The organism is Streptosporangium sp. G12 (assembly GCF_052983175.1).
Genome location: NZ_JBRIQO010000026.1, coordinates 113,591 through 156,928, shown reverse-complemented (window position 1 = coordinate 156,928; position 43,338 = coordinate 113,591). Strand labels below are relative to the sequence as shown.

Annotated in this window: 46 protein-coding genes (1 of these 46 running past the window's edge); 16 read left to right on the top strand and 30 right to left on the bottom strand. The window is 68.7% G+C overall.

Annotated elements, in window-relative coordinates; translation table 11 throughout:
• Positions 1 to 112: 112 nt before the first annotated feature.
• The 4 genes from ACVCAG_RS34715 to ACVCAG_RS34700 form a co-directional block, all read right to left on the bottom strand.
• On the bottom strand, positions 113 to 760 hold the full coding sequence (locus ACVCAG_RS34715; RefSeq protein WP_447191123.1) for a hypothetical protein: 648 nt from the start codon (positions 758 to 760) through the stop codon (positions 113 to 115).
• 299 nt (positions 761 to 1,059) lie between these two features.
• Positions 1,060 to 1,389 (bottom strand): hypothetical protein, encoded by a 330-nt coding sequence (locus ACVCAG_RS34710; protein ID WP_447191122.1) that lies wholly within the window; start codon positions 1,387 to 1,389, stop codon positions 1,060 to 1,062.
• Between the two features lie 441 nt (positions 1,390 to 1,830).
• Positions 1,831 to 2,583, bottom strand: a complete 753-nt coding sequence (locus ACVCAG_RS34705) for a hypothetical protein (protein ID WP_447191121.1) — start codon at positions 2,581 to 2,583, stop codon at positions 1,831 to 1,833.
• 967 nt (positions 2,584 to 3,550) lie between these two features.
• Complete coding sequence (locus ACVCAG_RS34700) at positions 3,551 to 4,246, bottom strand: DUF6188 family protein (RefSeq protein ID WP_447191120.1); 696 nt, start codon at positions 4,244 to 4,246, stop codon at positions 3,551 to 3,553.
• 768 nt (positions 4,247 to 5,014) lie between these two features.
• Between ACVCAG_RS34700 and ACVCAG_RS34695 the strand changes: the two genes are divergently transcribed.
• Complete coding sequence (locus ACVCAG_RS34695) at positions 5,015 to 5,374, top strand: hypothetical protein (protein WP_440082699.1); 360 nt, start codon at positions 5,015 to 5,017, stop codon at positions 5,372 to 5,374.
• A 1,362-nt stretch (positions 5,375 to 6,736) separates the two neighbouring features.
• On the opposite strand, the gene ACVCAG_RS34690 is transcribed toward ACVCAG_RS34695, so the two are convergent.
• From ACVCAG_RS34690 to ACVCAG_RS34670, 5 genes are all read right to left on the bottom strand, one after another.
• Complete coding sequence (locus ACVCAG_RS34690; RefSeq protein ID WP_440082698.1) at positions 6,737 to 7,273, bottom strand: hypothetical protein; 537 nt, start codon at positions 7,271 to 7,273, stop codon at positions 6,737 to 6,739.
• 66 nt (positions 7,274 to 7,339) lie between these two features.
• Positions 7,340 to 7,612, bottom strand: a complete 273-nt coding sequence (locus ACVCAG_RS34685; RefSeq protein WP_440082697.1) for a hypothetical protein — start codon at positions 7,610 to 7,612, stop codon at positions 7,340 to 7,342.
• Between the two features lie 55 nt (positions 7,613 to 7,667).
• The gene (locus tag ACVCAG_RS34680; RefSeq protein ID WP_440082696.1) at positions 7,668 to 8,120 is read right to left on the bottom strand and encodes a signal peptidase I; all 453 of its coding nucleotides are present in this window, start codon (positions 8,118 to 8,120) and stop codon (positions 7,668 to 7,670) included.
• A gap of 11 nt (positions 8,121 to 8,131) precedes the next feature.
• Positions 8,132 to 8,545, bottom strand: a complete 414-nt coding sequence (locus tag ACVCAG_RS34675) for an excisionase family DNA-binding protein (protein WP_440082695.1) — start codon at positions 8,543 to 8,545, stop codon at positions 8,132 to 8,134.
• Positions 8,542 to 9,360 (bottom strand): replication initiator, encoded by an 819-nt coding sequence (locus ACVCAG_RS34670; protein ID WP_447191119.1) that lies wholly within the window; start codon positions 9,358 to 9,360, stop codon positions 8,542 to 8,544. Before ACVCAG_RS34670 ends, ACVCAG_RS34675 begins: the two co-directional genes overlap by 4 nt.
• A gap of 149 nt (positions 9,361 to 9,509) precedes the next feature.
• On the opposite strand from ACVCAG_RS34670, the gene ACVCAG_RS34665 reads away from it, so the two are divergent.
• A complete protein-coding gene (locus tag ACVCAG_RS34665; protein ID WP_440082693.1) occupies positions 9,510 to 9,911 on the top strand; it encodes a VOC family protein in 402 nt (133 codons plus the stop codon).
• Between the two features lie 1,029 nt (positions 9,912 to 10,940).
• On the opposite strand, the gene ACVCAG_RS34660 is transcribed toward ACVCAG_RS34665, so the two are convergent.
• From ACVCAG_RS34660 to ACVCAG_RS34630, 7 genes are all read right to left on the bottom strand, one after another.
• Entirely contained in the window at positions 10,941 to 11,393 is a 453-nt protein-coding gene (locus ACVCAG_RS34660) for a hypothetical protein (protein WP_447191118.1), read from the bottom strand.
• Between the two features lie 428 nt (positions 11,394 to 11,821).
• Positions 11,822 to 12,472 (bottom strand): uridine kinase family protein, encoded by a 651-nt coding sequence (locus tag ACVCAG_RS34655; RefSeq protein ID WP_440082691.1) that lies wholly within the window; start codon positions 12,470 to 12,472, stop codon positions 11,822 to 11,824.
• A gap of 339 nt (positions 12,473 to 12,811) precedes the next feature.
• A complete protein-coding gene (locus ACVCAG_RS34650; protein ID WP_440082690.1) occupies positions 12,812 to 13,198 on the bottom strand; it encodes a hypothetical protein in 387 nt (128 codons plus the stop codon).
• The gene (locus ACVCAG_RS34645) at positions 13,195 to 13,353 is read right to left on the bottom strand and encodes a hypothetical protein (RefSeq protein WP_440082689.1); all 159 of its coding nucleotides are present in this window, start codon (positions 13,351 to 13,353) and stop codon (positions 13,195 to 13,197) included. Before ACVCAG_RS34645 ends, ACVCAG_RS34650 begins: the two co-directional genes overlap by 4 nt.
• Before the next feature lie 320 nt (positions 13,354 to 13,673).
• On the bottom strand, positions 13,674 to 14,144 hold the full coding sequence (locus ACVCAG_RS34640) for a GNAT family N-acetyltransferase (RefSeq protein ID WP_440082688.1): 471 nt from the start codon (positions 14,142 to 14,144) through the stop codon (positions 13,674 to 13,676).
• 519 nt (positions 14,145 to 14,663) lie between these two features.
• Positions 14,664 to 15,413 carry an HAD-IA family hydrolase gene (locus ACVCAG_RS34635; RefSeq protein WP_440082687.1) on the bottom strand — a complete coding sequence of 250 codons (750 nt, stop codon included), beginning with the start codon at positions 15,411 to 15,413 and terminating at the stop codon, positions 14,664 to 14,666.
• Between the two features lie 164 nt (positions 15,414 to 15,577).
• Positions 15,578 to 15,997, bottom strand: a complete 420-nt coding sequence (locus tag ACVCAG_RS34630) for an NmrA family NAD(P)-binding protein (RefSeq protein WP_440082686.1) — start codon at positions 15,995 to 15,997, stop codon at positions 15,578 to 15,580.
• A 104-nt stretch (positions 15,998 to 16,101) separates the two neighbouring features.
• On the opposite strand from ACVCAG_RS34630, the gene ACVCAG_RS34625 reads away from it, so the two are divergent.
• From ACVCAG_RS34625 to ACVCAG_RS34615, 3 genes are all read left to right on the top strand, one after another.
• Positions 16,102 to 16,671, top strand: coding sequence for an SbtR family transcriptional regulator (locus tag ACVCAG_RS34625; protein WP_440082685.1), 570 nt, complete (start codon positions 16,102 to 16,104; stop codon positions 16,669 to 16,671).
• 251 nt (positions 16,672 to 16,922) lie between these two features.
• Positions 16,923 to 17,636, top strand: coding sequence for an NADPH-dependent F420 reductase (locus ACVCAG_RS34620; RefSeq protein WP_447191117.1), 714 nt, complete (start codon positions 16,923 to 16,925; stop codon positions 17,634 to 17,636).
• A gap of 140 nt (positions 17,637 to 17,776) precedes the next feature.
• Positions 17,777 to 18,064, top strand: a complete 288-nt coding sequence (locus ACVCAG_RS34615; RefSeq protein WP_447191116.1) for a hypothetical protein — start codon at positions 17,777 to 17,779, stop codon at positions 18,062 to 18,064.
• A 245-nt stretch (positions 18,065 to 18,309) separates the two neighbouring features.
• On the opposite strand, the gene ACVCAG_RS34610 is transcribed toward ACVCAG_RS34615, so the two are convergent.
• The 9 genes from ACVCAG_RS34610 to ACVCAG_RS34570 form a co-directional block, all read right to left on the bottom strand.
• Complete coding sequence (locus ACVCAG_RS34610; RefSeq protein WP_447191115.1) at positions 18,310 to 20,379, bottom strand: CotH kinase family protein; 2,070 nt, start codon at positions 20,377 to 20,379, stop codon at positions 18,310 to 18,312.
• Positions 20,370 to 21,215: a polyphosphate polymerase domain-containing protein gene (locus ACVCAG_RS34605; protein ID WP_447191114.1), complete on the bottom strand. Its 846-nt coding sequence runs from the start codon at positions 21,213 to 21,215 to the stop codon at positions 20,370 to 20,372. The genes ACVCAG_RS34610 and ACVCAG_RS34605 overlap by 10 nt, the downstream gene beginning before the upstream one ends.
• Entirely contained in the window at positions 21,212 to 21,817 is a 606-nt protein-coding gene (locus tag ACVCAG_RS34600; RefSeq protein ID WP_440082680.1) for a DUF4956 domain-containing protein, read from the bottom strand. Before ACVCAG_RS34600 ends, ACVCAG_RS34605 begins: the two co-directional genes overlap by 4 nt.
• Before the next feature lie 549 nt (positions 21,818 to 22,366).
• Positions 22,367 to 24,034 (bottom strand): ribosomal protection-like ABC-F family protein, encoded by a 1,668-nt coding sequence (gene abc-f, locus ACVCAG_RS34595; RefSeq protein ID WP_447191113.1) that lies wholly within the window; start codon positions 24,032 to 24,034, stop codon positions 22,367 to 22,369.
• A gap of 442 nt (positions 24,035 to 24,476) precedes the next feature.
• Positions 24,477 to 24,923 (bottom strand): phospholipase, encoded by a 447-nt coding sequence (locus ACVCAG_RS34590; RefSeq protein WP_440082678.1) that lies wholly within the window; start codon positions 24,921 to 24,923, stop codon positions 24,477 to 24,479.
• 368 nt (positions 24,924 to 25,291) lie between these two features.
• Complete coding sequence (locus tag ACVCAG_RS34585; protein WP_447191112.1) at positions 25,292 to 25,672, bottom strand: nuclear transport factor 2 family protein; 381 nt, start codon at positions 25,670 to 25,672, stop codon at positions 25,292 to 25,294.
• A 471-nt stretch (positions 25,673 to 26,143) separates the two neighbouring features.
• On the bottom strand, positions 26,144 to 27,373 hold the full coding sequence (locus ACVCAG_RS34580; protein ID WP_440082676.1) for a Dyp-type peroxidase: 1,230 nt from the start codon (positions 27,371 to 27,373) through the stop codon (positions 26,144 to 26,146).
• Positions 27,374 to 27,393: 20 nt separating this feature from the next.
• Positions 27,394 to 28,053, bottom strand: coding sequence for a copper chaperone PCu(A)C (locus tag ACVCAG_RS34575; protein ID WP_447191111.1), 660 nt, complete (start codon positions 28,051 to 28,053; stop codon positions 27,394 to 27,396).
• A gap of 193 nt (positions 28,054 to 28,246) precedes the next feature.
• On the bottom strand, positions 28,247 to 28,804 hold the full coding sequence (locus tag ACVCAG_RS34570; protein ID WP_440082674.1) for an MFS transporter: 558 nt from the start codon (positions 28,802 to 28,804) through the stop codon (positions 28,247 to 28,249).
• Between the two features lie 471 nt (positions 28,805 to 29,275).
• On the opposite strand from ACVCAG_RS34570, the gene ACVCAG_RS34565 reads away from it, so the two are divergent.
• Positions 29,276 to 29,650: a YciI family protein gene (locus ACVCAG_RS34565; RefSeq protein WP_440082673.1), complete on the top strand. Its 375-nt coding sequence runs from the start codon at positions 29,276 to 29,278 to the stop codon at positions 29,648 to 29,650.
• Positions 29,651 to 29,856: 206 nt separating this feature from the next.
• Positions 29,857 to 31,116 (top strand): RNA polymerase sigma factor, encoded by a 1,260-nt coding sequence (locus tag ACVCAG_RS34560; RefSeq protein WP_447191110.1) that lies wholly within the window; start codon positions 29,857 to 29,859, stop codon positions 31,114 to 31,116.
• A gap of 155 nt (positions 31,117 to 31,271) precedes the next feature.
• Here ACVCAG_RS34560 and ACVCAG_RS34555 read toward each other — a convergent pair whose 3' ends face one another.
• Positions 31,272 to 31,781, bottom strand: a complete 510-nt coding sequence (locus ACVCAG_RS34555) for a winged helix-turn-helix transcriptional regulator (protein ID WP_440082671.1) — start codon at positions 31,779 to 31,781, stop codon at positions 31,272 to 31,274.
• 97 nt (positions 31,782 to 31,878) lie between these two features.
• Between ACVCAG_RS34555 and ACVCAG_RS34550 the strand changes: the two genes are divergently transcribed.
• Together ACVCAG_RS34550 and ACVCAG_RS34545 are read left to right on the top strand one after the other, a co-directional pair.
• Positions 31,879 to 32,556 (top strand): DUF899 family protein, encoded by a 678-nt coding sequence (locus ACVCAG_RS34550; protein ID WP_440082670.1) that lies wholly within the window; start codon positions 31,879 to 31,881, stop codon positions 32,554 to 32,556.
• A gap of 88 nt (positions 32,557 to 32,644) precedes the next feature.
• Complete coding sequence (locus tag ACVCAG_RS34545) at positions 32,645 to 33,166, top strand: pyridoxamine 5'-phosphate oxidase family protein (protein WP_447191109.1); 522 nt, start codon at positions 32,645 to 32,647, stop codon at positions 33,164 to 33,166.
• A 16-nt stretch (positions 33,167 to 33,182) separates the two neighbouring features.
• Here the strand turns inward: ACVCAG_RS34545 and ACVCAG_RS34540 are convergent, their stop codons facing one another.
• Positions 33,183 to 34,415, bottom strand: a complete 1,233-nt coding sequence (locus ACVCAG_RS34540; RefSeq protein WP_440082668.1) for an FAD-dependent monooxygenase — start codon at positions 34,413 to 34,415, stop codon at positions 33,183 to 33,185.
• 176 nt (positions 34,416 to 34,591) lie between these two features.
• Here ACVCAG_RS34540 and ACVCAG_RS34535 point away from each other — a divergent pair, with 176 nt between their 5' ends.
• The 3 genes from ACVCAG_RS34535 (at position 34,592) to ACVCAG_RS34525 (ending at position 36,050) form a co-directional block, all read left to right on the top strand.
• Positions 34,592 to 35,143, top strand: a complete 552-nt coding sequence (locus ACVCAG_RS34535) for a TetR/AcrR family transcriptional regulator (protein ID WP_447191108.1) — start codon at positions 34,592 to 34,594, stop codon at positions 35,141 to 35,143.
• 214 nt (positions 35,144 to 35,357) lie between these two features.
• Positions 35,358 to 35,711 (top strand): anti-sigma factor antagonist, encoded by a 354-nt coding sequence (locus ACVCAG_RS34530; protein WP_440082666.1) that lies wholly within the window; start codon positions 35,358 to 35,360, stop codon positions 35,709 to 35,711.
• A 141-nt stretch (positions 35,712 to 35,852) separates the two neighbouring features.
• Positions 35,853 to 36,050 carry a hypothetical protein gene (locus ACVCAG_RS34525; RefSeq protein ID WP_440082665.1) on the top strand — a complete coding sequence of 66 codons (198 nt, stop codon included), beginning with the start codon at positions 35,853 to 35,855 and terminating at the stop codon, positions 36,048 to 36,050.
• A gap of 403 nt (positions 36,051 to 36,453) precedes the next feature.
• On the opposite strand, the gene ACVCAG_RS34520 is transcribed toward ACVCAG_RS34525, so the two are convergent.
• Positions 36,454 to 36,936, bottom strand: coding sequence for a MarR family transcriptional regulator (locus ACVCAG_RS34520; protein WP_440082664.1), 483 nt, complete (start codon positions 36,934 to 36,936; stop codon positions 36,454 to 36,456).
• Positions 36,937 to 37,067: 131 nt separating this feature from the next.
• On the opposite strand from ACVCAG_RS34520, the gene ACVCAG_RS34515 reads away from it, so the two are divergent.
• The 4 genes from ACVCAG_RS34515 to ACVCAG_RS34500 all read left to right on the top strand — a co-directional run bounded on the left by ACVCAG_RS34515 (position 37,068) and on the right by ACVCAG_RS34500 (position 40,418).
• The gene (locus ACVCAG_RS34515; protein WP_440082663.1) at positions 37,068 to 37,475 is read left to right on the top strand and encodes an HGxxPAAW family protein; all 408 of its coding nucleotides are present in this window, start codon (positions 37,068 to 37,070) and stop codon (positions 37,473 to 37,475) included.
• Between the two features lie 462 nt (positions 37,476 to 37,937).
• Positions 37,938 to 38,828: an STAS domain-containing protein gene (locus tag ACVCAG_RS34510; RefSeq protein ID WP_447191107.1), complete on the top strand. Its 891-nt coding sequence runs from the start codon at positions 37,938 to 37,940 to the stop codon at positions 38,826 to 38,828.
• Positions 38,829 to 39,050: 222 nt separating this feature from the next.
• Positions 39,051 to 39,734 carry a hypothetical protein gene (locus ACVCAG_RS34505; RefSeq protein WP_440082661.1) on the top strand — a complete coding sequence of 228 codons (684 nt, stop codon included), beginning with the start codon at positions 39,051 to 39,053 and terminating at the stop codon, positions 39,732 to 39,734.
• A 51-nt stretch (positions 39,735 to 39,785) separates the two neighbouring features.
• Positions 39,786 to 40,418, top strand: a complete 633-nt coding sequence (locus ACVCAG_RS34500) for a hypothetical protein (RefSeq protein ID WP_440082660.1) — start codon at positions 39,786 to 39,788, stop codon at positions 40,416 to 40,418.
• 46 nt (positions 40,419 to 40,464) lie between these two features.
• Here the strand turns inward: ACVCAG_RS34500 and ACVCAG_RS34495 are convergent, their stop codons facing one another.
• Both ACVCAG_RS34495 and ACVCAG_RS34490 read right to left on the bottom strand, forming a co-directional pair.
• A complete protein-coding gene (locus ACVCAG_RS34495) occupies positions 40,465 to 41,598 on the bottom strand; it encodes a hypothetical protein (RefSeq protein WP_440082659.1) in 1,134 nt (377 codons plus the stop codon).
• A 161-nt stretch (positions 41,599 to 41,759) separates the two neighbouring features.
• On the bottom strand, positions 41,760 to 43,338 hold the 3' portion of the coding sequence (locus tag ACVCAG_RS34490) for a heavy metal translocating P-type ATPase (protein WP_447191124.1). The gene runs 602 nt beyond the window's last position; the window shows 1,579 of its 2,181 coding nt (coding positions 603-2,181); its start codon lies beyond the right edge, outside the window; its stop codon occupies positions 41,760 to 41,762.

Genomic DNA, 43,338 nt, shown 5'->3' with positions numbered 1-43,338 from the left:
CGCCACGTCCGAGTTTTACCAGCCACGACCAGCCCACTACCGGGCCTCACATAGATCCGAACCCCAAACAGCTCCTAAGCCGGATCACGTCTGCTCACTGCCACGGCAGATCTCAGCCATGCAGGCCCCAGCGGTTCAGGCCCATATAGACGAACGCGGTCCGGCACACAGGAGCAGACATGCACTCCGCCTCTCCTCTGTAGATCACCACCAGCGAATCCGGCCCCCTCCACCAGGTATCCGCCAGCCCGGCGACCTCCTGCACCGGCTCATGACCTTCGAGTCGGATCGCTTCGACCTCATCGCCTGTAACCTTCACGGTCTTCTTGGCGCACACGCCCGCGTGATAGGCCAGGGCCACCGATTCCACCCAACCCTCGACCGTCGCGTGCAGCGGCACCCAACGGTCACCATGAACGCCGAACTCACCACCAGGACCGATCATGAAGGAATAGGGAACCGCCGTCCGCTGCACACCGGCCTCGAACCACCAACCCTCAGCCGGTGAACCTTCCGGGGTATCCGGGCACAGGATCCGAGGACCACCGTCGTAATGCGGAGCCGGAGGAAGCACAAGCCCACCCCAGCGAGCCGCATACTCCGCGACCCGATCGATCTCACGTTTCGGGAGGCCCGAGGAGAGCCAACCATCCCGGTACTGATCAACCTTTAGGGAGTCCACCCGCAGGCCATGAACCTGGACAAAACTGCGTGCCCTACGAGTGAGCCCTTGAGGAACATCGGCGAGGTAGGGATCCATTCAGCAACGTTACAACGCCTCCGGCGGGGGCGCTCCGGCTCCGGGATGACCATTGAGGGCGCGCCCATTACCGCCGGCCTGTCGGTGGCTGGGGTAGGGGGCCTGATCATCCCGTCTGTCATCAACCCGGGACAAGCCGAGCAGACCCCAAGCCAGGGCGCCAGGTCGTTCGTCCGGTGGGGCGCTCCACCTGGCGCCCTGGCTCGTGGCCCGCTTCCCCTGCGGGCGGGTCGACGGCAGACGGGATGATCAGGCGAGCGCGGTGCGCGCAGTGCGCGAGAAACACCAGTCTGCCCAACTCAATGTGAACCGCTGATCTCGGGACAGCCTGGCGGCTCCGCGATCTCAACGCCGAAGGGCGCCACACTCCCCATCTTCACATCAGGTGTGTAACCCTTCACATCAGGTGTGTAACCGTCGGCCGTCATCCAGGGCAAGGGGGAGCTGGTCGGGAGGACTTCCTCTGCTCGCAGCTCTTCCCCTTGCCATTCAAGGAACGACTCATCCAGCGCGAGGTACTCGGCACCTGTGAGTGGCCGCACTCGACAATCCAGCGGGGCGGCGGTGCTGAGCGTCGGCACAGCCGCCAATGCCATGATCAGCAACAAGGCCGTGCTCTTCCTCTTCATGCGCCATTACTCCCAACCGCTCACCACCGGGACCAACGAAGTCAGCAGCCTGAAGCATCTTGATCACGAATGGAAGGGTGCCGATGATTGGGAACCGATTCTGCATGTGCGAACGGTGAGGTGGAGAGCCACCTTGGGAACCACCCGAACAGACGATCACGAACCAAGCCGGACGGACCTGAACGGCCGGAGTCCCGACGAGCAGCAGGACGAACGACTCTGAATGGTCCTGAACATCGTTCGGGGACCTAAGGATTAGAAGGTCACGTCGTGCCCGTTGCGTGCCCGTCAGGAGAGTGAACAAGGGGGACTCACGGGCAACCACGGGTACTCGGCCCTATCCCCCGCAGGTCAGCACTTCGCCAGCTCAGGAGCCAAGTGCATTAGAGACTTCCCAAGCTGACAGCACGGCAGTTCGGTTCCTGTCCGCGTCGCTCGGCTTCACGACCATTGGCTGACTCCTCTGACGGGCCGGTCAGGGCACTGCGAGCAGATGAAGAGGTAGGTCGATCCCGCGTCGCCGATCATGATGCCGGCGGGACCCATACGTTCGGGATCGAAGTCCGAGCTGAGAAGATGCCGCTCTTTGAGCGGTACCCATCTGATCGCGGATCCAGGATCATGCTCCCAACTGGCGGTCGTCAGCAGGTGCTCCATCTCGTGGCCTTGAGCGCACTCGACGCTCTCCGGGGACTGTACCCAGTCGACCCACCCGCCGACTTTCGTTCCCGGCGCGACCGACAGATGGTACTGGTAGCTCCATTCCTCCGGGCCGTCCAGAGACGATTCCCATACATTGATCTTTGCGTACAGCTCCTCCGACACTTCCCAGACGGCGGGATACTCCTCGACTCGCTCAGGCGAAAGCACGCAGGGCCGCGGACGATAGCCCTTCTCACTGGCTACGGGCTCCGGGGCCCCGGCGAGGAGATCCGTGAGGAGATGCGAATCGCGCCAGACCACGCACACCACGGGCCGGTAGTCGGACTCATGGACAAAGGGGCACCACAACACCTGACACACGTCCGTATCCGGCGGGAACGGCAGTTCCGGAACATCCCAGGCGTAGATCTGGAGGATCGGCACCATCGCGATCGACTGCGAGGCCGAGAGGTCCTCATGGTCGGAGGACCCACAGAACGGCCACGGCTCACCGGCGGGCCAGAGCAGCGGCCCACCCATGGAACTGTCCATGACGGCCGGAGCTCCGCGGCGAGGATGCAGCCGGACCGTGGTCCTGCTCCGGCCAGCCAACTCAGGAAAAAGGGCCACCACATCCACTGGTGCGGGCGGTGTCGTCAGTCCCACGCCTTCTCACTCCGATCATCCGGAACACTGTGACCACACACCGTAGGACAGAGGTCAGACAGAATGGGTGCCTGCCTCTAGGCATGATCGGTGGGCCATTAGCGGGCCATTAGCCAGGGTGACGAGGGGTCAACCACGGTCACTCATGACCGACCGAACACCCAGCTCAGCGCCCCTACAAGGTGTGATCGATGCACTTCCCAAGCTGATGGCATTGGCCTGAGAATCAGAGATACTCAAGCGGGAAGGTCTCAAGAGGGTCGCTAGGTCGATCGGCCCACGCCCACCAGTGATGATTCGCGGGGCAACTCCATCGAATGCGGCACGTCCGCTTGGCATCATCCTCGCGATGCATCAGATAGAAGCCGCCAAACGTTACGCTCTGGGCGCACATAGGGCAGAGCGTCGCAGCTTCATCTGCCTCAGCCATAGAAGCACGCTACCGAAGTTGTCCGGCTGGCTGCGGTTCGGGTCGGGAAGCCATCGATGATCACACCCTCAGTGAACGTATCCTTCCGGTCCTGATGATTATGTGGGAGCAATTCGGTGACACGATCCATGAGACTGTCGACAGGTCCACCGACGAGTCGGGTTGCAGTTTGGGTTGCAGTTCACTGCCGTACCAGGCCGTTTCAGGAGGACCGCCGAGGGGCGTTGGTCCAGGTGGGACTGTCCTAAACGACGGCCTCCCGAGCTGCTAATGCGGTTTAGGTTTGGCATCATGCCGTGCCCGTTGCGTGCCCGTCAGGAGGGTAAATAAGGAGGACTCACGGACACAGCGCGACCGCCGCTGACCTAGGAAGTAGCAGGTTCGAGAGTCACGTGCCGAGATCTTCCGAACCGGCTCTTCCGATCATCGAAAAATCGAAAGCCCGCCGCCCGGCAGGCAGATGAAGCGCACATCGTCAGGGCCGCAGGTGCTCCACGCCTCGTAGTGGGAATCGGGCTTCACGTTCAGGTGTGTCCCGGTGTCGAAGACCAGCCGCAGCGCACCGGACTTGAAGGCGACCGATGACACGAGTGTCGCGCCGAAGAGCGCCAGGGCCGGCGCCACCTCCTGGCGTTCAGGGGCCAGCTGGACCGGCTCCGCCTCGGGAGCGCTCAGTGGGCCGCTGGTGAGGGTCGCCGTGGTCTCGATGGTCACCTGGGCGTCACCGTCGAGGAGCAACGTCAACTGATAGCTCACCTGGACCTGGACCACCTGCATACCGCGATAGGGCAGAAGCCAACGGTCCTCCAGCTCAACCAGATCTGCCGGTGTGGTCACAATGCCGTCTGAGCGCATGACCGCTTCCCGGATCAGCGGGTCAGCAGCCGCATGATCTTTCCTGCGGTGGTTTACCGAGATCACCATCCGAAGCGTCTCGTCGCCGTGCGGAAGCACGTAGGCGAGGACTTTGTATTCCTGGCCATCCTCGCCGGTGACGTTCTCCCAGTCCTTGTCACCGTTCTCTTCCATCACGGTAAGCTCGTCGTAGCGCGCGGCACGGCGCCATCGGTCCAGGTACTCCTCCGCGATCCCCGCCGCGACCTTCTTGTTCAGCTTCACCGGATCATCCTGCCGCCCGTGCCATTAGCGTGCCATTAGACAGGGTGACGGGGGGTCAACCACGGTCACTCATGACCGGCCGAACGCCCAGCTCAGCGCCCCTACAAGCTGTGATCCATACACTTCCCAAGCTGACAGCGCGGGTTCGATTCCCGTCACCCGCTCCAAGAGCGAAGGCCCAGGTCAGGGATGGATTCCCAACTCGGACCTTACTCGCCTTCAGAGCTGTTCGATCTTCCCGGGCCACTACGGCCTGTTTGAAATTCGGATCTTCAGGCGTGCTGCAGGCTTCGCATCTATACGATGACGCCATTTAGGTTGAGCCCGGCCAGGTGGCCGTCCGAGGTCGTCGAAGCTGAAGACCGGCCCCGCCACTCCTTGATGTGGCTGATGCGGCGCTCGGTGTACAGGACTTCGTCGTGATGGACGAGGCGGCCGGCGCGGGCGGTCAGCCTGTTGTGATGGGCCAGGCCGCCTGTGATCAGACTGAGAGACTCATCAGCATCTCTCAGTCTGATCACAGGCGACGCCGTGGATCCTACGGCCATGACACATACAGCAGTTCCTCCGCCACCCCGCTGGGCGCGTATCGCCGGAACAGTAGGTTGGGCGGCTCCCATCTTCGGATTCGTGCCGTTACACATCCCTTGGATACTCGGAATCCCGTTCCTGGCCCATGAAGCGAGCTTCGACGCCTGGTATCACGGCCGCAGTCACGGCACGGAAAGCTACCCAGAGGACGGAATCCTGGGTATCCCTGCGGGTGCCATGTACCTCGGGGTGCTGGCGCTGCTCGCCGTCCTCGGTGGAATCCTGTCGCTCGGTCTGATCAGCGGCTGGGGGCTGGTCTATCCCCGGTGGATCCCCGTGCTGGGCGGACACCGGGTCCCCCCATGGTTTCCACTCACCCCGACCATTCTGGGCTCCGTCCTGCTGGTGGGCTACTCGCTCACCCTGCCCGTGCAGATCCCTCGTGCCATCGCCGAGGCGAGTCCGGACGATCCGTTCACCCTGACCGGCGCGTTCATCGGCCTGCCCATCTTCCTCGCGTGGATGATCGCGTTACCGGTCGCCGGTTGGTCGTACTACCGGCGCACCCGGCGGGTTACTCCGACCGCCGCCGGCTGACCACCCGGCTTCTGAGGAGAAGAGGAGGCCGACCTTCATCTACGCGGAGCCATCTTGTGGGTCCGAAGCCTTCAACCCATCTGAAGATCCGAAGTCCGTACAGGCCCCAGGGCGCGCCGCCGCTGGCCGCTGAATAGATGCCGCCCCGTTGAAGGGGAAGAGGCCCTGTTTCCGTATCAAGAGGTCTACCTTGTTCGCATGGTTGCCCGCGTCGACGAAGGCTGCCGAGCTGTCCTGTCTGACCTTTCCCCGCCAGCCGCACTCGCACGTTGCCGCATACATATTCGGGGCAAGTTCCTCTACTCGACCGTGGTGCCGCCGACCCCGTTTCTGTCTAAGCACACAATAGGCGCCTATGACCAGGACCGCCACAGCGCCCAAGGCGACGATCGCAGTCAACAAGCCCGCCAATTCCGCTTGCCCGGCGTTTCCCAGAGGAATAGGGTCATGCCTCCGACTGAATCCACCTATTGCAGCGGTAGTTCCAAGCGCAACCGCGACCAAGAGGGCGAGCCCACCGAACGCCATTCGACGTATCTTCCGAACCAAGGTCAACCCTACGAGAACAGCGACCACGCTCGTACCGATTGCGCCGCCTACCATGACTCGCGACCAAAGCCACGGTTGATCAAACACCTGCCCCAACAGGATCAGGGGAGCAACACTGAACATCAGGGCAATTAACAGGAACGCAAGCCATCCATGCCGATCGAAGAAGTCATCTAAGCGATCTTCAACCTTCCCCATGCCAAGAGAACGGCCGACGCTAAACGCTGGTTCCCTGTTGCCGCCATTTGGAGCCTGGGCTGATTCTCAGGCGCAGCCCACCTGGCGCCCTTGCTTGGCACCATGCGAGATATGCATGGATGACGCTGTTGACGGGAGGTAGTAGACGATGAACTCTGAGTGACGGTCGCACTCAGAAGCCAGCAACCCGTCCTCCTCGCTGATCGAGTATTCCGGTTGAGGCCCCGAGTCAAGGATGCCTACGGCGTCACTATGCGATCAACTTCGTTGACCCTTGACACGGCAGCCTCACCCTGGGGATCGGCAGCTACGAAGAGGATGGGGAGAACCAGGAAACGGCTGGGCTACCGCAACAGCCCCACACAACCGCTCACGATCACGACCGCCCGGTGCCATCCCAGAGCAGGATGCGAGCTTCTGATCACGCGGCGGATGGTCCTGATAAGGAAGCGGTCGCTTCGTCACATCGAGCCCGTTGCGTGCCCGTCAGCAGGGAAATCAAGGAGGACTCACAGGGGGTCACGGACACTCATCCCACTCCCCCACAGGTCAGCGTTCTGCCTGGTCAGCGGCCATGGCGCGCAGAGACTTCCCAAGCTGACAATGCAGATCGCTCTATTCCACGCCAGCTTGCCTGGATCGTTCAGAGTTCAGCCAGTACTGAAAAGATGAACTCGTGGATTTGAGCACGGTGGGATCACGTGGCGGCTCAGGCCAGATCTGCAGGAAGTAGTGATCACCTATTTCGATCGCGTCCTCTTCGTCCATACCTCTGACGTGGTAGCGCAAACGATACGCTCCGGGACCGGCGGGCAACGGAGGAAGAGAATGTTCCCGCCCTTCCCACTCCTCCAGAGAAACACGGCCTGATGGGGACTCATAGCTGATCTCGACGATGTCTTCGTAGCCATCGAGGTCGGCACCCGGATCCTGATCGGCGACAGTCACCGTGAACTCCACCGTTCCCCACTGAGGACCCACAAGCAGGGAGGCCCTGCCTTTTTCGACTTGGATGATCCCCACAGGGTGGCCCGGCACGCCATCAAACTGGCCGTACGCGTCACACCCCTCATCCACGAGATAGACCTGGCTGTAATCCACCTCCACATCCATCTGTTTGATCTGCACGACAGGAGTCTCATCTCTGGTCATGGGCGGGAAGCGTAGACTTCGCCACCGACAAGATCGCCTATCAGCGGCAGCACAACCAGGCTGCCGTCAAGCGATAGACAACGAGCGAGCTTCCCGTGCCAGATGCGTGCCCGATGCCGGTGGATCTTCTTTCTTGAGAACGGCTTCGGCAAGCTTTCCCGTGCCGTCGGCGATCATCTGATCCCGCCCGTTCTCGGTGTGCAGATAGATCAGCGCGGCCCACGTGGTCAAGCGGCAGCGCGCCGCGTCGCCGTACTCGGCCTTCTGCCGTCCGCTGTCTGGGCGTGCGGCGTGGACGCCGGTCCCGAACGGCGGCGGGAATCGGCCCGCGCGCCGCACTCGACCATCGTCCGCCGCAGTGGGGCCGCACCGCCGCCTACTCGGCGGGCTCCGACTACCGGCTCTCACCGCTTCGCGGCGCCTTCGGGTACTTCATATGAGCGCCGGCCCCTCCGCTGCCGCCTGACGGGTCTTCGAGTCCCTGGTCAGGAACCGCATAACCCGGGACCGACGGCCAGCGGACCGTGAGCACCACCGATTCCTCCTCGGCATACCAGGAATGATCGACGCCGTGACCCCACACGACGTAGTCACCTTGTCTGGACAACAGCACGCTACGTCCCGGCAGCTCCACCCGAAAACGGCCGCTGATCAACATGAGCAGCGCCGTGCGCTTCTCACCGGTGACCCATCGCGCACGCTCATCGCCACGCGGATGCACGCCCCACTTGATCTCAACGCCGTCACTGTGCCGGACATCATCAGCCGGCTTGAAGTGCCCGAGCAGCCAACCACGGTCACAGGCCGCATCCACGTCCGCGCTACCCACATATACGTTCTCCAGCACGAGCCGCGACGCTAGCACGACACCCTTCCGATCTCGCCTGTCCAGTCAGAAGATGCCTCCGGCGGGGGTACTCGGCTCCTGGATGATCTAAGTTGCACCACGAAGGCTGTAGATGGTTGGGGTGGAAGCCGACTCTTTCCCTCTGCCGCGTCCCAGGCAAGCCCAACATCTCGACTCCTCCGGATCAAGGCCGTCTGTGACTGCTGCCACCAAACCTCTCCCGGTTCGGTCTCCACGCGAGGGAAAGGGCAGATGCGGACGTTGCGTCCGACGTGGATGAAGGCGATCCGCCGTTCCTCGATCAGGCGACGGGGGAAACGGACCGAGGTGTTCAGCCGTTCGGCCGCCTCTTCGACGGTGAGCAACCGGCCTTGTGCGAGTTCCGGGAGAGGCGAGGTGGGCTCTTGCCTGGTCTTCCTGGTCATGCCGCCACCCCCAGGGCCGGAGTTGCCGAAAGATCTGGAACAGGGAGGCCGTCCGCTCTGGCCTGGAGTTCGATCAGGCGTGCGCGGGTGCGCCGGCGGTTGGCGACCTCGCGCAGCAGCCGTTTGGCCGGCGGGGTGCGGTTGGGATCCTTGGAGGAGACCGGCCGCCAGATGTAGCGGTGCGGGTCGGTCACGGTGTCGTCGGGCAGGCCGAGCATGTCGAGCACCCAGGCCCGCCGATCTTGCTTGTGCTCCCGCAGAGTCTTGTTCGACCACTTACGCGAGACCAGGACGCGACGGCCCGCGTAGCCGAGGTGTTCGGCCTTGTGCGCCTTGCCCTTGCACCGGCCCGGCAGCATGCCCGCCTTGGCACCCTTGGGCTGCACGCCATACCTCAGCCAGTTCGGGCACGTCGGCGAACACGGTTCGTAGCGCAGCGCCTCGACCATGCGGGTCGCGTGGTCACGGCGGGCGTGGTTGTCCGGGTCCTCAGGGTCGAGGGGGTCGCCGAGGCTCTTGGTCAGGTACTTCGACAGGTAGCCGATGCACTGGTCAGCGTCGGGTGATCCGGCGAGCACGCCCTGAACATCGACTTGAGTACCGAAGCGGACCACGTGCAGCGGTTCGGCCGCCTCGTCGGCGCCGAGCTGGTCGAGCGCCTCGTCCCAGGTGGGCAGCAGTTCCCCGGTGGCCGGGTCAAGGCGACGGCGCTCCGCGCCGCCGCCCGCTCCGCCCGGCCGGGCGTGCGGCGTGGGCGCCGGTCCCGGCCGACGGCGGGAACGCGGGCCGCCCGCCGCACGCAGCGCCCGCCGCACCAAGCCTCACCCACCGACCAAGGACGCGCCGTCGCCGGCCCCGCCACTGCGTCCACACAGAGGACAGCTCGGGCAAGGCTCCTGTAGCCGCCCGGTACCCGCCATCGTGGCTAAGGCCTGTATCAAAGATCTTGTGAAAAGATCGCGGAATGCTGCGATTCACCGATTTCATCATCGACTGCCCGGACACGATGAAGCTGGCGGCCTTCTACTCCGAGGTGACGGGCCGCCCTGTCAAGGAAGGCAGCCACGAGAACTGGGCTGGCATCAAGTTCGGCGAGGTCGAGCTGGCCTTCATCCGGGTGGACGACTACCGCGCTCCGCAATGGCCCGACAGCGAGCACCCCAAGCAGTTCCACCTCGACTTCGAAGTGGACGAGATCGAGTCCGAGCAGCGCCGCGTCCTCGACCTCGGCGCGACGCTGCAGCAGGACTTCATCGGCCCCGACGGCTACGGCTGGCGGGTCTACACCGACCCGATCGGCCACCCCTTCTGCCTGTGTCGCAACAAGGGCGTCATCTGGACCGACCAGGGCCTGATCTGGCCCTAGCCATGGGTCAGCCACCACACCCATACGGGTCGTGATCGCGCTGTGGCTGATCACCGAGCCGGTTGACGGCGATCGAAGGTCCGGGCTTCCTTCGTCAGCCCGGCCCGCCGTCTCGGAGGGCGCGGATGGTGCACAGGCCGAGGGTGCCGAGGGCCACTGGGCACGAGACCGAGAGGCCGAATCTCAGGTGCATCCGTACTGGTTGACCTCATGATCGTCGTGTCAGATGCAGCGGGCGATCATGGTGAATCACGGGGAACAGCGGGGAGTCACACTGCCCCTAGTAGGACCTATGATTCCGCAGGTCAGCGCACGAAGATCAGTGGCCGCTTCCCAAGCTGACAGCGCGGGTTCGATTCTCGTCACCTGCTCCATGCTTCAAGGCCCGGGTCGGGCATGGATTCCCGACCCGGGCTTCAGCCATTCTCAGAGCTGTTCGAGTTTCTCGAGCCACTGCCCCGCCCCGCGGTCGATGTGGCAGCAGGACAGCCAGAAGTGGTCAAGGGTCGGGATGATCCTCCTCCCCCTCATCGGCGCATGCGGTTGATCGCAGTACGTGATTGGACGCTCTATCCAGGCGACCAGCAGGGGTTCTGCCATGTCTTGACATGTCAGGATTCCTCGAACGTCTGGCCTTGTGGGGGCCTGATGTCCAGGTCGGTGTGCCCGACGACTCCAGCGCGGTGGGATGGAGCGCTCGCACCCTTCGCGACGTGAACCCGTTCTACTGGGGATCGCGGTTCACCGAAGACGGGACCTGGCCGGCGCCTGAAGTCCACTTCTCCTGACCCGCGCAGTACGACCCTCAGGAGCAGGAGCCTGACCGATGCCCCTGGCCGGACAATGATCGTCGTGCCGTCGGCCCCGGTGACGAGGGATCGACCACGGTCACTCACGCCCGGCCCGACAACCAGATGAGCGCCCCCACAAGGCATGGTCCATGCAATTCCCAAGCTGACGGCGCGGGTTCTGATGTACTCCGGCTTTCGTGGAGTCGCTTCGGTTGACTACATGCTTCCACCGCCACCTTCAGGCGTTCGCTGCAGAATCTGCTACGCAGGAAGCCTGACGCAGTGCCCACATCGCGACGATGAGCGCCAGCAAACGCGCCAGGTTGCCACGGTGCCAGATCTGAACCAGACCGCGAACTTCCGTCACGCTCAGCGGCTCACTGCTTCGCAGGAGTCGAAGGTTGACGGTCCGCACCAGATAGGCCGTCAGCGCCGTCGCTGATGCCATGCTCACCGCAGCCGCGATGATGACACGTCTGTCACCACCGGACCGCCAACTGTCGATCAGACTGGCCGCAGTGCCTGCCAAGGTCAGCGGTGCCACCGGAAGGTAATAGCGCAGCGGACTTCCGGCTCCCAGAAGCTTCGGCACTCGATGCGATCGAGCATCCGCCAGTAGTTGAGGCATGTCCACCATCGCTTCATAGACGTTGCCAAAGAACCAGTGCATCTGGCCGAGCCGAGCGGCCACAGTCCATACGGTTCGCGATCGCATGGCCTGCCTAGGTGGGCGGTTCCGCATGCCGGCAGCATCCCATACGGAGATCCAACGCCGTGTCCGTTACGTGCCGATGAGACGGATGGCTTCATTACCTCTTCGACAGATCGACTAGCTTCACGCAACGGCTGGAACTGGACACTGAGCCGCATCTCCAATGCCTCCGCAAGCCTCTCCTGCATCGGAATCGTCGGCATCGTCCCACCTGCCTCGAACCGCGCCATCGCGGGCTGCTTCAACCCTGTACGCTCGGCCGGTGCGGCCTGAGTCGAGCTGATCGCCGAGCCATTGGCCGGAGTGACAATCCGAGATGGTCAACACGGGGCGTTCCCCAGAACGTTCCATCCCGGCGTTCTTGATCTCGAACCGCTCATCCGCGTTCCGCGGGTGGGTCGGCCGACCTAAGGGTCGGTCGGCGGGGCGACGACCAACTCGGTGTCCGGGTCGTGGTCGATCCGCGGAGGGCCGGCGACGATCATGGTGGCTCGGGCCCACGGCCGTTCTCGCACCATGAACGGCAGTTCTTCCAGCAGCCAGTTCGCCACGTGCTCCAGTTGCCCGGGGGAGTCACCGTCGCGGACGACCAGCAAGCACTCCTGCTCATCGAGGTCACCCTGCATCCACACCGAGGCGTCCAACCACGGGGCGAGCTCTTCGCGGATGACGCCGGTGCCCTCGACCCAGATGACGTCGGCACCGGCGGGGACGGTGATCGATCCGGGCCGGTCGTGGGTGATCCAGGCACCAGGGCGGAAGTCCACCGCCTCACCCCGGTGCAGGGGCTTCAGGATGTTCTCGACGAGCACGTCGCCCCAGTCGAAGTAGGCGTGGTTCCAGGCGATGTCGTCGGTGTGCACGGTGGCGGAGGTGGGCACCGCCTTGCGCAGCCGCTCGGCCAGGGTCGTCTTGCCGGCGCCGCCCCGGCCGTCAATCGCGATCACCCGCGGACGTCCGGTGACGTCGGGTGACGCGTCGCACAGCTGCCGGACGGCGTCGAGCACGGTCACCACCCGCCAGCCAACGGCCTCGGTCTCACCTGGATGTAGACGCATCGACAACCTGTCTTCGAGGAGGACGGGAGAACCAGGGAATGGTGCGGTACCGCAGCGAGTACTGCACCATTCCCTCACAACGGCTCACGATCACACCTATCCAGCACCGTTCGGGGGCAGGCCGTGAGCCCTTGACCGTGGCCGGGGTGGTCGGACAAGAAAGAGGCCCCGACCTTGATCGCGTGCCGGAACAGGCGAGGGACCACGGTCACTCACGAGGAATCACGGAGACTCGACCTGCCCCCGCCTGCCCTCCCGTTTTCCCGGCCCAGGGCAGCAGGGTCAGTGGACGATTCCCAGGCTGACAGCGCGGGTTCGATTCCCGCACCCGCTCCGCTCTCACTCCGAGCTCTCCGGAGGCGTTGAGCTCTCTCCATCCTCGTCAAGAGGGTCGAGCAGACCGCAGGCTCCTTCGATGTCTCCTGAGGAGATCAGGTCATGGATCGCAGCCGCCATACCTTCGAACCCGACGTCCCTGATGACGATCAAATCTGAGCACCAGAAGTACCGGCCGCCGAGGCGCTCACCGGTGCGCGCGTTCTTGTCCATGATCTGCTGGACTACATCCAGGGTCATGAAGGTCGCATACCGGCGGGAGCCATCGCGGAAGGTGATCGTCGCATCTGCCTGGTCGGCGGTGTCCGGCTCGTATCCTTCCCATGCTGGAATGGTCATTTCGAACTCGGGATTCGTGATGCAGTAGAAGGTCCCGTCGAAAGTGATCATTCTGTTGCCTTTCCCGTAACCGGCCGCGCTGTCTCGGCCAGGATGGCAGCAGTGACGTAGAAATCGTCCGGAGCGATCTGCGTCACCGCATCGAGGCGGATTTCCAGATTTGGGTCTTGATTGTTTCCAGGGCCTTGCCGATCTTCTGTGCCCATTGCGTACCCCGTCCCCCCACCACCTTCCGCATGGCCTCTTTCGCGATCTTGCTCGCGCTGTCCGCGACGGTCCGGTCACGTCCGTTTTTCGTGTACGGGTAGATGCGCGGTACGCACGAAGATCCAGGGATCGCGCGGGGGCTCGTGGGCGATCACCGTAACCGGCTGTTCTCGAAAGCTCGCCACGAGGATGCGCGTAGCAGTCGATCTCAACACCTCTCCACGCCCCCGCGCGCTGACCTCTCAAGCGAACCGATCCGGCCCCCGTGACGGCCCCCGTGACGGCCCTCATGACGGCCCCCGTGACGACAACCGCTCCGTCACCGGCTCCTCGCGCCCCGGGCGACGTCCACGATCAGCCGGGGAAGCAGCCGGCCCGCCACCGACCCCGAAGGCACCTCGCCGACCCGTACTGCCCCCATCGCCAGATAGAACGGCTCGGCGTGCGGGTCGGAATCGATGCCCAGCCGCGCGAACCCCGCCCGGGCCGCGGCCTCCGTCACGTGTGCGAACAACCGCCGTCCGACCCCCTGGCCGATCGCCTCCGGCTCGACGAACAACATGCCCAGCTCACCCGTCGGCGGCTCGCCCTCCAGCGTGGCCATCCCCAGTATCCGGCCGTCCCGCTCGGCCACCACCGTGCGCCGCGCCTCCATCCGCGCCGCCGCGACCGTCAGCTCCTCCCGGCACGCCGCCATGAACACCTCGTCGTACCCCCAGTGCGCCTTGGACCGCAACACCAGCGCGGCCAGCGCCGCGCCCTCGTCCGCCCGCGCCGCCCTGATCAGCATGAACACCCTCCCCGGCATCCCCGCATGCCCGCCACGTGCCCTTGGCCGCCGATCACCCGACCGTCACCGGCACCCCGAGACGACGTGGTGCCCGAGCCTCCGACGACGCTAACGGTCCGCCGGGATGCGGTAGACGGACACGTGGGAAAGGGACTCGGCGGTGAACTCGGCTCCGGTCCGGTCCGCGTGCCTGGTCTCCGGCTCGAACCCGGCCAGCTGAGCCATGAGGCCGTCCGCCCGCCACCATGCAGGAGAAGTACGTCCATACCGTGCCCGCCATGGTCTTTCGCCACGATCGACACATCGCCGATCGCGAGTTTCCCGATCGCGTCCACGGTGCCCGCCGCCTTTCGCCCGTACTCCTGTCCTCCGCCCTTCGTAACAGCCTGGCGCGGCGGTCTCCACGGCTTTTCCCGCTGGACGGCGTCATCTTCGCCTCCTGCCGAGGACGGCACACCATGGCGCGCGTGCCGGATGCGCGCCGGCCCCGGCCACGAACGGGGACCTGTACGTCGATCGTCACGCTCCCGCACCGGCCGGCGGCGGCAGGTCCTGTCCCATCAGTGCGATCGCCAGTTCGTCCAGGGACCGGATCACTGTGATCCCGTCCAGGGGCGTGGCTCCGGTGGCCGCCCTGTCGAGCCAGTACGAGCGAAGGCCCGCATCACGAGCGCCGAGAGCGTCGATCTCGTATTTGTCGCCGACGTACGCGACCTGGTGCGCCGGCATTCCAAGGACCGCGCATCCTGCCAGGAAGATGCCGGCGTTCGGCTTGGGCGCGCCGTGCTCGTCGGAGCAGACGATCGCGTCACCGAAGTGGTCGAGCAGGCCGATCACGCGTAGTTTGCGCTGCTGGTACGCCAGCGACGAGTTGGAGACGACACCGAGCCGGAATCGCGGCGCGAGTTTTCTGAGCACAGGGTCGGCGTCAGGGAAAGCGGCCCACGCGGCGTTCTGGAACTCCCCGTATCTCGCGAACCAGACGCCCGCCTCGTGGTCAGAGATGCCGCCTGCGGGAAGGCCCCCGACATGTGCCAGGAACCGCCGGGTCCGTGAGAGTCGCTGCCCGGTGAATGTCAGCTCACCGGCGAGGAATCGCGCGTACTCCTCTTCCATGATCTTCCGCCAGATCGCCACCGCGTCGGCCGGCGACGGGAAGAACTCCAGCAGCCCCTCGGCCGCCAGGTGCTTGAGCACGCCGACTTCTTCCGAGGTCGAGTAGTCGAAAAGCGTGTCGTCGACGTCGAACAGCACCCCGCGGATCGTCATCCGTCCACCATGCCAGGACCGGGGAGAAGCCGCGGTCGGCGCTGTTGCCGTGGGTGTTCCCGCTCGGCATGGAGGCAGGCGTGCTCGTCACGGGAAACCACTACGTGCTCGACGCCGAGGCCAACGGGATGGTGACGGGCCGCCTGACGGGCCAGGCGGCCGTGTCAGCTCGTGAGCACCCATCGGCCGCGGTGTGCGCCGTCGCGGAAGGCGTGGTACGCGTACCCGGCCTTGTCCAGGGGCACCGTGCCGGCGAGGTGCCGGACGCCTGCGGCGATCGCGGCGTCGACGACGTTCAGGCCGCGCCGCAGCTCGTTCTCGGCGTAGCCGGGCGCGATGAAGGCGGGCTGGACGCTGAACACGCCGTGCGCGCCGCGGACGGCGGCGTCGACGCTGTCCCGGTCGTCCATGTCCCCGGTGACCAGCTCGACGCCGGCGCGGGCGAGCCGTGTCGCCGCCGCGCCGCGCGGGTCCCGGACCAGTGCCCGTACGTGCCAGCCGTCGGCGAGCAGGTGCCGGGTGGTGGCGCCGCCCTGCTGCCCGGTCGCTCCCGTGACGAGGATCGTCCGATCTGTCGTGGTCATGTGTGCTCCATGGGTACGCTGATCAGCAGGGCGGAGCACCGCTCCGCAACTGCCCGCCGCACAATACGGAGCACTGCTCCGCAGGTCAAACCGAGGAGACACACGTGGCCGGCACATCCCGGGCAGAGGTAGGGCGTAACCGCGAACGTCTGCTGGCCGCGGCCCGCGACGCGTTCGCCGCCGATGGGACCGACGCCTCCCTGCGCGACGTCGCCCGACGGGCGGAGGTCGGGATCGGCACGCTCTACCGGCACTTCCCCACTCGCGAGGCCCTCCTCGAGGCCATCCTCGACAGCAACTTCGACACGCTGCGCGAGCGCGCCGAGCAGCTGCTCGACTCGCCCGCGCACGCGCCGCACGACGCGCTGCTGACATGGCTGAACGAGCTGGCCGCCGGCACGCGCACCTACCAGGGGCTACCCCAATCGATCATGGCGGCGCTGGCCGACGAGAGCTCCGAAATGCACCTGTCCTGCGCCGCCATGCAGTCCTCCGGCGCGCGGCTGCTGGAACGCGCGCAGGAGGCCGGGCAGGTACGCGCCGACGTCACGGTCCACGAGGTGATCTCGCTCGCCATCGGCCTGGCCTGGGCGGCGCAACAACCCGGCGGATCGTCCGACCTGGTCGAACGCCTGCTCTCCACGGCGATGTACGGGCTGGCGCCGCACGGGTAGCGACGGCGGCCCCCGACCGGCCATCTCGATCGACGACGGCGATCACCGGGCCGGTGTCCGCGAGCGTGGCGGTCACACCGGCCGATCGAGCCGCCCCACCGGGTGGTGAAGCTCCTCACGCGCCTGCCCGGCGCCCATGACCACGAGTCCATGCAAGCCCTTCCGCTCGCGGCAGCGGCACCACACCCACGGGCTCCGGCACGGCCGGGACCGCCGCCCGTCGTCCGCGGTCCGTGGGGAAGCGGCGGGGAATGCCGGGTGCGGCGCGGCAGTTGGGGGTCGCCATGACAACTGTTGGATTCATCGGCAGCGGGAACATCGGTGGCACGGTCGCCCGGCTCGCCGTCGCGGCGGGCTACGACGTGGTGCTGAGCAACTCACGCGGCCCCCGGACGCTGAAGGAACTGGTCGACGAGCTCGGGCCGAGGGCCGCCGCCGCGACCTCCGCCGAGGCCGCCGCGGCCGGCGACCTGGTGGTCGTCAGCGTCCCGCTGCGGGCCTACCTCGACGTTCCGGTGGAGCCGCTCGCCGGCAAGACCGTCCTCGACACCAACAACTACTACTCCGAGCGGGACGGGGCCTTCCCGGAGCTCGACGCCGGATCCGTCACGTCCAGCGAACTGCTGCAGCGGCACCTGACGATGTCCAAAGTCGTCAAGGTCTTCAACAACATCTACTTCCGGCACCTGCGGGCGCTGGCCCGGCCCTCCGGCGCGGCGGACCGCAGCGCCCTGGCGATCGCGGGCGACGACGCCGGCGCGAGGGGAGAGGCGACCGCGTTCCTCGACCGGATCGGCTATGACACCGTCGACGCGGGAGCACTCGCGGACGGGTGGCGTTTCCAGCCGGGAACCCCCGCGTACGGCTCCATCTACGCAGGGGAGATCGAGAACTTCTGGGAGTCGCCGGGAGTACCCGTCGAGGCCGCGGCGCTCCGCGCCAAGCTCGCCGCCGCTCAGCGCTGACACCCGGCCTGACGGCGTGGTCGCGTGCCGTCAGGCCGGCGCCGCGATCTCCATCGACCGCTTACAAGCGTGAGAGGACCAGCGCCCCGCCAGAGGGAACCGGCCGGGATGTACGGTGCGATGAAGGAGGATGACGCCATATGGCAGATGAGCAGATCACGACAATCGGCAGATGCTACGTATGCAAGCGCACCTTCGGTTTCGTCCCCGCGAGCGTGACGACCGTCACGATCGACCCTGAGAGCGGTCTTCCTCCCGGTATGACGGTGTTGGGCACCCTCCGCGAACCGACACCGGAGGCGACGGCCAGATCGGTCGAGGAACCCCTCTGCCCCGGCTGCCTGGACAGGGCGCAGCAGTTCCTGGAACTCACCCGTTCGCCCGTTCCCCCCTTCGAGAAGTGGCACAACAACCCTGATCCCGGCTGATTCCCGGGCGTGGTCGAAGGCGTCTCGGGGAACGGCCGGAGATGATCGAGCTCCGAGCACGGCGAGGTCGAGTACGGGCTCACCCGGGCCGGGTGGGAGCGGCGTCGGCCGGAATGTTCGATTCCCTCCACCCGCTCCAACGCCGGGGTCCAGGCCGGGAAACGATCCCCGACCTGGGCCTCGAGGTTTCTCGGACTCTTCGTCCCTGCGGGTCCTCGGCGTTCAGCCGGTCGTGACCGCTGCGGTCACGGGCCGGCGCAGGTCGCCACCGGGGTGGCGGAGGACCCTCCGGCGGTGAAGCCGAAGGTCGTGCTCGCGCCGGCCGCGATCGAGCCGTTCCACGACTCGTTGCGCACCGTCACGTTCGAACCGGAGCCCGAGCGCACACCTCCCCACAGCTGGGTGACGGTCTGCGAACCGGGCCAGGCCCAGTTCACGGTCCAGCCGCTGATCGGCGCGTTGCCCGCGCGCACCGTGACCTCACCCTGGAAACCACCGGACCAGGAGGTGACCACCCGGAACGTCGCCGAGCAGGCGCCGCCCGGCGTGGGAGTCGGGGTCGGCGTGGGGGTCGGAGTGGGGGTGGGAGTGGGGGTCGGGGTGGTGGTCGTACCGCCCCACCCCGCCGTCGAGTCCAGCCAGGCCGTACGGCGCAGCATCCAGTCCCGCATGTACTGCACCTGGCCCTGCCACGTGGGCGCGGTCGGGGTGTTGAAGAAGCCGATGACCGGCGTCGAGAGGTTCGGCCAGCGTTGGAAGTTGCGCTGCGCGGCGTTGGGCAGCGGCCTGGCGAGAGCGTCGATCCTGCTCTGCAGGGCGGTGTCGGAGAGCGGGCCGCGGCGTAGCGTCTGCCAGCGCGACCTGACCTGGTCGACGAAGGCCGGATCCCGCAGGAGCTGGGTGAACCAGTCGTTGGCCAGTGGCTGCCGGGTCTGCTGGTACTGCCAGCCCGCGATCTGGTCGTTCTGGAAGAATCCGCCCACACCGAACGTGAGGTCGAAGTCCCACAACGGACCGGCGAAGATCTTGGTGTCCCGGTCCTTGTAGAAGTGGGAACTGCGGACGTACGCGTCCATGCTCCGGCTCAACTCGTTGACGATCAGGTGGTCGATGAAGGAGTCGACGTCGATGTACGCCCGGTAGCCGGTGGCCGGGTCGGCGAAGTTCGGTGCCCGCAGCACGTTGTGGAATTCCTGGACGTGGTCGCGCAGCCAGTCCCGCTGCTGGGGCTGCAACGGGGACGGGTCGGCCACTTCGAGGTAGTTCCAGCAGGTGGCCGCCGGCCCGCTGCACGGCAACGTCGGCTCCTCGGCGGCCATCCACTCGAACTTCCAGATGTATCCGCCTGTGATCTTCGGCAGGGTCGTGTCGTCCTCGTCCAGCTGCTTGAGGTCGAGACGGTCCTTGGAGTTCTTGATCGTCTCGACGATCATGTAGACGCCCATGTAGTCGCCGGCGCCCACCGGACCGGCGTCGGTGTTGAGGTAGAGCTCCGCGAACGCGTACCGCGGGGCCCGCAGGCCCATCTCCCTGCCGAGGTCGTAGACGAAGGCCTCCCGGATCAGCGACTTGTCGGTGAACGGCCCGCGCAGCACCCAGTCGGAGTCGGCGGGCATGCCGAGCACCGGGTGGTCGGCGTCGTCGTTGTCGTTGTCCCAGAACTCGACGCGGTAGGGCGTCTTCTCGAACGTGGCCGACGACTGCCCCCGCAGCCGGAATCCGGCGCGGGTGGCGACCGCCGGAGCCGCGGCCAGCGACGTCGTCCCGCCGCCGCCCGGCTGGAAGATCATGGTGGTGGCGTCGAAGTACTCCCGGGCGGGCTTGCCCGCACCGTAGGAGTCGATCATGATCACCGGCAGGTCGTGCGCCGTGGCGGTGTCGCGGGCGGCGTACATCGCCGTTCCCGGCGCCCCGGACGCCGCCTGGCCGACGAAGGCCTGGGCCCGCAGCTGGGTGGTGCGGGTGAACCGCAGGGGTGAGCCCTGGTAGAGCGCCGACTGCGCGGTGGGCAGCCGCCCGTCGGTGGTGTAGCGGATCTGGGCTCCGCTGATCGCGGTGCTCAGCGACACCGTCACCTGTCCCTGGAAAGTGCCGCTCGGCACGGAGAAGGCGATGTCGCCGACCAGGTCGGCCGCCGCGGCACCGGCGTTGGCCTTGGCGGCCACGGTGTCGGTGGCCGCGGTGCTCGCGATGTGACCGCCCGGCCGGGTGCCGGAACCCGATTCGGCGGTGGCCGACGGCGGGTACGGGACGAGCAGTCCGGCGAGGAGCACCGCGGTGGCCGCGGCGCGGGTGCCGCGGAGGGTCAGACGCACGATGTCTCCTGTTCGGATCGGGGGGCGGCGGGCAGGTGGAAGATGGCCGGCACCGGGTCCACCGACGGCGCGGTGCCCCGGAAGTGGCGGCGCAGCGTCCGCCGCCACGGCACGTCGGGCAGGTCCAGGCGGAGAGCGGCCAGACCGGTGGCGTACTTGGAGATGCGGGCGGGCCTCATCCCCGCCTGCCACAGCATGCGGTCGACCGGCGTGGCGGCCAGCGTGGACTTGGTCTCGACCACGGCGAGGCCGGACAGCCTCAGCGTGGAGCCGGCGTCCCGCCAGACGAGCCCGGTGTCGATGGTGACCCGGCTCGCGGTGTCCGGCAGCAGCAGGGTGGCGCGGTGGTACTCGGTGACCAGGATCGGGTCGAGGGGGCTCCCGGCGGCGGGAACGATCAGCTCGCGGGCGAGCGCCTCGTCGACGAAGTCGCGCCCCAGGTGCACGGTGCCGCAGTCCTGCGGGTGGTACGGCAGCCGGTGTTTGGTGACGCTCCCCCGCGCTCCGCTGATCTTGACCTCCAGCCAGCACTGGTCGGAGTCGAGGTAGGTGCGGGTGCGCACCTTGAAACGCCGGCGCCTGCGGTACGCCGCGCAGTGGTAGCTGGCCAGCCGCGGGGTGTCGAAGTACACCGACCTGTAGCGGAACGTACGCTCGCCGGCGATGTCCAGTGCCCGCGCGTACGGCGTGAGCCGCCCCAGCAGGCCGGGCAGCGTCTCCGCCGGGACGAGATACTTGCGGTCCACCCTGGTCTGCAGCGCGGCGCGGTCGATCAGTTCGGCGAGCCCGACGGGGGCCAGCCCCGCCAGGGCCGGCAGGAGGGGTGCCGTGGTCATCGGTACGCTCCGGAATGCGCGGGGGCGACGGATTCGGCGGTCAGGCCGCGTCCGGTCAGCGCGTACCGGACGTCGACCACGGTGGTCTCGTTGACCATGTCGAGCCGCTGGACGGTGACGGCGTGCACCCGGGCGGCGAGCAGTTGTTCCAGGTGCGCGACGAGCACGACGTGGTCGGTGATGGCCGAGTCGAGCACCAGGATCTGATGCCGGTAGTTCCGGAACAGCCGCCTGTGGTCGCCGAGGTACATCACCACGAGGATGAGCACCATCAGGCCGCCGCTGAGCCATATCGAGGTGGTGCTCAGCGCGCCGAGGATGCCCATGGCGAGGGCGGAGAAGTAGTACGCGACCTCGTGCTGGTCGAGTTCCGTCGAGCGCAGGCGAATGATGGACAGCACGCCGAACAACGCCATCCCCAGCCCGAGCCCGGCACCGGCGTCGCTGGCGCTCAGCGCGCTCGCCACCGCGAGGACGCCGACGTTGACCCCCAGGTAGGCGACGACCAGATCGCGGCGGCGATGTCGCGGGAAGTAGAGCCCGAAGACGAGCAACATCACCGTGCAGATGTCGATCGCGAACAGGATGAGCTGTGACCTCACGTTCGTTCCTCCTGAACCGGTGCCGGGGTTGGCCGAGCACCGCCCGCTTCTTCGCAGGATCCGCAGGGCGGTCGCCGAAACTTTCAAGATTTCATATAAACTTTCGGGAACCCGGCCGGAACGATAAGTGCACAACAGGTGTCGAGTCAATGAACTCCCCCGGCACACAGCACAGCCACCACCGCGCCGTTTCTTGTCGCCCTCACGTCGCCGCGCGCCAAAGAACGAGTTTCTCCCTGTTCAGAGCCGATTACCGATCGGCACTACCGCTATCAGGTGAGAACAAAGGGTGACGCGGACCGTGGCGCGCCCACGTCACCCCGACTTGAAAGTTTCGGCGGCACTTGCTCGAAAGGCGGGTGCAAAACCACCGCGCGCGGCGCTGTCACCGACGAGTGGCCGCCCTCGCCGACGAATCCGAGCACCACTCGGCGACCAGGGCGTCCGCGTCACCGGCCCGTACGCGTCCGGCCGCCCGAACGGGTACGGGCCGGCGTCCAGGGCACGGGGGCCGGACGGGAACCGGCCCGCTCGTACACCACGACGGGGTCACCTGTGCCCGAAGCCGTCCGCGGGCGCCTCGCTCCCCGCCGGGGCTCCCGTCTCCAGCAGCCGGCCCTCGGAGAGCCGCAGCCAGCGGTCGACCTTGATCTCCGCGAGGAAGCGTTCGTCGTGGCTGACCACCACGAACGCCCCTTCGTAGGCGCTGAGCGCGCTCTCCAGCTGGCCGACGCTGACCAGGTCGAGGTTGTTGGTGGGTTCGTCCAGCAGCAGCAGCTGGGGTGCCGGTTCCGCGTACAGCACGCAGGCCAGGGTGGCGCGCAGCCGCTCACCGCCGGACAGCGCACCGACCGGCAGGTGGACGCGGGAGCCCCGGAAAAGGAAGCGGGCGAGCAGGTTCATCCGCTGGGCCTGCGGCATCGCGGGGGCGAACGTGGCCATGTTCTCCGCCACGGTGCGGTCGAGATCGAGCAGGTCCAGCCGTTGGGACAGGTAGGCGACCCGGCCGTCGGCCCGCCTGGCCAGGCCGCCCCCCGGTTCCAGATCGCCGTTGATCAGACGCAGCAGGGTGGACTTGCCGACGCCGTTGGAGCCGGTCAGCGCGATCCGCTCGGGTCCCCGGATGGTCAGATCGGCGCCCTCTCCCGCGAACAGGGCCCGCTCACCGTAGTGGACCTGCATCCGTTCGCCGAGGAAGACCGTGCGTCCGGCCGGGACGTTGGTGCCGGGCAGTTCCAGCGTGATCCTCTGCTCGTCGCGCAGGGCGCGGCCCGCCTCGTCGAGCCGGGCCTTGGCGTCGTTGACCCGCGCGGCGTGGACCTCGTTCGCCTTTCCCGCCGACTCCTGGGCGTCGCGCTTCATCGTCCCGGCGAAGATCTTCGGCAGGCCGGCGTCCTTGAGGTTGCGGGAGGCGTTGCTGGCCCGCCGCGCCGCCCGCTCGCGGGCCTGCTGCATCTCCCGCCTCTCCCGCTTGACCTCCTGCTCGGCGTTGCGGACGTTCTTCTCCGCGACCTCCCGCGCGGCGCGCGCGGCCTCCTCGTAGGCGGTGAAGTTCCCGCCGTAGGAGCGGATCTCGCCCCCGTCGAGCTCGGCGATGCGGTCCATCCGGTCCAGCAGCGCCCGGTCGTGACTGACCAGCAGCAGGCAGCCGTTCCAGTCCTCCAGCACGCCGTAGAGCTTGCGGCGTGCTGCCAGGTCGAGGTTGTTGGTCGGTTCGTCGAGCAGCAGGACGTCGGGCTGCTTCAGCAGCTGCGCCGCCAGGCCGAGGGAGACGACCTGGCCGCCGCTGAGGGTGTGCAGGGGCCGGGTGAGGGAGAGCTCCCCGAGGCCGAGCCGGTCCAGCTGGGCACGGGTGCGCTCCTCGATGTCCCAGTCGTTGCCGATCGTGGTGAAGTGCTCCTCGCCGGTGTCTCCGGACTCGATGGCGTCCAGGGCCCTGATCACCGGAGCGATCTCCAGGACCTCGGCCACGGTCAGGTCACCGGCCAGCGGCAGGCTCTGCGGGAGGTAGCCGAGCACGCCCTGGACGGACGCGGTCCCGCCGCCGGGCCGGTACTCGCCGGCGATCAGCTTGAGCAGGGTGCTCTTACCGGCGCCGTTCGGGGCGACGAGGCCGGTACGGCCGCCGCCCACGGTGAAGGAGAGATCCTGGAAGACCGGGGTGTCGTCGGGCCAGGAGAAGGAAAGGTTCGAGCAGATGATGAACGCATCGGACATGCGAGAAAACCTCGTGTGGGACGCGGGCGCGCCGAAAGCCGCCCAGCAGGGGAACAGGAATCGGTGAGACGACGGCATGGCCACGGCGACGGCGCTCCTACGCGCCGGCCGGTGGCCGATCACTTCCGGTATCACCCGGAGATGTCGTCGTCACCTATCACTTCTGGTCTCCCTTGTGTCCTGTCACTCGCAGCCCATCATATTAGGCACGAAGGGGTGCGAACGCGAGCCCTGGGGGCCCGCGGGGCGGGCGGCTCTCGCGGTGAGCCCGATCCGTTCACGTGGGCAAGGTGTCCCGCCGGCGTTCGCATGGGCGAGGTGTCCCGCCGGGGCGAGACGGTCAGGGGTCGCGGACCGTCGTCGCGGTGCGGGCCGGCACGAGGCCGGCCCGCCGCGGATCAGCGAGGGGGAGTGATCCCGCCCCCGCGGGGAGCGGGAGGGGTCACGCCTCCGCGTCCTGGGTGGCCTGTTCGGCCGCCTGGCGGATCCGCTCGATCTGCGCCCCGGTGACGTTGAGCGTGCCGAATTCCTTGACCGCCTGGTAGTAGGTCCAGGCGAGGCTGTTGCAGGTGCCCCTGGGGATGGTGGAATATCCCGCGCAGACCTGCCTCATGTCGAAGTAGAAAGCGTCGTCGATGCGTGCCTTGTTCGCCGGGAACTGGCTCACCGCCTTGTAGTTGCGGTAGCCGAAGTCGTGACGCCGGCACGGCGTCCTGAAGTCGAAGCCGAGTGGCTGGTCGGGGCTGCTCGAGCACAGATCGGTCGACCAGTCGAAGGCGTAGTCCCCCCAGGCTCCCTGGTTCTGCCAGGCGGAAAGCCAGCTCGCGGCGCTGGCCGCGGTGGGCTGGCTGAAATTCGAAAGTGCGGCGAGCTTTTGCTCCAGTGTCACCGCATAGGCGGGCGGCGTTAATCCGAGGAGTGCGGTGAGGGAGAGGGCGGCGGTTGCGAGGGCGCGTTTGACCATGGACTCTGCCTTTGTCCGGGGGATACCTCTCGCGGCAGGACTCTGCCACGGCCTAACAATGAGGTGAAACACCCGGTGACGCCGGAACAGATCTCCGTAAATATCGGCGCGGATATTCGTGAACGGCAGCTCTTTACAATGTTTACAACTTCAAGTAAGAACCCCTTTCCGACTTCGCTCGGACAGGGGGCGGTTCGCCCCGCCTGGAGAGGATCACCCGTTGGGGCGACCGCCCGCCGCCCGGAGTCCGCCATCGCTCGCGGAGGTTAGGCGCCGCTGCCGCCGCGCCTCACTCAGGTGTCGAGGTGTGTGGCGTGCCCCTCCACGACGAGGGGACCGTCGAAGACGAGAACCTCGTTGACCAGGCGGCCGCTCACCGTCCGGTTGCGGTAATTGATCACCAGGGTGTTGATCCCGACGTAGGCGGCGATCATCTCGAACCGCAGGTCCGGCGTGCCCCTCAGGCCCGCGGCCCAGTACTCGCGCAAGGCGGCCTTGCCCCGGACCACACCTCCGGAGCCGGGGACCAGCGCGGCCGCGGTCGGGGAGGTGAAGAGCACGTCCTCGGCGAAGTGCGACAGGACGGCCTCGACCTCCTGCGCTCGCGCGTGCTCGTGCCCGAGGTCCTCCAGTTCTGGGGGATGGAGTTCGACGCCCCGGCGCTGGACCACCACACGCTGATGATCCCCACCACTCCGGTGAGGCACAGCAACTGTTCGAGCTGGAGAGCCGCTTCGCCAAGCACGACGCGTTCCCCGCCGACCCCGGCCGCGACACCGAGGCCAAGATGGTGGAGTTCCTGAAGGCCGCGAAGGACATGCGGCAGAAGCCGCTGGTGATCGCCCACCACGCCTCGCGGTCGGCGCCCGGTCTCGGCGTCTACGGGCAGGACACCCCCGGGAGTTCCGCAACGGCAACAACGCCGCACCGGAGATCTACGTCGGCTCGCCGACGGCGAGGAGAGCCCCTGGGAGGACCTGTGGTTCTACTCCAACCCGGTCTTCGTCCACTACCGCTAGTTCCCTGACCGGGCGATCCCTCCCCGGCGGGGAGGGATCGCCCCGGCTTCGAGGAGGTCGGCGGAACGCGGGACGGCCACCGGGTGCCCGTGACGACATGGTCGTCACGGGCACGAGCGGCCCCTCTCAGCCCAGGAGGCCCTCCCCGATCCAGCCGTTGGGCGAGCATCCCGGCGGGATGGCGAAGACGGCCGAGCCGATCGGGGTCGTCCACTCGTTGAGCAGGTCGGCCTCGGCCAGCCTGCGCTGGATCGGGACGAACTGCCGGGAGACGTCGGCCTGGTAGGAGGCGAACAGCAGCCCGGAGTCGGCGTGCCCGTCCGGGGTGATCCCCTCGTCGTAGTTGTAGACCCTGCGCATGATCCGCAGGTTCGGGTCGGCGACATGGGCCCGGCGGATGTGGGCCTGCTCGGAGATGACGGGGAAGCCGATCGCGTTGAGCTTCTCGAAGTCGGCCATGTCATGCTCGTCGCGTCCGGTGAGCGGGGCGCCGTTGTCCAGGCGCCGGCCCACGGTGAACTCCTTGGCGACCCGGTCCACGGCGTCCCAGGTCTCCATCTCCGCCCGGATGCGCCGCAGCACCAGCGTGGTGCCGCCGCGCAGCCACTCCGGACCGCCGCTCACCCACACGGCCCGGTCGAACTCGGGAGTGCCGGGTGCCGGATTGACGGTCCCGTCGAGCTGGCCCATGACGTTGCGCTGGGTCAGCCCGGCGGGCTGGGTGCCCGCGCCGCGCCGGAAGCCCCGCTGGGTCCAGCGGACCTTCGCGAAGGAGCGCGCGTCCTTGACGACCATGCGCAGGGCGTGGCTCAGGGTGAGAGCGTCGTCGGCGCAGATCTGCAGCAGCAGATCCCCGCCGCTCCACTCCTTCCTGAGCCTGTCGATCGCGAAGGCGGGCAGCGGCGCCGCCGCCTCCGGACGGCGGTCGGCCAGCCCGGCCGCCGTGAAGAGGCCGGGGCCGAACCCGAAGGTCACGGTCAGCCTGGCGGGCAGGACGGCCAGCTCAGGTTCGGTGTCGGCCAGGGCCGGCCTGCCCTGGGTGAGCCGCCGGGCGTCGTCGGTGAGCAGTCGCATCATCCGGACCAGCGCCTCACGGTCGGTGTCCGGCAGCAGATCCAGGCCGACGAACACCCCGTACGTCTGGGGCGCCGTCGCGATCCCGGCCTGGTGGACCCCGTCGAAGGGTTCCGTCAAGGAACCCCCGGAGACGGGGGACGCGGCCGGAGCGGTCCGGGGATCGGCCTGGGGGGCGACTGGGGGGACAGCCTGGTCGGGGGCGCACGCGGCGAGGGCGCCGACCGCGGTGGCGGCGCCTCCCGCGAGCAGGCCCCTACGGCTGAGTCGGGGTTCCCGCATGAGTTCTCCTCCGTTCCCGCTCAGCCGTCGCTCTCGCCCATGTCTGCGCCCTTGTCGCCGTGACCGTCTCCCATGTCCGTGCCGGGCCGGTAGTCCTCCTTGCCTCCGGCGAAGTCCTTGCCGACCGCGGTGAACTCCACGGTCTTGCCGTCCTTGAGGGTCAGGGTGAAGGGAATCTGCGCGCCGGGCTTCACCGCCTTGGTGATGCCCATCAGCATGATGTGATCACCGCCGGGCTGGAGCAGGTGGGTGCCCCTCGCGGGGATCACGATCCCGCCCTCCTTGGGCCGCATGATCATCTTTCCCTTGGAGTCGACGACCTCGTGCAACTCGATCTTCGGGGACAGCGGCGAGGCTCCGGAGACGACCGTCACCTCGGCGTCGGTGTTGTTGACCAGGGTGCCGAAGGCGGCGCTCATCCCCTTCCTCGCGGTCTTCACCCACGGATCGGTGATCGTCAACGCGACGGCGGCGACGGCGGGGGTGACGGGGGTGGCGGCGGGTGCGGCGGTACTCGGGGCGGCGGCCGGTACCGTGCTGTCCTGGGAGCCACATCCGCCCAGGACCATCACGGCCGCGAGTAGGACGCCCGCGGGGGCGGTACGCCGGATTCCGGCGCGGGTGACGCGGGTGACCCCGTAACGGCTGGTTCCGGCACGGTTGATACGACGAGCAGACACGTTGACGCCTTTCTTCTGGCCGGACCGGCAGGCCGCGGCCGAACGCCGCCTCGATGGGGCCATGCCGGCCACGCGGCCGGGATTGTCACGCTGATTCGGTCCGCCGGGCAGCCCGAAGGCCGCGTCGGCGCAGGCCCGCGCGCACGTACGCGCGGGCTCGGGAACGAGTCACGCCCCCGGGTGACCTGGGCGGTCAGCCGGGGGTGACGGTGACGATCCGGGGAGGGCCGCGCCGGCTGACGACGTGGCGCAGCACGGCCGGGCGCAGGACGCCCGGCTCGATCGCGCCCGCGGTGAGGAAGGACGTGTACGCCGGGGTCACGACCACGACGAGCACGCGGCGCAGCCGGACACCGAGCCGCCGGAGCAGTGCCCACAGCACCGCCTCGCCGCGCGCCAGCCACAGCGCGGTCAGCCCGACGGCCCAGCCGTGCGCCACCAGCATGCCCAGGCCGGGCAGCAGCCCCGAGTGGACGTGCCCGATCATCTCGGCGGGGGACGCGGCGTGCGCGAGGGAGAACAACACGTGCAGTCCGGCCTGCGCGCCCGCCAGCACCGGCAGGATCATCGCCAGCGTCCGTTCGCGCCCCGACACGGCGAGAGCCGCGGCGAAGGCGAGCACCAGGGCCACGGTCGCGGTCGGCACGGAGACCGAGCCTCCCGCGAGGACGTGTGCCATCACGCTCAGCCCCAGGCAGACCGCGGCGAAGGCGGCCGCGCGGGCGAGGCGGAAGGGCAGCGTCGCGGGCATGATGGGGAAATCATCCCACGCCACCCCGGCGGTGCGGCGTCCGAGGCTCGCGGGCGGTTCGCGCCCGCGCCACCGCCGGGTGTCTCCCAAGCGCCGCGGATCACGGCCGCTCCGCCCGCGCCGGCCCGGCCCCCTGTTTTCGCGGCTCGGAGGGGAAGAGGTCACTCCGGGGACATCGAGGCGATCCGCGCCCCGAAAAATCTTGAAAGAAATCCGGCCGCCGTGTCGAATCCGGCCGGGCCCGTTCGAAGCGTGGTCAGAGGGCCGGAAGGAGTACGGGAGCCGGCCCAGGACACGTGAGGAGAAGACCATGACCCGGCAGACGACGAGGACCGCCGACACGGTGGCCCGCGACACGGTGGCCCGCGACACGTGGCCGCTCCATCTCCGCCGGCGCACCGCGTCCCGGCGTGCCTGACCCGGCCCGCCCCCGACCAGACCGTTAGAGAAACAGGATCAAGGAGAAAAGCGATGCGATACCTGGCCACCCTCAAGGTCACCAAACGGCCCGACACCCCGCCGCCCGCCGAGCTGATGGAGGCCATCATGAAGCTCGGCGAGGAGGCCACCAGGGCGGGCGTGTTGCTCGACAACGGCGGGCTGGCGCCGAGCGCCCAGGGCGCGCGGATCGAGCTCACCGGGGGCAGGCTGAGCGTCACGGACGGCCCGTTCGCCGAGGCGAAGGAGCTGATCAGCTACGCCCTCTACCAGGTCAGGTCGAAGGAGGAGGCGATGGAGTGGGTCTCCCGCTTCATGAGGCTCCACCGCGACCACTGGGAGGGCTGGGAGGGTGAGGGCGACCTCCACCGCGTCTTCGGCCCCGAGGACTTCGCCGCCCCCGCGTGAAGTCGTCACCGGCGGCGCCCCGGCCGGGATCCCATCGGGAACCCCGGCCGGGGCGCCGCGTTGTCCCGGTGCTCCGGTGTTCCGGCACCCCGGCGTCCTGTTTCACCGGCCTCACCTGGATCGGGGCACTCCTCGTCTCCCGGCGTCCTCCAAGGCGCCGCCCCCTGCCGCCCTCGCCCGGGGACGACGTGCTTGGATCGGGGAGCATGACGGTCGGGGATGCTCACCGGGTGGTCGAGGCGGTCTGGCGGATCGAGTCCGCGAGGGTGATCGCCGGGCTCGCCCGGATGGTGCACGACGTCGGGCTGGCCGAGGAGCTCGCGCAGGACGCCCTGGTCATCGCGCTGGAGCAGTGGCCCAGGACGGGCGTACCGGATAATCCCGGCGCCTGGCTCATGCTCACCGCCAAGCACCGGGCGATCGACCTGCTGCGCCGCAGGAACCGGTACGAGCGGAAACTCGAAGAGGTCGGCCGGGACATGGAGAGCCGCCGGGAGTCGGCCGAGGTCGAGCTGGACGACACCCTCGACGATCACATCGGCGACGACGTGCTGCGCCTCCTCTTCACGGCCTGCCATCCCGTGCTGCCCACGGAAGGACGCCTGGCGCTCACCCTCCGCCTGCTCGGCGGCCTGACGACGGAGGAGATCGCGCGCGCCTTCCTGGTGCCCGAGCCGACCGTCGGGCAGCGGATCTTCCGGGCCAAGCGCACCCTCGCCGACAAGCGGGTGCGGATCGAGATGCCCACCCCGGCCGAGCTGGGCGACCGGCTCTCGTCGGTCCTGGAGGTCGTCTACCTCATCTTCAACGAGGGCTACTCGGCGACCGCCGGCGACGACTGGATGCGTCCCTCGCTCTGCGAGGAGGCGCTGCGCCTGGGCCGGATCCTGGCGGGTCTCATGCCGGAGGAGTCCGAGGTGCACGGCCTCGTCGCCCTGATGGAGATCCAGGCGTCCCGCACGCGCGCCAGGACGGGAGCGGACGGCGAGCCGGTCCTGCTCCTCGACCAGGACCGGGGACTGTGGGACCGGCTGCTCGTCCGCCGCGGGCTGGACTCGCTCGCCCGCGCCGAGGGGCTCGGCACGCTGGGCCCGTACGGCCTGCAGGCCGCGATCGCCGCCTGCCACGCCCGCGCGCCGTCCGCCGGCGACACGGACTGGGAGCGGATGGCCGCCCTGTACCGGGTGCTCGCCCATGTCGCCCCCTCACCCGTGGTGGAGCTGAACCGCGCGGTCGCGGTGGGCATGGCGTACGGCCCGGAACGCGGTCTGGAGATCGTGGACGGGCTGGTGACGGAGCGCGCGCTGAAGGGCTATCCGCTGCTGGCGGCCGTACGGGGTGACCTGCTCGTGAAGCTGGGCCGCCTCGACGAGGCGCGCGAGGAGTTCGAGCGGGCCGCCGGGCTCACCCGCAACGAGCGCGAGCGGGCCCTCTTCCTCGCCCGCGCGACCGCCGCGGGCGGCTGACGGGCACCGGCCCGGCACCGGACCGGCGGGGCTCGGCAGGGGAACGGCGGGGCTCGGCAGGGGAACGGCGGGGCTCGGCAGGGGAACGGCACCGCGAGCCGGAGGTCCACCTCACCGGTAACCGGCCGCGTCCGGCGCCGGGGCAGGCGCACGTCTCAGGATTCGGCGTGCTCGTACCGGTCCGTGCCCGCCTGATCGTGTGACGGGGCCGGGGGTTCGGCCCCGGGGCCGGGCAGCACGTCGACGTCGGCGGCGCCCATCCGCCGGTCGCAGACCGAGCAGCGCAGCTCGACATGACTGATCTCGCCGCAGGCGTGGTGGCGGTAGAGCACCGGCGGACCGGCCTCGCCCGCCGTCCACCGGTCGCCCCAGCGCACCATCACCAGGAGCAGGTCGCACAGCTCAAGGCCCTTGGCGGTGAGCGTGTACTCGTGGCGGGGCGGCCGGCTCGAGTACTCCCGCCGCTCCAGCACGCCGTTCTCGACCAGCCACTTGAGCCGTTCGGTGAGCACCTTGCGTGAGATGTCCAGGCTCTGCTGGATCTGGTCGAAGCGGTTGATGCCGACATAGATGTTCCGCAGGATCAGTGGCGACCACGGTTCCCCGATGACATCCAGCGTGCGGGCGATCGAGCAGGCCATGTCACCGAATCGGGTTCGCTGCATGAGAGCAGTCTAGGCGAGAGGGTTCCCTTAAGGAACGATCCCCTGTTAGCGTCTCCCTAGTAAGTTCCTTGAAGGAACCCACCGGAGGGAGCGCATCATGAATCACCCCCAGGTCGTCTCGGTCGAGGATTGGCAAGCCGCGCGGGAGGCGCTGCTGGTGAAGGAGAAGGAACACACCCGCGCGCTGGACGCGCTGGCCGCCGAGCGGCGCAGAATGCCGATGGTCCGGATCGGCGAGGAGGGGGACGGTGGCGGGTACGTGTTCGAGGGCCCGGACGGGCCGGTGAGCCTGGTCGACCTGTTCGACGGGCGGCGCCAGCTCATCGTCTACAGCTTCATGTGGCTGGGCGGAGACGCCTTCTGCTCGGGGTGTTCGATGTTCACCGACAACATCGGGCATCTGAGCCATCTCCACGCGCGCGACACCTCCCTGGTCCTGGTGTCCCGGGGTCCGCTGGCCGAGATCATCCCGTTCAGGGAGCGCATGGGCTGGACGATCCCGTGGTTCTCCTCGCTGGGCACCACCTTCAACGACGACATGGGAGCGGGCGACGGGTTCGCGCTGAACGTCTTCCTTCGCGACGGCGACACCGTCTACCGCACCTACTCCACCACGGGGCGGGGAGTCGAACGGCTCGGCAGCGGCTGGACCTTCCTCGACCTGACGCCTTTCGGCCGCCAGGAGACCTGGGAGGACTCCCCCGAGGGCCGGCCGCAGACCCGGCCCTACGCGTGGTGGCGCCTGCACGACGAGTACGACGAGTACGGGGCGTGAGCACCGCCCGACCGGCCATCGCCCGGCGAGGGGCGGGACCCCGAGGACCCCGAGGACCCCGAGGACCCCGAGGATGAGGAGACCCGTGATGACCGAGACGACCCCTGTCGCCGAACTCCTGTTCGGCGAGGCCGACGCGACGCCGTTCAGCACGGACGAGGCGACGGTCGAACCGTGGGACGAGGCGCGGGCGTGCCTGGAGTCCGCGCCGAAGGCCTGGCTCTCGACGGTGCGGCCCGACGGCCGCGCGCACGCCGTGCCCGTGCTGCTGGTCTGGTCCGGCGACGCGCCCTGGATCACCACCCGCCCGACGTCCCGCAAGGCCAGGAACCTGGCCGGCAACCCCCACTGCGTCATCACCGTCGCCGGCGAGACCCTCGACCTCGTGGTGGAGGGGAACGCCACCCGGGCACGGGACGAGGACGAGCTCCGGCGGGTGGCCGCCGCCTTCAGGGCGAAGTACGAGTGGGAGCTCGCGGTGCGCGACGGCTCCGTCCACGAGGACGGCCTTCCCGGCTCACCCGAGTACGGCTTCTACCGGGTCACGCCCACGCGTGCCTTCGGTTACGGCGCGGACGGCAGGACGGCGACACGCTGGCGGTTCGGGTGACCGGAACCGGCCGGCCTCACGCCCGCTCACGCCCGGCCCGCTCCCTGCCCGAGTAGTCCTTCGGCTCGATCGTGTCGTGCATGCGCACGCTCGTGCGCCGGAGACCGGCCAGGGCGCGGACCAGGCCGCGGGGCAGGCGGGCGAGCAGCCACGTACCCCGCAGGGTGGCCCACAGCTGGAACCGGCTGTCCGGCACTAGGGTCTTCGCCATCCTGCGGCCCAGCCCCCAGCTGTATCTCACGTAGTCGCCGAGCTCGCTCTCGTACGCGCGGAAGGCCCGCTCGTGGTCGCCACCGGCCGCCGCCAGCTCTCCGGCGAGGATGTAGGCGCCGACCACCGCGAGGCTGGTGCCGCCCCCGACCGCCGCGCCCGGCGAGTAGCCCGCGTCGCCGACCAGGCTGATCCGGCCGCGCGACCAGGAGTCCATCCGGATCTGGGTGATCGAGTCGAAATAGAAGGCGGAGCTCGCGTCCATCTCGTCGAGCAGTCTCGGCACCTCCCAGCCCGCCCCGGAGAACGCCTCCCGCAGCAGCCGCTTCTGGCGCGGGATGTCGCGGTGGTGGTAGTCCAGTTCCTCGCTGCGGAACAGGAGGATCGCCCGCGCCTCGTCCAGGTGCGCCGCGCTGTAGAACGCGGCCATCCTGCCCACGTCGCCGTACGCGAGCACCTCGGCGTCGAGGTCGCGGTGGTCGGGCAGGGAGAAGACCCCGAGGTAGGTGCCGACGAACTCGGCGAACCGCGACTCCTCGCCGAAGGTCAGGCCGCGCACGTTCGAGTGGACGCCGTCGGCACCGATCACCAGGTCGAACCTGCGGGGCGCGCCCGTCTCGAAGGTGACGTCGATCCCGCCGTCGTCCTCCCTGAGGGACGCGATCGAGTCGCCGAACACGTACTCCACACGGTCGCGGGTCGCTCCGTGGAGGATCTCGCTCAGGTCGTCGCGCATGATCTCGACGTGCCGGTCGGAGAACGCGGCGATCAGGCGGTCGACGTCCACGCGCACGGGCCGTTCGCTCCCCGCGCCGGTGAGGGTGATGCGCAGGGTGCCCGTCTCCCTCTCCTCGACCGCGGGGAGCAGGCCCATCCGCTCCACGATCTCCAGGGCCGGTTTGAACAGGTCGACCGCGTGCCCGCCCGTCCTGCGCGGCGCCGGTGCCCGCTCGACCACGGTGACCTCGAAGCCGTGGTGGTCCAGCCAGTACGCCAGGACCGGCCCGGCGACGCTGGCTCCGGAAACGAGGATTCGCATGCCCTTCCCTCCCGCTCACTTTTTTACTTAACGGAAGGTAAGTCATCCGAACGACCTCGCACAAGCACTTACCTATCGTTAAGTCAGTCACTTTCGCCGTGCCGGTACCCTTGGTCCGAGCACGAGGACGCCCGCGCGTACGGGAGGTCCGGCGCGAGGACAGGAGAGAACAACAGGTGGCGAGGCCGTCCGACACCAAGGCGCGCATCCAGGCGGTCGCGCGGGAACTGTTCGCCGAGAAGGGCGTGCAGCAGACGAGCCTGCGTGACATCGCCGACCGGCTCGGGATCACCAAACCCGCGCTCTACTACCACTTCACCTCGCGGGAGGACCTGCTCCGCAGCATCGTCCAACCGCTGATCGACGATGTCGACACCTTCCTGACCGCCACCGAGGCGAACGCTCCGCAGAGCCCTCGCGATCTCCTCCAGAACTACTTCGACATCACCTTCCGGCACCGGGAGGTGACCGTGATGGTGGTGCGCGACCTGTCCACCCTGGCCCATCTCGACCTGGGGTCCCGCATGGGCCACTGGCGGCGGCGGCTCATCACCCTGCTGCTCGGTCCGGAGCCCGACCTGGCCGCCCGCGCCCGCGCGGTCGTGGCCATCGGCGGGCTCTCGGACTGCACCGTGGAGTTCGCCGACGTGCCGGCCGAGACGCTCGGCCCCCTGGCGGTGGCCGCCGCGCTGGCGGCGCTCGGGGCCGACCCGCCGGCGGCCGGGTGAGGCCCGCGTGAAGCGACCCCACCGGGCCGGGTGCCGGCGAAAAACGGATCCGCCACCCCGGACACATCGGCGATGACGAACAGGCACCACGGAAACGCACTCCGATGTGGCACACTTTCGACATCGCCACAGCGGCATCGATCGGTCACACCGCCCGCCCATTCCAACGGACGCTCCACGGGCTGATGCCCGCGGCCGCCGATCGGAGGTCCACATGGACCTGTCCACGCACGCCCACCCGGACTGGATGGTCTGCGACGTCGCAGGAAAGATCGACATCTTCACCGCCAACGCGCTCCGCGAGCACCTGCTGGCCGCGCTGGGCCGCCCGGGATACCGGCTCCTCCTCGACATGTCCATGGTCACCGCCATGGACGCCAGCGGGGTGGCCGTGCTGCTCTCCACCCTGCGCAGGGCCGTGCGGCACGGTGGCACGCTGCGGCTGATCGCGCCGGCGCCGGTGGTGCGCGGGCTGCTGAAGGTCAGCGGGCTGTCGGGGAGGTTCGCCGTCAGCGCCGATCTGGCCGGTGCGCGGATCGCGGAACCGCTGCCCGCCGGCGTCCGGTGAACCACCGTCCGCCCCCGCCGTTCCGGCCCTGGAGTCCTTCGCGCCGGAGCACGGGCCGGTTCCGGGCAAGCCTCGATTGATTTATTAGTAAAAAAAGCGAGGAAATATCATAAAAGCGTCAAACGAGTCTAAAGTTAGCTCATGGTGACTCACCGCACGGCGGTCGTACCGGTGGATTCCGGAACTTCCGGTAAGTGTCTCTGCGGCCATCCGGCCGACTACGTGATCGAAACGCGCTGGTTCTCCGGCAGGCACTCCCGCGACCCGGTCTGCGCCCCCCACGTCACCGAGGTCCTCCAGGGAATCGCGAAGCAGAACGCGCGCCGCGACGGAGGATGAACGCCCGGCGGGAACCGGCCGCGAGCTCGCCCGCGCGCCGGTGATCGGCGCCCCGGCCGGTGCCATCACCATGATCAACGCTATGACCCGCGGACGCTCCGGGTCACGGGCCCCCGTCCTCGCCACGGGTCCCGGCCGGACCCCGTAGTCACCGGTGGCGCCCTCCGGAAAACGCGTGAGAACATCGGCGCCGCCGTCGAGGGCGACGAATCCGGCGCCCTTTTCCACGTCGGGCCCCTTTACGACTTCACGACGCCTTTGGGCGAACACCTTTTCGCGTGAGCCGCCCCGGCCCTCCGTCCGCGCCTCTCCCGCTTCCCGTCCTTTTCGGCATGGCGAACGTACCGGGCATCGAACACGGCGGTACCGGGCACGGCGACCAGAACGGGAACGGCGTCCGGCCTCAGGGAGCCGGAGATTCGCGGATCTCGGCCAGGGAGATCCGCATGGCGTCGGCGGCACGCGTGAACCAGTCGGAGATGGCGGCCAGCTCGTCCGGGCCATAGCTCTCGAAGAGCTCGGTGAGCCGCCGGTAGGTGGGCTCGTACGCCGCCGCGATGCGGGCGGCCGAATCCCCTTCCGGGACGATCCGGACACGGCGCCGGTCGTGGGGGTCGGGAACGCGCCGGGCATAACCGGCGCTCTCCAGACGGTTGACCACCCCGGTGACGGCTCCCGTGGTAAGACCGGCCAGCTCGGCGAGGCGTCCCGCGGTGAGCGCCTCCTCCCCCGCGCCGAGGACGAAGCCCAGGCACGTCAGGTCCGTGACGTTGATGCCGAGGCGCTCGGCGAGCGTGTGCTGCCCGACCAGGCTCAACGCGATCAGCTGGTCCATGCGGGCCAGGACCTCCGGCGGCGAGGCGCCGGCTTCTGACTTGCGTTCCACCACAAAGTCTCCTTACTATCTAAGAAACTTAGCTCGTGAGATAAATGATACGGGCGGACTCAACCTAGCGCCTGCCACCCGGCGATCCGCCACGGCCCGCAGAGGGCGGCGCTCCAGACGGAGGAGACATCGTGGGGATAAGGAAAGACCTCGCGGAGCTGGCGGAGATCCACGAAGAGCACGACATGGGACACACCGTGGCGGGCTGGACCGGCTCGATCGTCTGCATCACCGGCTTCGCGATCTCCGGGGTGGCGATGGTGTCCGCCAGCGTCCTCTTCTTCTGGGTCGGTGCGGGGGTCGTGGCCCTGGGAGGCTCCCTGGGGTGGCTTCTCCATCGGATGGGATTCGGCAAGGAGATCGGACCACGGCCGGCGGCCGAACGCGGCATGCGCCGGCGCCCGGCATCGAGCGCACCGGGAGCGGTGGAACCGCCGGGAGGAGCCGCGGGATCCCGTACGGAACCTCGTCCGCCCGTCCTTTCGGCTCAGCCCGTGACGGCGGTCCCCGTCACCTCGGGCACGCGATCCGGCATCTGATCCGGCCACCCCGCACGATCCGGCCCCGGTGTCACCGGAGCGCGCAGGCCGGCCCCTCGACCGGGGGCCGGCCTGCCGGTTTTCCGGCCCGTTCCGGCTCGCTCCGGACCGGCCCGTTCCGGTCCGGTCCGGTCCGGTCCGGTCCGGCCGAGCCTGCGCGATGTGGTCGTTCGCACGGTCCGGCCGAGCCCGCGCGATGTGGTCGTTCGCGCGGTCCGGCCGAGCCCGCGCGATGTGGTCGTTCGCGCGGCCCGGCCGAGCCCGCGCGGTGAGGCCGTCCTTCCGAAACGAAGGACCGATGGCCAGGGGCTTCGAGTGGGTGGTCCTCCCCCGCCATCCGCCAGATAGGACGAAATCTCGCAAGTACACTGTAATTGCCCCCATTGGGGCGACCAGAACTGCATACCTGGTAAGACGGAGGGAACGCCCGCCCTGTGAACTGCGGGTCTAAGGAGTCTTTCCATGCCACCCGAAGGTGTGAACACGCTCTCGATATCGGCCGATGCGCGCGGAAGCGCCATCGTGGTCCGGGCGATCGGCGAGCTCGACTACGACTATGCACCGACCTTCCGGAGAGAGATCGTCCGGGCCCTGAGCCTGAGCACCGGCAACTCGCCGTCCGAGCTCCCGGCTTCTCCGGCGCTCGACTCGCGGTCCGAGATCCCTGCTCCTCCGTCACTCGGTTCGCCGTCCGCGTTCCCGACGCTTCCGACGGCGTTCTCCGGCGTGTCACCGCTTCTCCCGGAGACGCCGTTCCGCTCTGAGACGCCGTTCCTCTCGGAAGTCCCGCTGACCTCGGGAGCTCCGCTCCCCTCGGATCCGCCGTCACCGCTGTCGCCCGAGCCCCCTTCCCCGTTCTTCCCCGGGAGCCCGCCTCCCCCCTCCCCGGGAAGCCCGCCACCACTCTTCCCCGACGGCCCCTCTCCCCTCTCCCCGGACAGACCGCCACCGGACGGGCCGCCGTCGGACGGGGTGCCGTCGGACGGGGTGCCGTCGGACGGGGTGGCATCGCTCTCCACGATGGCCTCGCTCTCTCCCCCACCACAGGTCCTCGCCTCCTTCGAGACGTCTCCGGAGGCCTTCGAGACGTCTCCGGACACGCGGGCCCAGGCCGGGCCGCGGCTCATCCTCGACCTGGCGGGGCTCACCTTCTGCGACTCCACCGGCCTCGCGGAACTGCTGTGGCTCCTGCGCAGGAGCCAGGAGACCCGGACCCGCCTGGTGCTGGCCGGGGTGAGCCGGACGCTGCGCCACATGATGGCCACCACCGGTCTCCTGGCCTACTTCACGATGGCCGCCTCCGTGGAGGAGGCCCTGCTGGATGAGGAGTCCAGGGCGGCGGAGGGACACTGACGCGCGGGCGGACGACGGTTCCGTCCTCCGGCGCGCAGCGGACCTCGGCATCCGGGAGAGACGCGTTCAGGGAAGACTCGCCGGCGGGAGAGGCCGCGCAGAACTCTGAGACGTATGTCGTTAAAACGCACTCATTCGCCTGACAAGTGGGTCAATATCTTCTTACGGGAAAATCCACTATCCGGCGAAAGTGGGGTCCCGATGCGGAAGATGTCACCGCGGATGACCGCGGCAGCACTACCCGAGACCCTGGACGGGCTGCCCGTCGCACCCGGGGAATTCCTCGCCCTCGTCTCCGTGGACTTCACAGGGACGTACCAGGTCTATCTTGCGGCCAAGGACGAGCGCATCAAGATGACCCGGCTGTCCATGAGCCTGCTCGCCGCCCCGTTCGCCGCGGCGGTCGCGCTGGCCAGCGCGAAGGTGGTCAGCCCGGAGACGCTGACCACCTGGCTCACCGTGCCCTGGCACCTGTTCGCGATGGTCGCCGCGTTCGGGCTGCTCAGCGTGCTGCCCTTCCTGCGGCTGATCGAGGCCGTCAACGCTCACATGAGGACCGCGCGGGCGCTCAACAACTTCCGCCTGCTCTACGCGGTCCACCTCAAGGACCAGTTCTCGGCCCTCGGCTGGACTCCCAACCTGCCGGTGGATCCCCGGTATCCGGAGACGTACGCGCCGATGGCCTGGCCGGGGATCAACGTGATGATGCTGGCCCTGGTCAACAGTTCCTACATCGCGGTAGGCGTGCTCGGGATGATCGGGGCGGCGCCGACCACGGCGCTGCTCCTGGTGATCATCGGCCTGCTCGCGCTGGTCCACTATTTCGTCTACTACGTTCGCGCCAATGTTTCCCGGCAACGCCGGCTCCCACACAATCCCTTCCATTTCCCCAACGTGGAGACCTGAATGTCCGACCTCCTCAGATTCGCGTCTTGTGGGGAGACGTGGATCTGGCTGATGCGACACGTGACACACAACGGCGGGCCCGCCCTGGACGACCGCGGCCCGATCATCGAGGCTCCGGCGGTGCTGTTCGAGGTCACCGGCCTGGCCTGGGACGATCCGGTGCTGAAATGCTACGGCGACGCCGGGAAGATCCCGCTGTACTCCAGCAAGTTCAGCGAGCGGTCGGTCGTCCCGCCGTTCAAGTACAGCTACGGAGGGCGGCTCCGCCAGTTCCTCGGTGTCGACCAGCTCGGCTGGATCACCGACGTGCTGCGCGCCAAGCCGTACACCAAGAGCGGCTGGATCTCGCTCACCGCTCCCGGCGAGCCTTTCGACGCGGTGCCGTGCCTGACCAGCCTGGCCTTCAGGCTTCGTGCCGGGCGGCTGGTCATGACCGCCGCCTTCCGGTCGCAGAACGTGTTCACCTCCTACCTGAACTACGTACCGCTGCGCGGCATCCAGAGCGAGGTCGCGGACGGTCTCATGGTGGGCTGCGGGTCGATGAGGGTGTTCGTCGACGTGCCTCACATCTACACCGCGGACGAGGCGACGGTCGGGAAGATCCTCCAGCTGTCGGAGCGCGACGGGCCCGGCGCGGGAGTCCCCGTGCCGGACCCTGATCATCGGCCCTGTCCCATCTCCTGACCCGGCGGACCGGCGGCGCGGTGACCGGCGATGACCGGTCAGCGCGTCAGGGGGAGATCCTCGCCCCGGCCTCGGCGAGCATTCCGGCCAGCTCGGGGTGCCCGCCGAGCACGGCCAGCTCGTAGGGCGTACGGCCCTGGAAGATCGGATGGCCGGTGCCGGGGCCGTCGAGGCCCGCGCCGTGCTCGATCAGGAGCCTCAGGCGCCGGGGCCGCCGCCTGATGACCGAGGCGAGCACCTCGTCCTGGAGCATCTGCTCCGGTGTCGCGTGCGTGGGACCGAGGCGCCGGTGCCACGGCCCGCCGTCCCCCCGGCCGAGACCGTACTCGAAGAGCAGCTCCAGATGCTCGGTGTCGTCGGAGCCGAACCCGCAGAGCCCCCGGTTGTAGAGGGTCTGGCTGTCGTTGGGATCGGCGCCCGCCTCCAGCAGGAGCCTGGCCAGCTCGGCGGAGCGCGGGTGCGGCGGCTCGCCGCGCTCGCCACCGCCGAAGGCCCCGGTGAGCGCGGTGAACGGCGAGGTCAGCCCCTCCCACAGGTATCCCGCGTCCGGGTCGGCACCGTGTCGCAGCAGCAGCCGGGCGGTCTCCGGCGCGTCGCCGCCCTCGACCCGCGAGTACGCCAGGTAGAGCAACGGCTCCCACCGGTACGGCCCGCCCTCGGCCCTCGCCTGGGCCGGGTCGGCCGCCAGCGTCGCGGCCATCGCCTCCACCTGACCGGTCGCGGCCATGGTGTGGACGCTCGCGACCGCGAGTCCCGGGTCCAGGGTCAGCGCCCGCGCCGCCTCGCGACGGCGCGACGGGTCGTCGTTCCCGTACGGCAGGCAGGCCAGCCGGAGGAACTCCGCGACCGGGTCCGCGCTCCGGGGTACCAGGTGGGGTGAGCGGGAGTGCCGGGCGAGGACGTCGAGGTGGGCACGGAGCCGGGGCCAGCTCGCGAAGCCGTACGCCCTCGCGACCGTCAGCTGGGCGTCGGCCAGCGTGAACCCCTCCGGCGGGCGCGGGTCTCCCCCGACCGGCGGCGACGCGGGCCGCGCGGGAAGACCGGGGAGCGGGCGGGGGTGGAACTCGGCGACCAGCTCCAGCGCGGCGGTGTCGGCGGCGCGAACCGCCCTCTTGAGGCGCTTGGCCTGATTTCTCAGGTGTTCGAGGCTGGGGTTGTCGGGAAGACGGCGAACAGGCACGGAGGCCTCCCTTTCGTCACGCCCGACGTCCGCGTGATCGGGCCGAAAAGGAGGTCGGCCGATGAGCAGTGTGGTGCTCAGGTGGGCTCTGCCCTTCCCGCGGACCGGGTGCGCCCTGCCGCGCGGACTCCACCATAACGCCCGCGCCGCGGGGGCGCCCCTCACCTGAAGCGGCGCAACCGCAGGCTGTTGCTGACCACGAACACCGAGGAGAGCGCCATCGCGCCGCCGGCGATCATCGGGGTGAGCAGCCCGAACGCGGCCAGCGGGATGGCGGCGACGTTGTAGGCGAAGGCCCAGAAAAGGTTGCCCCTGATGGTGCGCAGCGTGCGGCGGGACAGCCTGATCGCGTCGGCGGCCACCCGCAGGTCGCCCCGGACCAGGGTGAGGTCGGAGGCCTCGATCGCGACGTCGGTGCCGGTGCCCATCGCCATGCCGAGGTCGGCCTGGGCCAGAGCGGCGGCGTCGTTGACCCCGTCGCCGATCATGGCCACGGTACGGCCCTCGGACTGGAGCCGCTTGACGACCTCCACCTTGTCGGCGGGCAGCACGTCGGCGATCACGTCCTCGATGCCGACGGCCTCGGCGACCGTGCGGGCCACCGTCTCGTTGTCGCCGGTCAGCAGGATCGGGCGCAGGCCGAGCGCGCGCAGCGCGGCGACCGCCTCGGCCGAGGTGGGCTTGATCGCGTCGGCGACGGTGAGCACCGCGCGGGCCTTCCCGTCCCAGCCGACCGCGACGGCCGTCTCCCCGCGCGCCTGTGCCCGCTCCAGCTCCTCCTCCAGCTCGGGCGGCAGGTGCTGCGACCGGTCGGCGAGCAGCCGGGGCCGCCCGACGAGCACGGCGTGCCCGTCGACGACGCCCCGGACACCGAGTCCCTCGACGTTCGCGAAGTCCTCGACCGGGGCGGTGGAGTCCGCCGCGCGGGCGACGGCGCGGGCGACGGGGTGCTCGGAGGCGCCCTCCAGCGCCCCGGCCAGCCGGAGCACTTCCTCGCGCTCCTCACCGGCGGCGGGGAAGACGTCCCTGAGGGTCATCGTGCCCGACGTCACGGTGCCGGTCTTGTCCAGGACGACGGTGTCGATGCCGTGGGTCGACTCCAGCGCCTCCGGCCCCTTGATCAGGATGCCCAGCTGGGCGCCCCGGCCGGTGCCGACCATCAGCGCGGTCGGCGTGGCGAGGCCCAGGGCGCAGGGGCAGGCGATGATCAGTACCGCCACGGCGGCGGTGAAGGCCGCGGCGGCGCCGGAACCGGTGCCGAGCCAGAAGCCGAGGGTGGCCACGGACAGCGCGATCACGATCGGCACGAACACCGCGGAGATCCGGTCGGCCAGCCGCTGCACGGCGGCCTTGCCGTTCTGCGCGTCCTCCACCAGCCTGGCCATCTGGGCGAGTTGGGTGTCCGAGCCGACCCGGGTGGCCCTCACCACGAGGCGCCCCCCGGCGTTCACGGTGGCGCCGGCCACCGCGTCGCCCGGCCGCACCTCGACGGGGACCGACTCGCCGGTCAGCATGGACGCGTCCACGGCCGAGGATCCCTCCTCGACCACGCCGTCCGTCGCGATCTTCTCCCCCGGCCGTACGACGAAGAGGTCGCCCGCCGTGAGCCTGCCGACCGGAACGACCTCCCCGGAGGCCAGCGTGACGTCCTTGGCGCCCATCGACAGCAGCGCGCGGAGCGCGGCACCGGCGCGCCGCTTGGAGCGGGCCTCGAAGTAGCGGCCCGCGAGGATGAAGGTG

Excerpts from the sequence above, each read along its gene's own strand:
- ACVCAG_RS34715 (WP_447191123.1), bottom strand. The coding sequence starts at position 760 with ATGGATCCCTACCTCGCCGATGTTCCTCAAGGGCTCACTCGTAGGGCA.
- ACVCAG_RS34710 (WP_447191122.1), bottom strand. The coding sequence starts at position 1,389 with ATGAAGAGGAAGAGCACGGCCTTGTTGCTGATCATGGCATTGGCGGCT.
- ACVCAG_RS34705 (WP_447191121.1), bottom strand. The coding sequence starts at position 2,583 with ATGGACAGTTCCATGGGTGGGCCGCTGCTCTGGCCCGCCGGTGAGCCG.
- ACVCAG_RS34695 (WP_440082699.1), top strand. The coding sequence starts at position 5,015 with ATGTACCTCGGGGTGCTGGCGCTGCTCGCCGTCCTCGGTGGAATCCTG.
- ACVCAG_RS34690 (WP_440082698.1), bottom strand. The coding sequence starts at position 7,273 with ATGACCAGAGATGAGACTCCTGTCGTGCAGATCAAACAGATGGATGTG.
- ACVCAG_RS34675 (WP_440082695.1), bottom strand. The coding sequence starts at position 8,545 with ATGACCAGGAAGACCAGGCAAGAGCCCACCTCGCCTCTCCCGGAACTC.
- ACVCAG_RS34665 (WP_440082693.1), top strand. The coding sequence starts at position 9,510 with ATGCTGCGATTCACCGATTTCATCATCGACTGCCCGGACACGATGAAG.
- ACVCAG_RS34655 (WP_440082691.1), bottom strand. The coding sequence starts at position 12,472 with ATGCGTCTACATCCAGGTGAGACCGAGGCCGTTGGCTGGCGGGTGGTG.
- ACVCAG_RS34650 (WP_440082690.1), bottom strand. The coding sequence starts at position 13,198 with ATGATCACTTTCGACGGGACCTTCTACTGCATCACGAATCCCGAGTTC.
- ACVCAG_RS34645 (WP_440082689.1), bottom strand. The coding sequence starts at position 13,353 with ATGGGCACAGAAGATCGGCAAGGCCCTGGAAACAATCAAGACCCAAAT.
- ACVCAG_RS34640 (WP_440082688.1), bottom strand. The coding sequence starts at position 14,144 with ATGCTGATCAGGGCGGCGCGGGCGGACGAGGGCGCGGCGCTGGCCGCG.
- ACVCAG_RS34635 (WP_440082687.1), bottom strand. The coding sequence starts at position 15,413 with ATGACGATCCGCGGGGTGCTGTTCGACGTCGACGACACGCTTTTCGAC.
- ACVCAG_RS34630 (WP_440082686.1), bottom strand. The coding sequence starts at position 15,997 with ATGACCACGACAGATCGGACGATCCTCGTCACGGGAGCGACCGGGCAG.
- ACVCAG_RS34620 (WP_447191117.1), top strand. The coding sequence starts at position 16,923 with ATGCCGGGTGCGGCGCGGCAGTTGGGGGTCGCCATGACAACTGTTGGA.
- ACVCAG_RS34615 (WP_447191116.1), top strand. The coding sequence starts at position 17,777 with ATGGCAGATGAGCAGATCACGACAATCGGCAGATGCTACGTATGCAAG.
- ACVCAG_RS34605 (WP_447191114.1), bottom strand. The coding sequence starts at position 21,215 with ATGACCACGGCACCCCTCCTGCCGGCCCTGGCGGGGCTGGCCCCCGTC.
- abc-f (WP_447191113.1), bottom strand. The coding sequence starts at position 24,034 with ATGTCCGATGCGTTCATCATCTGCTCGAACCTTTCCTTCTCCTGGCCC.
- ACVCAG_RS34580 (WP_440082676.1), bottom strand. The coding sequence starts at position 27,373 with ATGCGGGAACCCCGACTCAGCCGTAGGGGCCTGCTCGCGGGAGGCGCC.
- ACVCAG_RS34570 (WP_440082674.1), bottom strand. The coding sequence starts at position 28,804 with ATGCCCGCGACGCTGCCCTTCCGCCTCGCCCGCGCGGCCGCCTTCGCC.
- ACVCAG_RS34565 (WP_440082673.1), top strand. The coding sequence starts at position 29,276 with ATGCGATACCTGGCCACCCTCAAGGTCACCAAACGGCCCGACACCCCG.
- ACVCAG_RS34560 (WP_447191110.1), top strand. The coding sequence starts at position 29,857 with ATGACGGTCGGGGATGCTCACCGGGTGGTCGAGGCGGTCTGGCGGATC.
- ACVCAG_RS34555 (WP_440082671.1), bottom strand. The coding sequence starts at position 31,781 with ATGCAGCGAACCCGATTCGGTGACATGGCCTGCTCGATCGCCCGCACG.
- ACVCAG_RS34550 (WP_440082670.1), top strand. The coding sequence starts at position 31,879 with ATGAATCACCCCCAGGTCGTCTCGGTCGAGGATTGGCAAGCCGCGCGG.
- ACVCAG_RS34545 (WP_447191109.1), top strand. The coding sequence starts at position 32,645 with ATGACCGAGACGACCCCTGTCGCCGAACTCCTGTTCGGCGAGGCCGAC.
- ACVCAG_RS34540 (WP_440082668.1), bottom strand. The coding sequence starts at position 34,415 with ATGCGAATCCTCGTTTCCGGAGCCAGCGTCGCCGGGCCGGTCCTGGCG.
- ACVCAG_RS34530 (WP_440082666.1), top strand. The coding sequence starts at position 35,358 with ATGGACCTGTCCACGCACGCCCACCCGGACTGGATGGTCTGCGACGTC.
- ACVCAG_RS34525 (WP_440082665.1), top strand. The coding sequence starts at position 35,853 with ATGGTGACTCACCGCACGGCGGTCGTACCGGTGGATTCCGGAACTTCC.
- ACVCAG_RS34510 (WP_447191107.1), top strand. The coding sequence starts at position 37,938 with ATGCCACCCGAAGGTGTGAACACGCTCTCGATATCGGCCGATGCGCGC.
- ACVCAG_RS34505 (WP_440082661.1), top strand. The coding sequence starts at position 39,051 with ATGACCGCGGCAGCACTACCCGAGACCCTGGACGGGCTGCCCGTCGCA.
- ACVCAG_RS34500 (WP_440082660.1), top strand. The coding sequence starts at position 39,786 with ATGCGACACGTGACACACAACGGCGGGCCCGCCCTGGACGACCGCGGC.